At 36.5% G+C, this 57,671-nt stretch carries 52 protein-coding genes and 1 tRNA gene (1 of these 53 running past the window's edge); 32 read left to right on the top strand and 21 right to left on the bottom strand.

Going from position 1 to position 57,671, the window contains the following annotated elements; all coding sequences use genetic code 11:
- The 3 genes from AC3WV0_RS06840 to gap form a co-directional block, all read left to right on the top strand.
- A protein-coding gene (locus tag AC3WV0_RS06840; protein ID WP_488845130.1) for a TIGR03915 family putative DNA repair protein crosses the window boundary here: on the top strand, positions 1-585 show its 3' portion. The gene continues 174 nt to the left of window position 1, outside the view; only the last 585 of its 759 coding nucleotides appear in the window; the start codon falls outside the window, past its left edge; the stop codon is at positions 583-585.
- 213 nt (positions 586-798) lie between these two features.
- A complete protein-coding gene (gene pfkA / locus AC3WV0_RS06835) occupies positions 799-1,785 on the top strand; it encodes a 6-phosphofructokinase (protein ID WP_488845128.1) in 987 nt (328 codons plus the stop codon).
- A gap of 29 nt (positions 1,786-1,814) precedes the next feature.
- On the top strand, positions 1,815-2,819 hold the full coding sequence (gap, locus tag AC3WV0_RS06830) for a type I glyceraldehyde-3-phosphate dehydrogenase (protein ID WP_312901672.1): 1,005 nt from the start codon (positions 1,815-1,817) through the stop codon (positions 2,817-2,819).
- Positions 2,820-2,995: 176 nt separating this feature from the next.
- Here the strand turns inward: gap and AC3WV0_RS06825 are convergent, their stop codons facing one another.
- A complete protein-coding gene (locus AC3WV0_RS06825; RefSeq protein ID WP_488845126.1) occupies positions 2,996-4,759 on the bottom strand; it encodes a hypothetical protein in 1,764 nt (587 codons plus the stop codon).
- A gap of 129 nt (positions 4,760-4,888) precedes the next feature.
- Here AC3WV0_RS06825 and AC3WV0_RS06820 point away from each other — a divergent pair, with 129 nt between their 5' ends.
- The 4 genes from AC3WV0_RS06820 (at position 4,889) to htpG (ending at position 10,197) form a co-directional block, all read left to right on the top strand.
- Positions 4,889-5,665: a LuxR C-terminal-related transcriptional regulator gene (locus tag AC3WV0_RS06820; protein ID WP_488845124.1), complete on the top strand. Its 777-nt coding sequence runs from the start codon at positions 4,889-4,891 to the stop codon at positions 5,663-5,665.
- Between the two features lie 53 nt (positions 5,666-5,718).
- Positions 5,719-6,915, top strand: a complete 1,197-nt coding sequence (locus AC3WV0_RS06815; protein ID WP_488845122.1) for an oxygenase MpaB family protein — start codon at positions 5,719-5,721, stop codon at positions 6,913-6,915.
- Positions 6,916-7,107: 192 nt separating this feature from the next.
- A complete protein-coding gene (gene recA / locus AC3WV0_RS06810) occupies positions 7,108-8,109 on the top strand; it encodes a recombinase RecA (protein WP_488845120.1) in 1,002 nt (333 codons plus the stop codon).
- 195 nt (positions 8,110-8,304) lie between these two features.
- Positions 8,305-10,197, top strand: coding sequence for a molecular chaperone HtpG (gene htpG / locus AC3WV0_RS06805; protein ID WP_488845118.1), 1,893 nt, complete (start codon positions 8,305-8,307; stop codon positions 10,195-10,197).
- A gap of 235 nt (positions 10,198-10,432) precedes the next feature.
- On the opposite strand, the gene AC3WV0_RS06800 is transcribed toward htpG, so the two are convergent.
- Positions 10,433-10,729 (bottom strand): MGMT family protein, encoded by a 297-nt coding sequence (locus AC3WV0_RS06800; RefSeq protein WP_488845116.1) that lies wholly within the window; start codon positions 10,727-10,729, stop codon positions 10,433-10,435.
- Positions 10,730-10,973: 244 nt separating this feature from the next.
- Between AC3WV0_RS06800 and AC3WV0_RS06795 the strand changes: the two genes are divergently transcribed.
- On the top strand, positions 10,974-11,120 hold the full coding sequence (locus AC3WV0_RS06795) for a hypothetical protein (protein WP_488845114.1): 147 nt from the start codon (positions 10,974-10,976) through the stop codon (positions 11,118-11,120).
- A gap of 230 nt (positions 11,121-11,350) precedes the next feature.
- Here the strand turns inward: AC3WV0_RS06795 and AC3WV0_RS06790 are convergent, their stop codons facing one another.
- From AC3WV0_RS06790 to AC3WV0_RS06775, 4 genes are all read right to left on the bottom strand, one after another.
- Positions 11,351-12,325, bottom strand: coding sequence for a deoxyhypusine synthase family protein (locus AC3WV0_RS06790; RefSeq protein ID WP_312903191.1), 975 nt, complete (start codon positions 12,323-12,325; stop codon positions 11,351-11,353).
- A 26-nt stretch (positions 12,326-12,351) separates the two neighbouring features.
- Positions 12,352-12,996, bottom strand: coding sequence for a hypothetical protein (locus AC3WV0_RS06785; protein ID WP_488845112.1), 645 nt, complete (start codon positions 12,994-12,996; stop codon positions 12,352-12,354).
- Between the two features lie 94 nt (positions 12,997-13,090).
- Positions 13,091-13,483: an alternative ribosome rescue aminoacyl-tRNA hydrolase ArfB gene (gene arfB / locus AC3WV0_RS06780; RefSeq protein WP_488845110.1), complete on the bottom strand. Its 393-nt coding sequence runs from the start codon at positions 13,481-13,483 to the stop codon at positions 13,091-13,093.
- A 4-nt stretch (positions 13,484-13,487) separates the two neighbouring features.
- Positions 13,488-14,525, bottom strand: coding sequence for an AMP-binding protein (locus AC3WV0_RS06775; protein WP_488845108.1), 1,038 nt, complete (start codon positions 14,523-14,525; stop codon positions 13,488-13,490).
- A 100-nt stretch (positions 14,526-14,625) separates the two neighbouring features.
- Between AC3WV0_RS06775 and AC3WV0_RS06770 the strand changes: the two genes are divergently transcribed.
- A tRNA-Gln gene (locus AC3WV0_RS06770) sits at positions 14,626-14,696 on the top strand.
- Positions 14,697-14,755: 59 nt separating this feature from the next.
- Here the strand turns inward: AC3WV0_RS06770 and AC3WV0_RS06765 are convergent.
- Together AC3WV0_RS06765 and AC3WV0_RS06760 are read right to left on the bottom strand one after the other, a co-directional pair.
- Positions 14,756-14,965, bottom strand: coding sequence for a hypothetical protein (locus AC3WV0_RS06765; RefSeq protein ID WP_488845106.1), 210 nt, complete (start codon positions 14,963-14,965; stop codon positions 14,756-14,758).
- Between the two features lie 33 nt (positions 14,966-14,998).
- Positions 14,999-15,292, bottom strand: coding sequence for a helix-turn-helix domain-containing protein (locus AC3WV0_RS06760; RefSeq protein ID WP_488845104.1), 294 nt, complete (start codon positions 15,290-15,292; stop codon positions 14,999-15,001).
- 196 nt (positions 15,293-15,488) lie between these two features.
- Here AC3WV0_RS06760 and ccoN point away from each other — a divergent pair, with 196 nt between their 5' ends.
- From ccoN to AC3WV0_RS06735, 5 genes are all read left to right on the top strand, one after another.
- Entirely contained in the window at positions 15,489-17,768 is a 2,280-nt protein-coding gene (gene ccoN, locus AC3WV0_RS06755) for a cytochrome-c oxidase, cbb3-type subunit I (RefSeq protein WP_488845102.1), read from the top strand.
- A 16-nt stretch (positions 17,769-17,784) separates the two neighbouring features.
- Entirely contained in the window at positions 17,785-18,672 is an 888-nt protein-coding gene (locus AC3WV0_RS06750; protein ID WP_488845100.1) for a cytochrome c, read from the top strand.
- A gap of 299 nt (positions 18,673-18,971) precedes the next feature.
- Complete coding sequence (locus tag AC3WV0_RS06745; RefSeq protein ID WP_488845098.1) at positions 18,972-24,005, top strand: translocation/assembly module TamB domain-containing protein; 5,034 nt, start codon at positions 18,972-18,974, stop codon at positions 24,003-24,005.
- Complete coding sequence (gene tamL / locus AC3WV0_RS06740; RefSeq protein WP_488845095.1) at positions 24,006-26,330, top strand: translocation and assembly module lipoprotein TamL; 2,325 nt, start codon at positions 24,006-24,008, stop codon at positions 26,328-26,330. It begins immediately after the preceding gene.
- Between the two features lie 10 nt (positions 26,331-26,340).
- On the top strand, positions 26,341-27,273 hold the full coding sequence (locus tag AC3WV0_RS06735; RefSeq protein ID WP_488845093.1) for a YihY/virulence factor BrkB family protein: 933 nt from the start codon (positions 26,341-26,343) through the stop codon (positions 27,271-27,273).
- A gap of 242 nt (positions 27,274-27,515) precedes the next feature.
- Here AC3WV0_RS06735 and argS read toward each other — a convergent pair whose 3' ends face one another.
- From argS to AC3WV0_RS06720, 3 genes are all read right to left on the bottom strand, one after another.
- The gene (argS, locus tag AC3WV0_RS06730) at positions 27,516-29,276 is read right to left on the bottom strand and encodes an arginine--tRNA ligase (protein ID WP_488845091.1); all 1,761 of its coding nucleotides are present in this window, start codon (positions 29,274-29,276) and stop codon (positions 27,516-27,518) included.
- Between the two features lie 77 nt (positions 29,277-29,353).
- Complete coding sequence (locus tag AC3WV0_RS06725; RefSeq protein ID WP_488845089.1) at positions 29,354-30,889, bottom strand: SusD/RagB family nutrient-binding outer membrane lipoprotein; 1,536 nt, start codon at positions 30,887-30,889, stop codon at positions 29,354-29,356.
- Between the two features lie 23 nt (positions 30,890-30,912).
- Positions 30,913-33,936 carry a SusC/RagA family TonB-linked outer membrane protein gene (locus AC3WV0_RS06720; protein WP_488845087.1) on the bottom strand — a complete coding sequence of 1,008 codons (3,024 nt, stop codon included), beginning with the start codon at positions 33,934-33,936 and terminating at the stop codon, positions 30,913-30,915.
- Between the two features lie 440 nt (positions 33,937-34,376).
- On the opposite strand from AC3WV0_RS06720, the gene rnhB reads away from it, so the two are divergent.
- On the top strand, positions 34,377-34,976 hold the full coding sequence (gene rnhB / locus AC3WV0_RS06715) for a ribonuclease HII (RefSeq protein ID WP_488845085.1): 600 nt from the start codon (positions 34,377-34,379) through the stop codon (positions 34,974-34,976).
- A gap of 52 nt (positions 34,977-35,028) precedes the next feature.
- Here the strand turns inward: rnhB and yidC are convergent, their stop codons facing one another.
- A complete protein-coding gene (yidC, locus tag AC3WV0_RS06710) occupies positions 35,029-36,825 on the bottom strand; it encodes a membrane protein insertase YidC (protein ID WP_488845083.1) in 1,797 nt (598 codons plus the stop codon).
- 177 nt (positions 36,826-37,002) lie between these two features.
- A complete protein-coding gene (gene pyrG, locus AC3WV0_RS06705; protein ID WP_488845081.1) occupies positions 37,003-38,616 on the bottom strand; it encodes a CTP synthase in 1,614 nt (537 codons plus the stop codon).
- Between the two features lie 96 nt (positions 38,617-38,712).
- Between pyrG and AC3WV0_RS06700 the strand changes: the two genes are divergently transcribed.
- Positions 38,713-39,138 carry a hypothetical protein gene (locus tag AC3WV0_RS06700; RefSeq protein ID WP_488845079.1) on the top strand — a complete coding sequence of 142 codons (426 nt, stop codon included), beginning with the start codon at positions 38,713-38,715 and terminating at the stop codon, positions 39,136-39,138.
- 56 nt (positions 39,139-39,194) lie between these two features.
- On the opposite strand, the gene AC3WV0_RS06695 is transcribed toward AC3WV0_RS06700, so the two are convergent.
- Positions 39,195-39,764 (bottom strand): YceI family protein, encoded by a 570-nt coding sequence (locus AC3WV0_RS06695; protein ID WP_488845077.1) that lies wholly within the window; start codon positions 39,762-39,764, stop codon positions 39,195-39,197.
- A 70-nt stretch (positions 39,765-39,834) separates the two neighbouring features.
- Positions 39,835-40,242, bottom strand: a complete 408-nt coding sequence (locus AC3WV0_RS06690) for a hypothetical protein (RefSeq protein ID WP_488845075.1) — start codon at positions 40,240-40,242, stop codon at positions 39,835-39,837.
- Positions 40,243-40,301: 59 nt separating this feature from the next.
- Here AC3WV0_RS06690 and radA point away from each other — a divergent pair, with 59 nt between their 5' ends.
- The 3 genes from radA (at position 40,302) to AC3WV0_RS06675 (ending at position 42,902) form a co-directional block, all read left to right on the top strand.
- Entirely contained in the window at positions 40,302-41,654 is a 1,353-nt protein-coding gene (gene radA / locus AC3WV0_RS06685) for a DNA repair protein RadA (protein ID WP_488845073.1), read from the top strand.
- A gap of 251 nt (positions 41,655-41,905) precedes the next feature.
- The gene (locus tag AC3WV0_RS06680) at positions 41,906-42,241 is read left to right on the top strand and encodes a transposase (protein ID WP_488845071.1); all 336 of its coding nucleotides are present in this window, start codon (positions 41,906-41,908) and stop codon (positions 42,239-42,241) included.
- A gap of 67 nt (positions 42,242-42,308) precedes the next feature.
- Positions 42,309-42,902: an acyl carrier protein phosphodiesterase gene (locus tag AC3WV0_RS06675; RefSeq protein ID WP_488845069.1), complete on the top strand. Its 594-nt coding sequence runs from the start codon at positions 42,309-42,311 to the stop codon at positions 42,900-42,902.
- Between the two features lies 1 nt (position 42,903).
- Here the strand turns inward: AC3WV0_RS06675 and AC3WV0_RS06670 are convergent, their stop codons facing one another.
- From AC3WV0_RS06670 to AC3WV0_RS06660, 3 genes are read right to left on the bottom strand one after another with little or no spacing between them, the layout of a single operon-like run.
- Positions 42,904-43,404 (bottom strand): DUF6702 family protein, encoded by a 501-nt coding sequence (locus AC3WV0_RS06670; RefSeq protein WP_488845067.1) that lies wholly within the window; start codon positions 43,402-43,404, stop codon positions 42,904-42,906.
- Positions 43,401-43,703 (bottom strand): hypothetical protein, encoded by a 303-nt coding sequence (locus AC3WV0_RS06665; protein ID WP_488845065.1) that lies wholly within the window; start codon positions 43,701-43,703, stop codon positions 43,401-43,403. Before AC3WV0_RS06665 ends, AC3WV0_RS06670 begins: the two co-directional genes overlap by 4 nt.
- Entirely contained in the window at positions 43,679-43,918 is a 240-nt protein-coding gene (locus AC3WV0_RS06660; RefSeq protein WP_488845063.1) for a hypothetical protein, read from the bottom strand. Before AC3WV0_RS06660 ends, AC3WV0_RS06665 begins: the two co-directional genes overlap by 25 nt.
- A 65-nt stretch (positions 43,919-43,983) precedes the next feature.
- Between AC3WV0_RS06660 and AC3WV0_RS06655 the strand changes: the two genes are divergently transcribed.
- From AC3WV0_RS06655 to AC3WV0_RS06615, 9 genes are all read left to right on the top strand, one after another.
- Positions 43,984-44,562: a HupE/UreJ family protein gene (locus AC3WV0_RS06655; protein ID WP_488845061.1), complete on the top strand. Its 579-nt coding sequence runs from the start codon at positions 43,984-43,986 to the stop codon at positions 44,560-44,562.
- 68 nt (positions 44,563-44,630) lie between these two features.
- Entirely contained in the window at positions 44,631-47,015 is a 2,385-nt protein-coding gene (locus tag AC3WV0_RS06650; RefSeq protein WP_488845059.1) for a M1 family metallopeptidase, read from the top strand.
- Positions 47,016-47,069: 54 nt separating this feature from the next.
- On the top strand, positions 47,070-47,792 hold the full coding sequence (locus AC3WV0_RS06645; RefSeq protein ID WP_488845057.1) for a DUF3108 domain-containing protein: 723 nt from the start codon (positions 47,070-47,072) through the stop codon (positions 47,790-47,792).
- An 84-nt stretch (positions 47,793-47,876) separates the two neighbouring features.
- A complete protein-coding gene (locus tag AC3WV0_RS06640; RefSeq protein WP_488845055.1) occupies positions 47,877-48,764 on the top strand; it encodes a hypothetical protein in 888 nt (295 codons plus the stop codon).
- A gap of 153 nt (positions 48,765-48,917) precedes the next feature.
- Positions 48,918-49,196, top strand: a complete 279-nt coding sequence (locus AC3WV0_RS06635) for a co-chaperone GroES (RefSeq protein WP_488845053.1) — start codon at positions 48,918-48,920, stop codon at positions 49,194-49,196.
- 40 nt (positions 49,197-49,236) lie between these two features.
- A complete protein-coding gene (locus AC3WV0_RS06630) occupies positions 49,237-49,593 on the top strand; it encodes a four helix bundle protein (RefSeq protein ID WP_488845051.1) in 357 nt (118 codons plus the stop codon).
- 68 nt (positions 49,594-49,661) lie between these two features.
- Positions 49,662-51,287 (top strand): chaperonin GroEL, encoded by a 1,626-nt coding sequence (groL, locus tag AC3WV0_RS06625; RefSeq protein WP_248394928.1) that lies wholly within the window; start codon positions 49,662-49,664, stop codon positions 51,285-51,287.
- A gap of 235 nt (positions 51,288-51,522) precedes the next feature.
- Complete coding sequence (locus AC3WV0_RS06620; protein WP_488845049.1) at positions 51,523-52,920, top strand: DNA cytosine methyltransferase; 1,398 nt, start codon at positions 51,523-51,525, stop codon at positions 52,918-52,920.
- Entirely contained in the window at positions 52,904-53,968 is a 1,065-nt protein-coding gene (locus tag AC3WV0_RS06615) for a hypothetical protein (protein ID WP_488845047.1), read from the top strand. The genes AC3WV0_RS06620 and AC3WV0_RS06615 overlap by 17 nt, the downstream gene beginning before the upstream one ends.
- A 135-nt stretch (positions 53,969-54,103) precedes the next feature.
- On the opposite strand, the gene AC3WV0_RS06610 is transcribed toward AC3WV0_RS06615, so the two are convergent.
- Complete coding sequence (locus tag AC3WV0_RS06610) at positions 54,104-54,322, bottom strand: helix-turn-helix domain-containing protein (RefSeq protein WP_488845045.1); 219 nt, start codon at positions 54,320-54,322, stop codon at positions 54,104-54,106.
- Positions 54,323-54,522: 200 nt separating this feature from the next.
- Here AC3WV0_RS06610 and AC3WV0_RS06605 point away from each other — a divergent pair, with 200 nt between their 5' ends.
- Complete coding sequence (locus AC3WV0_RS06605) at positions 54,523-54,702, top strand: SymE family type I addiction module toxin (protein WP_042719990.1); 180 nt, start codon at positions 54,523-54,525, stop codon at positions 54,700-54,702.
- Here the strand turns inward: AC3WV0_RS06605 and AC3WV0_RS06600 are convergent.
- Positions 54,686-54,919 carry a hypothetical protein gene (locus tag AC3WV0_RS06600; RefSeq protein ID WP_488845043.1) on the bottom strand — a complete coding sequence of 78 codons (234 nt, stop codon included), beginning with the start codon at positions 54,917-54,919 and terminating at the stop codon, positions 54,686-54,688. The two genes, AC3WV0_RS06605 and AC3WV0_RS06600, sit on opposite strands and share 17 nt — an antisense overlap.
- 167 nt (positions 54,920-55,086) lie before the next feature.
- On the opposite strand from AC3WV0_RS06600, the gene AC3WV0_RS06595 reads away from it, so the two are divergent.
- Positions 55,087-55,590, top strand: a complete 504-nt coding sequence (locus AC3WV0_RS06595; RefSeq protein WP_488845041.1) for a hypothetical protein — start codon at positions 55,087-55,089, stop codon at positions 55,588-55,590.
- 440 nt (positions 55,591-56,030) lie between these two features.
- Here the strand turns inward: AC3WV0_RS06595 and AC3WV0_RS06590 are convergent, their stop codons facing one another.
- Positions 56,031-56,396, bottom strand: coding sequence for a winged helix-turn-helix transcriptional regulator (locus tag AC3WV0_RS06590; protein ID WP_488845039.1), 366 nt, complete (start codon positions 56,394-56,396; stop codon positions 56,031-56,033).
- A gap of 127 nt (positions 56,397-56,523) precedes the next feature.
- Here AC3WV0_RS06590 and AC3WV0_RS06585 point away from each other — a divergent pair, with 127 nt between their 5' ends.
- Positions 56,524-57,318: an SDR family oxidoreductase gene (locus AC3WV0_RS06585; protein WP_488845037.1), complete on the top strand. Its 795-nt coding sequence runs from the start codon at positions 56,524-56,526 to the stop codon at positions 57,316-57,318.
- 20 nt (positions 57,319-57,338) lie between these two features.
- The gene (locus tag AC3WV0_RS06580; RefSeq protein WP_488845035.1) at positions 57,339-57,653 is read left to right on the top strand and encodes a nuclear transport factor 2 family protein; all 315 of its coding nucleotides are present in this window, start codon (positions 57,339-57,341) and stop codon (positions 57,651-57,653) included.
- Positions 57,654-57,671: the final 18 nt, after the last annotated feature.

The following is a 57,671-nucleotide window of genomic DNA, read 5'->3' as shown; positions in this document are numbered from 1 at the left end:
TTAAATAAGCTCGAAAAAAATATAGGAAAACCGGGAATTCACGAACTGCTGAAGGTATATTTATCCGAAGATCCGGAAGCGGAGCAACTTATTTTGTCTGCTGTAAAGCAATCCGTAAAATATGGTGATGAAAATATTCTCCATAATTATGCCGATCCGGATATTTTAAAAATTTCAAAAATCAATAAATCCGTAAGCCGTGAAAGACACAGAATGACCGCTTTTGTGCGTTTTGAAAAAATGCAGGATGATGTTTTCTTTGCTAAAATTGATCCTGATTTCAATGTGCTTCCGTTGATCCGTAAACATTTTAAAGACCGATACCAGGATCAGAAATGGATGATCTACGACTTACGAAGAAATTATGGGCTGCTATATGACCTGGAAAGCTGTGATTTCTTTTATCCTGACGAAAAAATTGACCTGAAAAAATATGAGGAGAAATTCCATGATCAGGAAAAAAATTACCAGACCCTCTGGCAACGGTATTTTACTAAAACCAATATTGTTGAAAGAAAAAATTTAAAACTGCACATTCAGCATGTCCCGAAAAGATACTGGAAATATTTAACGGAAAAATGGTAATCAGCCAATTGAGAGATTAAATTGTTAATTTAAATTTTTCAACAGTTTAATAACAAATTTACATATTGACATTTTTAACATGTGAGGAGCAGATTAATTTTTCAACCTTATAAATTTTAGACATTTTTAATCACTTATATTCAAAACTCTTATTAAGTTACTGTTATTATCTGAACTTGTTTTTGTAAATTTGTGTTCGAAATTTTTTACTAGATGAAAGAGAGTGCTGTAAAAAAAATTGCAGTTCTTACTTCAGGAGGAGATTCTCCGGGTATGAATGCAGCATTAAGGGCGGTGGTAAGAACCGCAAATTATTATAATATCGAATGCTACGGAGTAAGAGAAGGATACAACGGCCTTATAAACGGAGATTTCCTTAAAATGGGTCCCCGTTCCGTAAAAAATATAATCAACCAGGGCGGAACTATTCTTAAATCTGCCAGATCCATGGAATTCAGAACCAAAGAAGGACGTCAGAAAGCGTATGACAATTGTGTAAGGCTTGGTATTGACGGATTGGTTTGTATCGGCGGAGACGGAACTTTTACAGGTGCCAAGATCTTTAATGAAGAATTCGGAATCAGAGTTATCGGAATACCGGGAACTATCGACAATGATATTTTCGGAACTGATAATACGATCGGCTATGATACCGCATTAAACACTGCTATGGAAGCTATTGATAAAATCCGTGATACAGCTACTTCCCATAACAGAGTTTTCTTTGTGGAAGTAATGGGCCGTGATGCAGGTTTTATCGCTTTAAACAGCGGACTGGCGACTGGCGCCTTGGATATTTTAATCCCTGAAAGAAAGGACAGTATTGATGAACTTTTCAACAATTTCAGAAATGCCGAAAAGACAGGAAAAGCTTCAAGCATTGTGGTAGTAGCAGAAGGTGAAAAATTAGCCAACGTTTATGAATTAGCTGAAAAAACCAAGCAGGAATTTCCGGATTATGACATTCGTGTTGCAATTTTAGGACATATGCAGAGAGGAGGCTCACCAAGCTGCGCAGACAGAGTGTTGGCCAGCAGACTGGGTTATGGAGCCGTAACCGGACTGATGGAGGGACAGAACAATGTAATGGCCGGAATGCGTTCTAATGATCTGGTATATACACCGATCGAAGAAGCCATTAAAAAACATAATGAAATCAATAAAGATCTTCTTTTGATTTCAGAAATTTTAGCAATCTAATATTTTAATATAATTTAAAACAAACTATTATGTCAACAATTAAAGTAGGTATCAACGGGTTTGGTAGAATTGGACGTCTTGTTTTCAGAGCAATGACTGAAAGAGATAACATCGAAGTAGTAGGAATCAATGACCTGATCAACGCAGAATACATGGCTTACATGTTAAAATACGATTCTGTACACGGTATTTTCCCGGGTGAAGTTTCTGTAGAAGGAAATGACCTTGTGGTAAACGGAAAAAGAATCAGAGTAACTGCAGAGAGAGACCCGAACAACTTGAAGTGGAACGAAATCGGTGCTGATTACATCGTTGAATCTACAGGTTTATTTTTAGATAAAGAAAATGCTGCAAAGCACATCAATGCAGGGGCTAAAAAGGTAATCCTTTCCGCACCCTCTAAAGATGATACGCCAATGTTCGTAATGGGTGTAAACCACACTGAACTTACTGACGATATCAAAATTTTATCAAACGCTTCTTGTACAACAAACTGTTTAGCTCCTTTGGCTAAAGTAATTCACGATAACTTTGGAATCGTAGAAGGTTTGATGACTACAGTACACGCTACAACGGCAACTCAAAAAACAGTTGACGGTCCTTCAATGAAAGACTGGAGAGGTGGTAGAGCTGCTTTGAATAACATTATCCCTTCTTCTACAGGTGCTGCAAAAGCGGTAGGAAAAGTAATTCCTTCATTAAATGGAAAATTAACAGGGATGTCTTTCAGAGTACCGACTGTTGATGTTTCTGTAGTGGATTTAACAGTAAGATTAGAAAAAGCGACTTCTTACGATGAGATCTGTGCTGCTATCAAAGCTGCTTCTGAAGGTGAATTAAAAGGTATTTTAGGATACACTGAAGATGCGGTAGTTTCTCAGGATTTCGTAGGAGATAAGAGAACTTCAATCTTCGATAAAGATGCAGGTATCATGCTTTCTCCAAACTTTGTAAAACTTGTTTCCTGGTATGACAATGAAATGGGTTATTCTAACAAATTGGTAGATATGTTGATCCACGCGGCTTCTTTATAATAAGTAATGAGCAATCAGCAATAAGTTATATAAAACCTTCCCGATTGGGAAGGTTTTATATTTTTGGTAAAATTTATCAATAAATCTTTTTACAATTCTTCTTCAAAGCTTATAACTTTAATGGCTGGCTTCATGAATATATAAGATGCGAGTATAATTTTCCTAATTAATTTGTCTTATTCTGAAATCTGCTTTACAGTTCTGCTCCCTATAGAAAACTTATAACCAAATTGGAACTGATAAAAAGCTTGATTATTACTTTTGCCTGCATCGTTGTATGTTATAAGTCTCGTGAAAATAGCTTGATTCGGGTTTCCGTTAGGATGATAAAATATTTCTGCTTCATGTTTTGCTACAGGAATCCAACTGGGCAGTTTAGATTTCCTATTCTCATCTTCTAATTTAGCTTCACCATTAAAATCTAGATAATTGAAACCCGAATATTCATATTTGTAACTAAATCCAAAATTATTGAACCTCCTCACATTTAAATGAATACCTCCTCCGTATTTCAATGCTTTAATTGTAATTTCATCTGGTCGTTCTTCAGTTCCAAGATTAGCTTGTGTAAGATTATAATCTACAATCCCATATAAAGAAATACTAATCGGTGAATTTTTGTGCTGCCATTTTAAAGCTTCTAAATGAAGTCCCATTGTAAGAAACCGTTTTTCAACTAATTCAAAACGATAATCAGTTATCGTGTTAATATTCACATATTTCGATTTGTCATCAAACTTAGAGTAATTAACAAAAGGAGAAATACTGGGAATAACTTCTAACTGTCCCAAAACTCTTTTACTTCCAAAAAATCTGAAAGGATATGGAAATAAATAAAATTTTGCCTTACCTTCAATTTGAGCTAAACCATTTTGAGATTTTCCAAATAATGCAAGAAAATCTGTATATGCCCTGAGTTCAACTATCTTTTCTAAATAAGTATCTTGCTTTATTTGATAAGTTGCCCCGCTTTTAACATTCGTTTTTTTACCTTCGACATCGTCCTGCGGAAGTTCTATAGCCAAGTCTTGTGGAATATAATGATTACCTATTTTATAACTATATCCCATAACATCAGAAACTTTTATATACAACTTTTCCATTACCACGTCAGTATATCTATTGGCTAAATTTTCATTCGTAAAATCTTCTTTTCTTACAGAATATAAATAATACATAAATCTTCTGCTTCCATATTGAGAATAAAATAAAATGCTCAATCCTACTTGATTTGTAAAAACGTGTACATCTCCTGAATCATCAGTCACATAAACTACAACATCACTAAAATAACCATCTTTAATTTCCACTTGCAATTTTTGAAAGCTATAACTTTTTGAGCAAATATTGATTCTACCGCTATTTTTATTATAGAAAAGAAACTTTTGTCCAGCTTTAGGAATAGTAATGTCTCCTAAGTAACTTTCTTTACCCACATTCATAAGTAAACTCTTTAGCAACTCGGTTTCCGTACTTTTTTTATTAGCAAATAAGTCTTGGTCTATTATTTTATTTTCACCAAAATAGAGATAAGTTTTAGTTTCCATTTTTGCAGAATTTACGGCTTCAGGAAAACAACTTTTGTCTTCTTCTTTTAAGAAAGCAAATAGAAATCCCACATTATCTTTGGATTCTTTTTTGATATTTTCCAAAACATTTTTATAACTTTCCACAAGTTGATAAGTATTTTTAAATGATTTTTTTTCTTTTTGAATTTTCTCTTGTTTATTTTTTATTTTGATATTTAAATCATCTGAAACAGTCGCAGTAAGCTCTTCTTTTAATATTTCAAACTCTTTTTCTAGTATATATATTGTTGTTTTGGACTTATTATATTGTTCTTTTAAGGAATCAATTTCTTTTTGCGTATCATTGACCTCTTGTCCAAAAACAACTCCGGCAAATCCGACCAGAAATAGCAATACAATTTTTGTTTTCATGGTTATTATTTTTTATTTAAAGCTACATTACTCTGCCTTTAAACGAAATACCACAAAAGGGTGATTTTTTTAACATTTTTTTTATTATTTTTAACAAAACATTAACCATGGAGAAAAAACATCTTACCAATGCTAAGGAGGTTACATCCTCTTATAAAAATATGGAATGACTATCCTGAAATTCTACAGAATGATAACAGAGTACTGCCTACACCATCAATTGAAAAAGTGATAGGCGAAATTTTTGCTCCGGGTAAATTTTATTACTACATCATCAACTTCGCAGACAGTACTATTTTCAATCACCATGAAAATATTTTGAAACTTCATGGTCTTAAAAAATATCCCACTCATCTGAAAGAAATTATAGATCTAATACACCCCGATGATTTGGAATTCGTAATGGATGCTGAAAGAATGTCGATTGAAAAAATGAAAGAAATTAACGGATTTGATTACCAGCAGGAACTAAAAACAAGTTATTGCTTCAGGATGAGAACTTCAGATGGAAATTATGAACTATTTCATCATCAGGCTTTGCACACCTATAAGGATGAAAAAGGCAGGCTTTTGCAAGCTGTTAATATTCACACCAATATTGAGCATATAACTTGCCAAAATTCTTTTACAGTATTAGTTTCTGGAATCAATGAGCGGGAAGATTTTCATCAAATGCATTGGCTGAAAAGTGAGAAAAAAGCACGAACCGTACGGGTAATTTTCACCAATAGAGAAGTAGAAATTATCAGTTATATTGCGAAAGGCTATTCAGCGGGAAGAATTGCTGATGCCCTAAATATTTCAGAAGAAACTGTACGTACTCACCGAAAAAATATTTTAAGAAAATCGGATTGTAAGAATAGTTCTGAACTTATAAAAAAGACATTTGAGTGGGGATATTTATAAATCTGACACATCTCATTCTCTTCCTTCGGCTCAAAAATTGTAAATTTATTTCAATGGAAAGGACAATTGTACAGCCACGCTTTAAAGACGCTCCGCATTTCAAAGACTTTTGGACAAAAGGAAACGGTAAGAAACTGATTGAATTTTCCGGGGCAGAAGTAAGTTTTAAAAATTTCGACAAATTCTCTCCCTATTTTTATCATGTCGATGAAATCGGAGATATGGTGGTAAAAGATATTTACTTTACCCAAAATTTTCGGGATGCATCCAGAGAGATTGAGAAATATATTCGAAATGGCATTCCGGAAAATGAAAAATATCCGGAAAGTATCAACCAAATGTTTTCCCAGACAGAAACCATACCCGAGTGGCTCAATAATGATCTGCTAAAAAGTGGTGCCGAACTCTGTATGAGAGCCAATCTGGATTCCTTGATATCACTACGGGATTATTGCCTGATCGGAGGCTATGATTTTGCTTACCTCAACAAGCCTCTTATTGTAACTGAAGCCTTAAAAAAGGGCGCCGTAAAGAGACTTTCGGAAACGCTTGACTTTTGGGTCAATGTAACAAGGTATAATGCATTAGAAATTCATCATAAAGGTTATGAGTTTGCGATTAAAACAAGAATGATCCATTCTTATGCAAGACTTTCGATAAAAAAACATTATAGAGACTGGGATACGGAAAATTGGGGCGAACCTATTAATTCATGGGACATGATGGCTACGTATATAGGATTTAGCCTGGTTTTTCTGCATAGCCTTCATAAGCTAGGCAATACTTATTCTGTACAAGAAGAGCAAGGCCTTTTTCATCTTTGGAAATATGTAGGATACCTTTTGGGCATTCCGGAAAACCTTTTACCTGAAAACAAAAAACAGGCTACCGAATTTTTCTACCTGTGGACTTCCGTTCAACCACCAGCGGATAAAGATTCTGTACTTTTAGCCCATTCTTTACTGAACGAATCACTTGAAAATCCTATTTTAAAATATAAATTCCAAAGAAGAAATCTCCGCTATTTACACATCTGCTGTACATGGTTTTTACTGGATGAAGATGTTTGTAAAAGACTCCAGATCCCTGAGGTCAGCAATAAAAAAGTATTTCCTGTTACCAAAAGAATGATCAATAAAATCTATGATAAAATGGTGAGCCGCAATCAAAGAATAAGGAAAGGAAACAAAGACCAGATGAAAGTGCTCACAGACTATTTAAGCATTACTAAAAACTCAAATTTTCACTAGGTAAATATCTGATAATCTTTACAATCCATTTTTAAAAGATAAATAAGAACAGTGATTAATATAATTTCTAACGGCAAAATATCATTATTGAAATTTTATAATTTTTTAACTATAAAAACAGTTTTTAATGGTAGGCAATATTAGTTTTTCACTGTAATTTTTCGTATTTTTGATAAATTATTTAAACAACAGATGAGTAATATAGAAGACAAGAAAAAAGCACTTGCGTTGGTGCTTGACAAACTAGATAAAACATACGGAAAAGGAACTGTAATGACATTGGGCGACAGTTCTGTGGATAATACGATTGAAGTAATTCCTTCCGGTTCATTAGGATTAGACATCGCTCTAGGAGTGGGTGGCTATCCGAGAGGAAGAATCATTGAAATCTATGGTCCTGAATCCTCCGGTAAAACAACATTAACCCTTCATGCCATTGCAGAAGCTCAGAAAGCAGGCGGAATTGCTGCATTTATTGATGCAGAACACGCCTTCGACAGAACCTATGCCGCAAAGCTTGGAATTGATCTGGAAAACCTAATCATTTCGCAACCGGACAACGGGGAACAGGCTTTGGAAATTGCTGATAACCTGATCCGCTCGGGAGCAATTGATATTGTAGTCATTGACTCCGTAGCTGCTCTTACGCCAAAGGCTGAAATTGAAGGAGAGATGGGAGATTCTAAAATGGGCCTTCATGCAAGATTGATGTCTCAAGCATTGAGAAAATTAACAGCCACGATCTCAAGAACAAAATGTACGGTAATTTTCATCAACCAGCTGAGAGAAAAAATCGGGGTAATGTTCGGAAATCCGGAAACAACAACCGGTGGTAATGCCCTGAAATTCTATGCCTCCGTGAGAGTAGATATCAGAAAAGCTAGCGCACCGATTAAACAAGGTGACGAAGCGATCGGAAGCCGCGTTAAAGTGAAGATCGTTAAAAATAAAGTAGCCCCTCCTTTCAAACAGGCAGAATTTGATATTATGTATGGTGAGGGTGTTTCTAAAACGGGAGAGATTCTTGATCAGGCTGTAGAACAAGGGATTGTAAAGAAAAGCGGATCTTGGTTCAGCTATGAAGATACAAAACTTGGACAAGGCCGTGATGCTGTGAAGGATGTATTGAAAGACAATCCTGAACTTGCGGAAGAACTTGAAAATAAGATCAAAGAAGAACTGAAAAATAAATAAGTTTTTTAGTTTTAAAATATTGAAGACAGTCTGAAAAGGCTGTCTTTTTTATTATCAACATCGTAAACCTGAAATTAAATTATACTTTTCAAACTTTAACTTTTCATTTTATACTTTTACTTTAATGCCAAAATGTCACTATCTGTCAAACGGTATTTTTTTTGAGAAAGAAAAGAAAAATCAAAACTAAATATTATGACTAAAGGAAATATTAATGTATCTGTGGAAAATATTTTTCCGCTTATTAAAAAGTTTCTTTACAGTGACCACGAAATATTCTTAAGAGAATTAATTTCCAACGCAACAGATGCCACTTTAAAACTTAAGCACCTGACTAGCATCGGTGAAGCAAAAGTTGAATACGGAAACCCAAAAATTGAGGTTAAGATTGATAAAGAAAATAAAACACTTCACATTATCGATCAGGGAATCGGGATGACGGGTGAAGAGGTTGAGAAATACATCAATCAGGTTGCTTTTTCAGGAGCTGAGGAATTTTTGGAAAAATACAAGGACACTGCAAAAGATGCCGGAATTATCGGGCATTTTGGACTTGGATTTTATTCAGCGTTCATGGTTGCGGAGAAAGTTGAAATTATTACCAAATCCTACAAAGATGAACCAGCAGTACGATGGATTTGTGATGGCAGTCCGGAATTTACTTTAGAAGAGACAGCTGACAAAACCGAGAGAGGTACAGAAATTATTCTTCATATTGCTGAAGATTCTACAGAGTTCTTAGAAGAAAGCAAGATCCGTGAATTGTTACTGAAATATAATAAATTCATGCCTGTTCCTATTAAATTCGGGACAAAAACCCATACGTTACCTTTACCGGAAGACGCTCCAGAAGATGCTGTTGCGGAAACGGAAGAAGTTGATAATATCATCAACAATCCTACTCCGGCCTGGACAATCGCTCCAAGTGAACTGACCAATGAGGATTACATGAAATTCTATCATGAATTGTATCCTATGCAGTTTGAAGAGCCCTTATTCAATATTCACTTAAATGTTGATTACCCGTTCAACCTAACCGGAATTTTATTCTTCCCTAAATTAAGCAACAATTTAAATATTGAAAAAGATAAAATTCAGCTTTACCAGAATCAGGTTTTCGTGACCGATGAGGTAAAAGGTATTGTTCCGGATTTCTTAATGCTTCTTCGTGGGGTTATCGATTCTCCGGATATCCCGTTGAATGTTTCGCGTTCTTATCTACAGGCTGATGGTGCTGTGAAGAAAATCTCTTCGTACATTACGAAAAAAGTAGCTGACAAGATGGCTTCACTCATCAATGAAAACCGTGAAGATTATGAGAAAAAATGGAACGATATCAAAGTGGTGATTGAATATGGAATCATTACCGAAGAAAAGTTTGCTGAAAAGTCTGATAAATTTACCCTTTACCCTACAACTGACGGAAAATATTTCCTTTGGAGTGAACTGGAAGAAAAAATCAAACCGAATCAAACTGATAAAGACGGTAATCTTATCGTTCTTTACGCTTCTAATGCAGATGAACAGCACAGCTATATTCAGGCAGCAAAGGATAAGGGATATGAAGTTCTTCTTTTAGACTCACCGATTATTCCTCATGTAATTCAGAAACTGGAAACTTCAAAAGACAAGATTTCATTCGCGAGAGTTGACGCTGATCACATCAATAATTTAATTAAAAAAGATGAGCCTGTTATTTCTAAATTAAATGAAACTGAAAAAGAATCATTAAAGAAATATGTTGAAGAATCGATCAAAGATAAAAAATTCACTGTTCAGCTTGAAGATCTCGACAGTACGGATGCGCCATTCACGATCACGCAACCTGAATTTATGAGAAGAATGAAAGACATGCAGGCAACCGGCGGAGGCGGAATGTTTGGCATGGGAGGCTTTCCTGAAATGTATAACCTGGTGGTAAATTCCAACAGTGAATTTGCAGGCCAGATTCTTAAGACAGAAAATGAGGAACAAAAGGCAGGATTAATTCAATATGCTCTTGATCTGGCCAAACTTTCCCAGAATTTACTGAAAGGAAAAGAACTGACGGATTTTATTCAGCGAAGTTATAAGCAATTGGAAAAATAATCTGTTTATGATAATTTGTTTTTCCGGGCGACTTCGTCGCCCGGAAAAACAAAAGTTTCGGCGAAGCCTTTGGCTTCGCCGAAACTTTTATAGAATGGTTGAATTTACCCAATCAATGTTTTTAACGGATTGGATTGGCAATAATCCTTTGTATGGTCGGATTAGCATCCAACCCTGATATAGGTCGCCACTTCGTGGCTCCATGAGCTGAAAAAGTAATTTCTGATTTTCGTAATCATAATTCCAGCAACGGATCCCAAAACAATTTTTTAAAATCTTTAATTCTGAAGTTTTCAACTACAATTCCTTCTGCTTCCAGCCTTTTCTGAAATTCGGGAACCGACAAAGTTCCGGAGCTTGAAATAACACGATGGGCGGGAACATCCAGAGGACAGCCCCCCATAGCTTTACCGACATGGCGAGAGTGGTTAGGAAATCCCACTGCTTTAGCAATTGCTCCGTAGCTCGTCACTCTTCCTTTGGGAACTAATTTCGTAATTTCCCAGACTTGCTGTTTAAAAATTTCATTCATGCTATGAATTGTTGAAAACCAAATTTATGAAATTAAATTATTACGATTTACTTATCATAGATCAAGATAAAATCTCTTTTTATTATGTAATTTTAATCAATCAATAGAGAATCCAAATACATACGGAATTCGTAAATAGTGTGATGAAGTGTAATGTTGCCTGCAGAAATGCGGGCAATTTTTATTTACTGCATATTAATTTATCGTTGCATAATTTTTGAATATTACTATCAAAATCTACGTTATGAAAAAATCATTTTTCCGTTGGCTGAACAAAGTGAATAAAGCTGTTCTTCCCAAATTGAGTGATAAAGATCCCAATAAGCTGACAAAGCTTCAAAAAGGAATTCTGGCATACCGATATTTCGTACTGGTTAATTCTCTGGACTGAAATGCGTGAGGGATATGGAGGGTGCGAGCGCAGCGAGCAGTCTTTTGAGACCGGAACGAAGTGGAGCCCGGAGAAGCCCGACCCGAGCGGTTGCCCAGCTTTGGACGAGGGGCACGCCATTATCATTCTATCTCAAATAATATATTACTCAGATTTTTTGAGTCAATAAAAAAACGTCCCAAAAATTGGAACGTTCTATATTTTAAGCTTCTGACTTTCGTCTTCCGGCATTAAGAATTTTCTAAAATATATGAGAACATCAATGGTGCACAGATGGTTGCATCACTTTCAACGATAAATTTCGGTGTCGTAATATCCAGTTTACCCCATGTAATTTTCTCGTTTGGCACCGCTCCCGAATAGGAACCATAAGAAGTTGTAGAGTCTGAAATCTGGCAGAAATACGACCAAAACGGAATGTCATGCATTTCCATATCCTGATACAACATCGGCACCACACAGATCGGGAAATCACCGGCAATCCCTCCCCCAATCTGGAAAAAGCCTACTCCTTTTCCTGATGAGTTTTTGGTGTACCAATCGGCAAGATAGGCCATATACTCTATCCCTGATTTCATGGTAGAGAATTTAAGATCTCCTTTGATACAGTACGATGCAAAAATATTTCCCATCGTAGAATCTTCCCATCCCGGAACAACAATCGGCAGGTTTTTCTCGGCTGCAGCGATCATCCATGAATTTTCTCTTGGAATTTCGTAATACTGCTCAAGAACTCCTGAAAGGATCATTTTGTACATATATTCATGAGGGAAATATCTTTCTCCTTTGTTATCTGCATCTTTCCAGATTTCATAGATGTGTTTCTGCAGTCTTCTGAAAGCTTCTTCTTCAGGAATGCATGTATCGGTCACCCTGTTAAGTCCTCTTTCCAGGAGATCCCACTCTTCCTGTGGCGTAAGATCTCTGTAGTGAGGCACTCTTTCATAGTGAGAATGCGCTACAAGGTTCATCAGGTCTTCTTCAAGATTGGCTCCCGTACAAGAGATGAAATCCACCTTGTCCTGACGGATCATTTCTGCAAGGATTTTCCCTAACTCTGCCGTAGACATTGCTCCAGCCAAAGTGATCATCATTTTTCCGCCATCCTTAAGATGCGCAACATATCCTTTTGAAGCGTCTACCAATGCCGCTGCATTAAAGTGCAGATAATACTTTTCTATGAATTCAGTAATCGGTTTGCTCATTTAATTATTTTTTGCAAAGATAAAACTTAAAAACGGAATGTAGCCGCTGCGCTTAAAGAAACTCTGTGTAAACCTTCTTTTTGATCATCATCAAAATCATAGGTAACGCCGTTAATTTTCATTTTGTTAAGTGTCCCAGCAGTAAGCCCAAGTTTCGGACCGATTAAAATATTTTCCGTGATTTGATATTGATAAGCAAAATTAAGCTCGGCACCAAGATTTGATCCCGTTCCTTTTACATTTGCAGTTTTAGTAGTATAAGAAATAACACCCAATCCCATATCAATGAACATTTTGTGTCTGGTTTCTTCATTAAAGTTGGAAATCATCAAGGCAGGTCCGTAAAAGTTGATCTGATCTTTCGTTGTTACCGGAACTGAAACGGGCATATTATTCACATATCCTAGAATATATCCATCGCTGGATGCGCTGTAATTGGAATATTTTAATCCGACAGATAAAATGTTATTCACTTGATAGTACGCAGAAATATCGAAATTCATTCCGCTTTTCAGTCCTTTTACATAATTTTCTTCTTCTCTGGAAAGTCCAGAAATTGTTTTAGCTGTTCTCCAAGCATACCCTACGGATGGAATAATTGAAAATTTTTGTTGTGCAAAGGACATTGTGGCGATCGAGAATAATCCCAATGTTATTAGTTTTTTAATCATTAAGTTTTAAATTTCCGCAAAAATAACACGAATCTGCGAAACATAGGTAAAACAATTAAAATTTAACATTTAACCTAGTAAACTAAAAATCCGGTTAATATTTAAATTTCCGGTTCTCTTTTTTCTCCGATAATTTCTTTTTGGTATCCAGCCTTTTCTGCTTCTGCGATTTGGAAGGTTTTGTTGCCAGACGTTTTTTAGGAATAACTAAAGCTTTATCAACAATTTCGAGGATTTTTTCGATGGCTTTTGTTTTATTCATCAGCTGCGTCCTGCTTTCGGAAACTGTTAGAAATAAAAAACCTTCTGCATTGATTCTGTTTTTTAATTTAGTTTGAATTAAATTTTTCTGGCCATCATTAAAATATTCAGACTCATCGACTTTCCACAGAACCGTTACAGAAGTTTCAACCTTATTGACGTTCTGACCTCCCGCTCCACTGCTGCGGGAAGTTTTAAAAATAAGTTCTTTAGAAAAATCTTTCATTTATTTAATTGTTAATATTGTTCTGCAATATATTTTTCAGTTCGATTCTGTTGACTTTTCCATTTGGGGTTCGCGGAATTTTTTCAATAAAAACAATCTCTTTTGGTTTATGGAAACTTTTTTCAAAAGGAATTTCTGCAATTTTATCGATGATTCCCTGAGATTTCTCTCCTTCGATAATCAATATCAATTTCTGGCCCAACGTTTCATCTACTAATCCCAAAAACATCACCTCCCGCGGAATTACCTTTTTTACCAGAGTTTCCAACTGTTCGGGAAAGATCTTTGCCCCTCCGGAATTGATCACATTATCAATTCTTCCTAAGAATCTAAACTGATTATCATTTTTAATTTCAACTAAATCATTCGTTTGTAAAACTTCGGTATTCAGGTGCGGGGCAAAAATCTTTAGGCAGCCTCGTTCATCCGTCGAAATTTCTACATTTTCAAATGTCGTAAAAAAGTCCTCCGGATCAGGAAAGATTTGTTTTAAAGCAATATGAGATAATGTTTCAGACATTCCATACGTCTCAAAAATACGTTGGGAATTTTCTGAGCTTAATGTATCAAAAATTTTCTTCTTTAAACTTTCTGAAACAGCTGCTCCCCCGATGATCAGGTTATTCACAAGGTGCAGCTTATCTAAAGAATTTTCCACCTGAAGTGGGGTCATCGCACAAAAATCAACCTTACAATCAATATCACGTAAAGGTTTTGTATTGGGTTCGGTAATTATTAATTTCAGTTTTCTAACAATAGACCGTACGACCATCATTTTTCCCGAAATGTATTCAATAGGAAGACATATCAAAGCCGTATTGCCTTCGAATAATTCTAAGAAATTACAGGTCATTTCAGCAGAAGCGATCATTTTCTTTTTTTCAATATTAAAAACCTTTGGAGCGCCTGTAGAACCGGAAGTCTGCACTTGTACCGTTTCCTTTTCGGAAAACCATTCAATTAAAAAACTTTTGATTTTGTTTTCAAACTCTGTTTTAGAAGATAATTGATTAATATTGAGATTTTTGAAATCTACCAGCATAATGATCGTAAATAAAAGACAATGTAAATTTAAAAAAAACTTCAAAAAGTTCTTGCAAATAATGAAAAAAGCTGTAAATTTGCACCACTCAAACAGAGAAAGACTCATGGTGTAGCGGTAACACTACTGATTTTGGTTCAGTCATCTGGGGTTCGAATCCCTGTGAGTCTACAAAACGGGAAAATGGCAATCATTTTTCCCGTTTTTGTTTTGTGAAAATTCTAATATTTTTAAGCAATATTCTGAATCACCCGATACCGATTTCCAATATTAACGGCAACAGAAATGACAAGACCTCTCACGAATGACCAAAACAGAATTTCATTGACATTGTCTTTGGTAAAATCCTGTTCATAATAAAAATTGATATCAATAAAAAACAGAACAATCGTCATTGCGAATGCACCTAATAATATCACTCCCGTTATTTTTAAATTCACTGTAAGATAATTTTATTTGTATATATTGATTTCTTAAGCAAGCTCATCAGGAATAGTGATCCCATTTTTCTTCATGTATTCCAGCAGTTCGTGATATTTCTCCTCAAAATCGCTTGTTCCGCATTTATCAGAAATACTGCAGATTTCAGAAGGCTTTATCTCTAAAATATCAGAAATTTTGGTGAGAATTTCAAGATTGATTTTCACTTTAGAATTTTCAATATCTGAGTAAGCTTTTTGTGATATTCCCATTTCAAAAGCCATGTATTCCTGTGTTAAATCCTTGCTCCTGCGGATTTTCCTTATGTTTTGACCACATATTTTCATGCCATGCCGTTTTAGTAGTTTTAGGTATATTTTAGAAGTATATCTATTAGACTTACACAAAGTTAGTGAATACCTTTGGCAAAACATTATTACGGTACATGATATTTTTATTTATTGAGACTTAAGTTAAAATTTTACGCCAAAAACTTCAGTTTAAAAAAAAGAAATATCACTTCAGGACAACACTTTAGGAATTATGGAGACGCAAAAATTTAATTATGACAATAATATTGTCAGAGCATTTCTCTATGCTACAATTGCATTCGGTCTGGTTGGTTTTTTACTCGGTCTTACCGCTGCGCTGATGCTTTTTTATCCCGAACTTCCCGAATTTTTATTCGGAACGGATGATACCACAATCAAAAGCCTGGCTTCAGGAAATATCCAGGGATTAATTAACACGCAAGGAGCTTTAGGCTTCGGAAGAATCAGAATGCTGCATACAAGTGCCGTTATTTTTGCTTTTGTATGTAATTCCTTTTTCTGTGGAGCTTACTACAGCATGCAACGATTGCTTAAAACCAGGATGTACAGCGATACCTTATCATGGATGCATTTCTGGACATGGCAGATCATGATTGTCTCTGTGGTTATTACTTTCCTAATGGGAATTAATACTTCCAAAGAATATGCAGAGCACGAATGGCCAATTGATATTCTGATTACTATTTCATGGGTAATTTTCGGAATCAATATGTTCGGAACTATTGCTAAAAGAAGAGTAAGACACTTATACGTAGCCATCTGGTTCTACATCGGAACCTGGCTCGCGGTGGCAATGCTTCATATTTTCAACAATCTCGAGGTGCCTTTATCATTCACAACATGGAAATCATATTCCATTTACTCAGGAGCTAAAGATGCCTTGGTACAATGGTGGTATGGTCACAATGCCGTTGCATTTGTACTGACAACTCCGGTTTTGGGTCTGATGTATTACTTCTTACCAAAGGCTGCGGACAGACCCGTATTCTCTTATAAATTATCAATTATTCACTTCTGGTCATTGATCTTCGTTTATCTCTGGGCAGGTCCTCACCACCTTCAGTACACCTCTTTACCGGCCTGGGCTCAGGCAGTGGGAACCGGTTTCTCTATCATGCTTATCGCTCCATCATGGGGAGGCATGCTGAACGGACTTCTTACATTAAGAGGAGCATGGGATAAGGTAAGAGAAAACCCGATATTAAAATTCTTTGTAGTGGCAGTTACCTGTTATGGTATGGCAACTTTCGAAGGACCATTATTGGCTACAAAATCTTTAAATAAAATAGGACACTATACAGACTGGGTAATCGGGCACGTACACATCGGAGCTTTAGGCTGGAACGGTTTCATGGCATTCGGTATCGTGTATTACCTGATCCCGGTAATGTGGAGAACATCATTATGGTCCAAAAAATTAGCGAACTGGCATTTCTGGCTGGGAACATTAGGGATCATTTTCTATGCGGTGCCAATGTACATCTCAGGTTTCACACAAGGATTAATGTGGAAACAGTTTAATCCGGACGGAACGTTGGTTTGGAAAAACTGGCTGGATACGGTAACAGCAATTATCCCATACTACAAAATGAGATTCTTAGGCGGGCTGTTTTATATTTCAGGTGCTATTTTAATGGTGGTGAATGTAATTAAAACCATTAAGGCCGGTTCATTCCAGAAGAATGTTCCTGCAGAAGCTCCGGCTTTGGCAAATATAGGTGGCGCAAGAAAAGAAGGAGAAGGATTACATCTTTGGATCGAAAGAACCCCGAGAGTAATGGCAATCCTGGCATTCATTGCTGTTGCAATCGGTGGTCTGGTGGAAATCATTCCTACATTAACATTAAAACAAAGTGTACCAACCATTACAGCTGTAAAACCATATTCTCCGCTGGAACTGGAAGGAAGAGATTTATATATCAGGGAAGGATGTAATGCCTGCCATTCACAGATGATAAGACCTTTCCGTGATGAAATCGTGAGATTTGAAGGTAAAAACGGACAATACTCTAAAGCAGGAGAATTCGTATACGACAGACCATTCCTTTGGGGATCAAAAAGAACCGGACCGGATCTGCACAGAGAAGGCGGAAGAAACCCCGATTCATGGCACTTTAAACATATGTATAATCCAAGAATCACTTCAGCAGGTTCTATCATGCCTCGTTTCCCATGGCTGATTACCAATAAACTGGACAAAGACCAAATGGTAGACAAAATGAAACTGATGAAAAATTATTTCGATGTTCCTTATACAAAAGCTGAGATTGATTCTGCGAATCAGTGGGCCGACAATCAGGCAAAAGGTATTGTTAAAAGAATTTATTCCGAGGCAGCAGACGTGAAGCAGCAGATAGAAAAAGACAGAATGACAAAAGGAGCATCTTTCGTTCCGCTTGAGAACAGGGAGATCGTAGCAATGATTGCTTACCTGCAGAGACTCGGAACAGATATTAAAACGACTCAGATCCAAACCGCAAGTGTAGAATAATTTAAATTAATTAGCAATGAAAACAAGAACCCCAATTTCAGTACACATCATTGTCACAATAGGTTTGACGATCATGGCGTTCGAAATGTTCGCACACGATTCAGGATATTTTTCTTCTCCTTTTTTCTGGGGACTCATGCTGATCGCGGTTATACTTCTTTTGATCATGAATTCCATCGGAGACCTGATCGAAAACCAGAATTTCACCAACCTTTCAGATGAAGAGAAAGCATTATACCTGAAAGAAAAAAGTACGCCTTATTTTCAGAAGCTCTGGAATTCAGCATTCAAAAAACAGTCTGCCACGGAAGAAAAAGATATTCTTATCGATCATGGATTCGACGGAATTACAGAACTCGACAACTCACTTCCAAAATGGTGGATCGGTCTTTTCTGGTTCGGATGTATTTTCTGTGCCGTTTATCTTACCGCATTTTCTTTCACCGATTATGCACACCCTGAGGCAGAATTGACACACGAAACCAAAACCATGCTCGCTTCCATCGCAGAATATGAAAAAACTGCGCCTCAGGTAAATCTTGAAACAGCAAAATATAGTGCCGACAATATTACAGAAGGTCAGGAACTCTTTAAAACCAATTGTGCAACCTGCCACGGGGAAGGAGCAAAAGGAGGAATCGGGCCAAACCTTACCGATAGCCACTGGATCAATGTAAAACAGAAAAGTCTTTTCAAAAACGTTTTCTGGATGCTTGAAAACGGATCTCCAAATAACCCGACAATGCGACCTTTGATTAAAGAAGGAACCATTACCGGAAGAGATGCCGAAAAAATCGCAGCCTATATTTATCATATCAACCAGGAAACAGCTCCTATTACGCCGGCCCAGGGAGGTGCAGCTCCGCAGGGAGAAGAAGTACACTGGGAAAACGGAAATAATTAAACTTATAATCTTAAAAATATAGTCTTTAAACCATGCCAAGCCCCCTTTTGAATAACTAAACTAACATTTATAAATTCATTTTTGCTAACCTTTTCAATTAAAAGAAAATGAAAAAAGGGGGCTTTTTACAACACAAAATCCAGGCTTTGACTGTCAGCATCAACTATTCACTTGACACTCAACTAAACTAAATTCCATTAGATTGGCAGTCAAGGCAGGATTTTTGCATACGCAAAGGGTACCACAATAAATAAGCAGTACAATTAGTATTGCTATATTTGTTTTAAACCCAATCACTCTTGAAACTGAAAATCAACAAAAGAAAACTCTTACGGCGTTTTATAATTACCATTATATCCATTTTGGTATTTATTACGTTACTTATTCTTAGCTTAAGACTTCCGGCAGTTCAGAACTTTGTTAAAGACAAGCTGGTTGTTTATCTCGAAAAGAAAATTAAAACAAAAGTAAGCCTGGAAAAGGTTTACATAGGTTTCCCTAACAGTCTTGTTATGGAAAACCTTTATCTAAAAGGTCAGAATATTGATACCCTTCTCGCCGTAAAAAAGCTTGATGTAGGTTTAAATATGCTTAAACTCATCAATTCTACGGCAGACATCACATCCGTGGATCTGGAAGGTGCCCGCGCCAATGTTGTAAGAAAACCTGACGGCACATTCAATTTTGATTACATTATTGATGCTTTTGCCACAACCGACAAAGAAGAAAGTCCTTCAAAACCATTCATTATTTCTTTAGATAAAATAAATCTGAAAGATATTGGTGTAACTTTCAATGATCAGCAGTCCAGAAATGATATTAAACTTTACTTTAAATCCTTCGATACGAGGGTAAAAACCTTCGATCTACAAAATAACTCCTATGCTGTTAATGACATTAACCTTGACGGCCTGAAGCTTAAACTGAAACAGGATCTTGTAGAAGAAGTTTCCAAAAAAGTTGAAAAGAAAGTTGATTCCCTCAATAATAAAAAGCCGATGCAGATCGGACTGCGGGGAATAAAGCTTACCAATTTCGATATCGATTACGGCGACGATAATACAAAAACATTTGCAAAAGTTTTATTTAAAGAGCTCAGCACAAAGATCAACAAACTTGATCTGGAAAATAATGCATACAACATTGACAATCTTTTTCTTTCAGGCGCCAATATTAATGCTAATCTTTATCTTCCAACAAAGAATGCTGATCCTAAAGCAGATAATAATGAAGTTTCTAAAACCACTGATCAGGAGAAAGCTTTAAGCCTTCTGCTCGGAAAGCTGGTTCTTAATGATGTAAAAGTCGCTTACAACAATACCGCTATCGCTCCTACAAGACAGGGAATGGATTTCAATCACCTGAACTTTTCCAAGTTAAACCTTGAGGTAAGAAGCTTTAAAATGCAGGACAATACTTTTGCCGGATCGGTAAATTCTGCAGAGATTCAGGAGGCAAGAGGGCTTGACATCCGTGAATTCAATACCGATTTTGTGTACAATGAAAAAGAAGCTTATCTCAAAGATCTTTATCTGGAAACTTCGAGGACGATTCTTCGTGATGAAGTGGTGTTGAATTATAATTCTACCGAACAGCTGAGTTCAAATTTAGGAGCCGTAAAGATTTCTGCAAACATCAAAGATTCAAAAGTAGGTTTCGCAGACATTTTAAATCTTGCTCCGGATCTTCGTAATACCGCACCATTCAACAAATATCCGAATGCTATTCTGAATGTTAATGCCAATGTTAAAGGCAATGTGAATGATCTCTTGATCAACAACCTTAAAGTATCAGGTCTTGACCAGCTGAGAGTGGCTGCATCGGGAAGAATAAAAAATGCAACCAATCCCAACAATCTGTACTATGACCTGAAAATTGCAGAATTGTCGTCTTCAGCCAGAACAATTTATAATTTGATTCCGAAAAACACCATTCCAAATAACATTTCCCTTCCCTCAAACATGAGTATTAAAGGAACAGCAAAAGGAACGACCAAAGTTGTAGATGCCAACCTCAACCTCTACTCTACTTCAGGAAATGCGGCCGTGGTAGCGAAGGTCGACATGCGCAGAAAAAACCGTGAACTCTATGATGTAAAAGCCAATCTGCAGGGATTACAGATCGGCAGAATCATTAAAAATAAAGACATCGGGCCTATTTCGGCTCAAATCTATGCTAAAGGAGAAAGCTTTGATTTCAAAAATGCCAATGCAGATCTCAAAGGACACGTTGCTTCAGCCGTTTACAAAGGCTATCGTTATCAGAATATGAACCTTACGGGAAAAATAAGACGTGGAGCATATAACATTATATTGAATTCCAAAGATCCTAATGCCAATATGCAACTGACCGCATCAGGAGTTTACAACGAAAAAAATCCTACGGTAAAGGTTAATGGAAACATCCTGAAGCTTGATCTTAATAAACTTGGATTCTATAAAGATCAGATGATCCTCGTAGGAAAAATTGACGGCGACTTTACCAATCTGGATCCCGATCATCTGAATGGATATTTAAATCTAAAAGATTTTGCTTTTTCAGACACGAAAGAAATTTATCCTATTCAGGAAATTAATTTAAAAGCGTCATCGACCTCTGATTCAACGAATATTATTTTCAATTCGCAAATCGCTGATGTGGAATTGAGGGGAAAATACAGGCTTACCCAAATATTCGGAGCATTAAGCCAGACGATAAATCAATATTACCAGTTCCAGAAGCCGGCGAAAAATGAAAAAATCGAGGCGGGGCAGTTTTTTACCTTTAATGCAAAAATTAAAAATGATGACCTGATCAGGAAATTTGTTCCGGACCTGAAGAGTTTTGAAACCATTAATCTGACCGGAAATTATAATGCTGATTCGCAGAAAATAGAAATCGACGGACAAATCCCGCAGCTTCTGTATGGAGAGAATTCTGTCGAAAATGCAACCTTAAAAGTTACCAATGAAAATCAGGCGTTACAGTATAACCTGAACGTTGCTGCATTGAAGAGTTCAAGCTTTGCTTTGAATAAAGTGAATATCGGAGGAGACGTTGCCAACAACATCATCAATTACAACATCACGACAAAAGATGCGAAAGATGAGACCCAATTCCTGATCGCCGGAAATGCAAAATCACTGGATGACATTACTGAAATTTCATTGAATCCGGATGGTTTGAAACTAAATTACACCAACTGGACCGTTGCAGAAGGCAACAAAATACAGATCAGCAGCAAAGGTATTGTGGCAGATAATTTCAGATTGTCCAATTCAGGAAGTGAAATCCTCTTACAATCGGAAACCCAGTCGCCCAATGCTCCGTTGAATGTTTCTCTGAAAGATTTTAAAATCGAAACCATTACCGAGATCATTAAAAAAGACACCTTGCTGGCAAGAGGAACCATCAATGGAACTGCTCAGTTACGTGATCTGACCAAAAATATGACCTTTACTTCAGACTTAAATATCACCGATCTGATCGTTTATGAAAACCCTATCGGTAATCTTGCCGTAAAAGTGAATAATACTTCACCGAAGATTTTAAATGCTGATATTGCCCTTTCCGGAAATAATAATGATGTAAAGATTTTGGGAGATTACAATACCTCATCAAGCACATTTGATCTGAATATGGCGATCAATCAGCTGCAGATGAAATCTGTACAAGGCTTTTCGATGAATGCCGTCACGAATACCGAAGGCTATCTTTCCGGGAATTTAAAGATCACCGGAACCACCTCACAACCGAATATTTTAGGTAAGATAAAATTCAATAATGTAGGACTGGAAATTGCCAAAACAGGAAGTGACTTCCGAAAGCTTAATGACGAAATTGATTTTACCAGCCGCGGAATTGAATTTAACAACTTTAAGATCAACGATAAAGATGGTAATTCTTTAAATATTGACGGGCAGGTTCTTACACAGACATACAGGGATTTCGCCTTTAATCTCGATCTGAACGCCAAAGACTTTAAAGTCGTTAATTCCGAAAAATCCAATGATGCGATCATGTACGGAATTCTTTCTATTGATGCCGCATTACATGTCAAAGGAAACCTGGATCTGCCGAAAGTTGATGGCCGTCTTTCTGTTGCCGATGATACCGATTTTACATTTGTTCTTCCCCAGTCTTCTCCTACATTACAGGAAAGAGAAGGTATCGTTGAATTCATTGATCAGGATCAGGTAGCTTTAAATAAAACCATTAAGGCAGATTCTTTAAATTCTCAGACAAGGATTAAAGGAATGGATGTGAGTGTAAATATTGAGTTGAGCAAAGAAGCCAAATTATCTTTATTAATTGATAAAGCCAACGGAGATTTTGTAAAACTTCAGGGTGAGGCCGAGCTTACCGGCGGAATCGATCCTTCAGGAAAAACCACGCTTGTCGGAGTTTATGAAGTAGAATCAGGAAGCTATGAAATGTCGGTAAGTGTACTGAAAAGGAAGTTTGATATCCAGAAAGGAAGCACCATCACCTGGACCGGCGAGCCTACGACTGCTATGCTCGACATTACGGCAATCTACAAAACAGAAGCCGCACCGATCGATCTCGTGGAACAGCAGATCAGTGGAGAAAGTGCCGCAACGCTTAACCAATTTAAGCAGAGAATTCCTTTCAACACCTTATTAAAAATGAAAGGCGAACTGCTGAAGCCTGTCATCACTTTCGATATTACTACAGATGAGAAAAACAATGCTGTCTCTTCTAATGTTACCGATATTGTAGACCAGAAGCTGACTCAGTTGAGAACGCAGGAATCTGAAATGAACAAACAGGTTTTTGCTTTGTTACTACTCAACAGATTCGTCGGTGAAAATCCTTTCGAGTCCGGAGCCGGGCTTTCAGGAGAAATGATGGCGAGACAGAGTGTGAGTAAAATTCTTTCACAACAATTAAACAATCTTGCCTCTGATCTTATTAAAGGGGTTGATCTGAATTTTGATCTTGAATCTTCCGAAGATTATTCTTCCGGTGCCAAAAATACAAGAACAGACCTGAATGTAGACATCAGTAAAAAATTGTTAAATGATCGTCTGAAAGTTTCTGTAGGCAGCAATTTCGGACTGGAAGGTGAAGCACGCCAGAATGAAAACATGACCAACATTGCGGGAGACGTAACGGTAGATTACAGCCTGTCCAAAGATGGCCGATACATGCTCCGTGCTTACCGTAAGAATGAGTATCAGGTGGCGCTTCAGGGACAGATCGTGGAAACGGGACTAGGATTTATCATTACACTGGACTATGATAAGTTCCGCGATATCTTCCAGAGATCAAGAAATAAAAAGCAAAGAGAAGAAAGAAAAAACAAACAGAACCAAGCCGTAGAATTTAAATAAATGAAAAGAAATTATTACATATACTTCAAATATGCGCTTACATTCGGGATTGCTTCTGCTGCGGTCTCGTGCAACACAAGATATCTGAAAGAAGGTCAGATGCTGTACACCGGTGCAGAAATCAATATCGAAAATGATACGATTTCCAAAGGGGAAAAGAAAGACTTAAAGGCCGGGCTGGAAGCGAATCTTACTCCGAAACCCAATTCAAGCTTTCTTGGTTTAAGGCCGAAACTTTTTTTCTATAATATTGCTAAAGAGCCTAAAAAAGAAAAGGGATTCAATTACTGGCTGAAATACAAATTGGGTGAAAAGCCTGTACTTCTCGGCGATGTAGATCGTGAATTCAATAAAGATATTATTGAAAATTATTCTGAGAACAAAGGTTATTTTAATGCGCAGGCAACCTACGATACGGTTTCCAAAAATAAAAAAGCAAAGGTCATCTACACCGTAAAACCCGGGGCAAGATATCTGATCAGCGACGTGAAGTTCCAGCAGGATTCTACTTTGGTTAACCGGGAAATCCAAAATCTTACTGGCAAAACCCTCCTGAAAAAAGGACAACCCTTCGATCTTGACGTGATAAAGTCTGAAAGAGAGCGTATTGATAACGGATTAAAGGAAAGAGGCTTTTATTATTTCCATCCTGACAATATTATCGTTCAGGCAGACAGTACGGTAAGCAAGAACCATAAAGTTGAGATGAATGTAAAGCTGAAGGACAATACACCGGAACTTTCTACCCAGCAGTTCAGCATTGATAAGGTGATCGTTTTCCCGAATTACAATATTCAGGATGTGAAAAACGGGAAATACGGTGTCCCGATGGATACTGATTCTCTCGGGAAGTACGCTTATAATGACATTTACGTCATCGATCCTCAGCATAAATTCAAACCCAGAATTTTTGACAGGGCGCTGTACTTCAAAAAAGGAGACCTTTATAACAGAACCAATCATAACCTTACCTTAAACAGGCTTATCAGTCTTGGTGTTTTCAAATTTGTAAAGAATGAATTCATTGTTTCAGATTCGTTACAGCATAAATTTGACGCTTATTATTTATTAACACCAAGAGAACTTCAGTCGCTACGCCTTGAAGCACTGGGAAGAACGAATTCTGCCAACTATGCAGGAAGCGAGCTCAACCTCAACTGGACGCACAGAAACTTTTTCAGAGGTGCAGAACAATTCAAAGCATCCGTGTACGGAGCTTTTGATGTACAGATCGGAGGACCGGAAAATGCTAAAAACATATTCAGGGCCGGAACCAATGTACAGCTTTCCATCCCGAGGATTGTAGCACCATTCAGGTTTAACTCATCCAGTGCTTTTGTTCCGAGAACGAATATCACCTTAGGCTATGAATTCCAGAACCGCACGGAATATTATACTTTAAACACCTTCAGCGGATCATTCGGGTATGTCTGGAAAGAAAATGCAAGAAAGGAGCACGACCTGAAAATCCTTGATGTCACTTACGTTTCGCCAGCCAACATTACCCCTTTATATGATTCAATCTCGCGAAAAAGTGATGCGATGAGAAGAGTGGTAGAGCGCCAGCTGATCTTTGGACCGACTTATTCTTATACGTACACCAACACGATGTTGTCTAAACCCAGCACCATCTATTATAAAGGAACCCTGGATCTTGCAGGAAATATTACAGGGCTGCTTACGGGAGCGAATGTAAAAAAAGACAAGGAAAAAACGATCTTCGGAGTACCGTTCAGCCAATATGCAAAAATTGAAAATGATTTCCGTTTTTATCATAAATTCAACGAGAAAACATCATTAGCCACACGAGCGATTGCCGGGCTCGCCTATCCTTACGGAAATTCCGAACATATTCCTTTTTCAAGGCAGTTCTTTTCCGGTGGTAGTAACAGTGTAAGAGCTTTCAGGGCAAGAACTTTAGGTCCGGGAAGCTTTGATCCGAGAACGATAGAATCCGGATATTATTTTGATCAGTCGGGAGACATAAAGCTTGAGCTGAATGCCGAGTACAGAGCCAACTTATATAAATTTTTAAACGTCGCCGTCTTTGCCGATGCAGGAAACGTGTGGCTGGTAAATGAAGATCCTGACAGACCCGGAGCAAAATTCTCAAAAGAATTTTTAAGCGAAATTGCCGTAGGAGCCGGAGTTGGTCTGAGACTTGATTTCTCTATTTTAATTCTGAGACTTGACCTCGCCATGCCACTGAGAGTACCTTACTATGAAAGAGGCGACCGATGGACTTTCGACAAAATTAATTTCGGAGATTCGAGCTGGAGAAGAGACAATCTCATCCTGAACATTGCGATCGGATATCCTTTCTAAATTATTATACATGATAAAAAGAATAAAATTCTTCTGGGAAGCTTTAAAAGAAACTTATACAAAATGGAACGATTCGACCGCTTCCAATGATTCTGCGAGCCTGGCATATTATGCTATTTTCTCAATTCCTGGTTTGCTGATTATTATCATCTGGATTGCCGGATATTTCTTCGGTGAGGAAGCAATTCGGGGACAGATTACCAGCCAGATCAGCGGCCTTATGGGACAGGATGCAGCCAAAAGCGTGCAGGATATGATTGCAGGAGCTTTGATCGATAAGGAAAATATATTCATGAAAGCAATTGGTGTCGGTTCTCTTGTTTTCGGTTCGACGACATTATTCTTTCAGCTTCAGCGTTCCCTGAACAGCTTATGGGACGTACAGCCTGCACCCAAAAAAGCTTTTGTTAAATTTCTTCTCGACAGAGCCAACTCCTTAGGAATGATCCTGATCATCGGCTTTTTACTCATGATTACCATGGTGCTTTCGTCTTTAATCAGCTTACTTAATAACTGGATCACGAATTATTTCGGACTGGAGACCTATATGGTGGTAGAGCTTGTAAATTACCTGATCGGGTTTACTGTGACCATGCTTTTATTTGCTTTAATGTTTAAAGTATTACCGGATGTAGAGATCAGCTGGAGGCCCGTATGGAGAGGTGCCTTTCTTACGACGATCTTATTTACCTTGGGAAAATTCCTTTTAAGTCTTTATTTCGGAACGGCCAAACCGACCTCAGCGTTTGGGGCAGCGGGAACTGTTATTCTGATTATGATGTGGATTAATTATTCGTGCATGCTCATTTTCTTCGGAGCAGAATTTACCAAAATATACGCTAACAAAAGAGGCTTTAAAATCGTCCCTTCCAAACATGCGAAGTGGAGCGATGCCAAATTGTATGAAGACAGCCAGAGAGCGAAAAACCCATCTGAAAGCTAAATAAAGCTATATGCACGTATCTTTTTCTACTGTAAATAGCGAATATTTTGGTTCTTATTAAAAGAAATTCACAAGCGTTACAAAAAATACATGCTGTAGAGTTACTCAACTCTTGCTGTAGAGTTGCTCAACTTCTGCGCAGGAGTTGAATGAAAGATGCGCAGGTTTCGGGCGAAACCTGCGCATCTTTTTTTTATATTCCGAATACATGATTAAATATCATATACTAATTCTGAGAATCCTTACATTCTGTTTACCGTTGTGATCCCGAGAAGATTCAGGGATTTCTTTATGGTTTTGGCTGTAAGATCTGAAAGATTTAATCTGATCTGCTTTACATTTTCATCCTCATGATTCATGATCGGATTGCTCTGATAAAACGAGTTGTACGTTTTTACCAGATCATATACATAATTGGCCACCAGAGCCGGACTTAATACTTCTGCTGCTTTCTGAACAACAACTTTATAATTGGCCAGCTGCATCACCAATGCCTTCTCATATTCATTTAAAACAACACCATCCACTGCTTTATATTCAAAATTTGCCTTAGCCAGTAAAGACTGGATACGCGCATAAGTATACTGAATGAACGGCCCTGTATTTCCATTGAAATCAATACTCTCTTCAGGATTGAAGAGCATTTTTTTCTTCGGATCCACTTTAAGCATGAAATATTTCAGCGCTCCCATTCCTACACTTTCGTAGTTTTGGGCTTTTTCTTCCTCCGTTAAATTTTCCAGCTTTCCAAGTTCTTCTGCAGCCGCTTTTGCGATGTTGTGCATCTCCTGCATCAGGTCGTCTGCATCGACTACCGTTCCTTCACGGGATTTCATCTTACCGTTCGGAAGCTCAACCATTCCGTAAGACAGGTGATACAATTGATCTGCCCACGAATAACCAAGTTTCCCTAATATTTTAAATAAAACCTGGAAATGGTAATCCTGTTCGTTTCCTACCGTATAGATCAGCTTTTGAATATCGTTTTGTTTAAAACGCTCAACAGCCGTACCCAGGTCCTGGGTCATATATACTGAAGTTCCGTCAGAACGCAATAGTAATTTCTGATCCAGGCCTTCATCCGTAAGATCGCACCATACGGAACCATCTTCTTTCTGATACAGCACTCCTTTATCCAACCCTTCCTGAATCAAATCCTTCCCTAAGATATAGGTATTGCTTTCGTACTGAACCTGATCGAAATCTACTCCCAGTCTTTTATATGTTTCATCAAAGCCTTTGTACACCCATGAGTTCATTTCATTCCATAGAGCACGTACTTTTTCGTCCCCATTTTCCCAGTCGAGCAGCATCTTTTGGGCTTCTTTCATTAAAGGAGCATCTTTTTTCGTCTGTTCTTCAGCAACGCCCTGTGCGACAAGTTCAGCAATTTCCTTTTTATATTCCTGATCAAACTTTACATAGTAGTTTCCGACAAATTTATCGCCTTTAATGCCGGTGGTCTCAGGAGTTTCTCCATTCCCGAACTTTTCCCAAGCCAACATTGATTTGCAGATATGGATCCCTCTGTCATTAATGATCTGGGTTTTAATCACATTATATCCTGCCTCTTCAAGGATCTGAGAAACGGAAAAGCCTAATAAATTATTTCTGATATGGCCAAGATGAAGAGGTTTGTTGGTATTCGGTGATGAATATTCCACCATTACTGTTGAATTCTTCTTTTCTACAGCGTCAAAGTTTTCTGCCAATCCTTTAAGGTTATCGATAAAGAATTGATTTTTAACTTTAACATTAAGAAAGCCTTTTACAACGTTAAAACTTTCAAGAAGTTCCGTCTGCTGCGTCAGGGCATCTCCCAGCTCAACCCCGATGGCTTCGGGATTTTTTTTCAGCTGTTTCACCAAAGGAAAAGTTACGATGGTAAAATCTCCTTCAAACTCCGTTTTATTTTCCTGGACTTCCAGTGTGATGCCTTTCAATTGATAGACATTCAGGATCACCTCCAGAAGTTTTTCTTCTATTATATTTTTAATATTCATTTGATTCTAAATTGAACCGCAAATATACGGAAATAAAAAAACCGCCCGAAGGCGGTTCGTATATAATATATATTATATTAGTTTCTATTCCAGAATGGAGTAAATTGGTTTTTAACAAAAACATCTGCCTGATTTACTACTGGAGTATTAGCACCATTGGTACTATACTCTCTACCAGGATAAACTAATCTCCATGGTTTATTAGGCTGTGTAGCAGTAATAGCTAATGGTGTAACCGGGAACCCTGTTTTAAGATAGTTAATATAGGTTTCCTGCGGCTTGAAGTAATGTAATGCAACCATTCTCTGGTACTGAATTGCAGCAATATGTCCATCAGTACCATTCCAACCATATGGTTTAGAGTTTAAAGATGCAAGATATGTTGTTGCTTGAGCAACAGTACCACCCAATATTGTGAAAGATGCATTCACTGCGTTGATATAATTAGTTTGTGCCCCGGTGAAAATAGCAGGATATAATTCTGCAGCCTCAGCTTGTAATAAATAAGATTCTGCAGCAGTCATTATATAGCCATCAATTTCTGAATTTGTAGTAGCTGAAGAGTTATTTAAAAACTTCCAAGCCATTCGAGAAAAAGAAGATTCACCAGCACCTGGAGTCTGTCCTTCACCTTGTGTAATACCTTTAATCGTACCACCTGCACCAAGATACATTAAGCCACGACGTGAGTCTGTAGTACCTTGTGTTTTAGTATTTGTACCATTAAGTAATCCTGCAAAGTGACTTGAAATCATAATGTATCTCCATCCATTTGTATTAACAGCCGACCCATCAAAATTCAAATAACCATAATTATTAATTAAAGGATTTTGCTGATCAGCATTCGCATTACCATATCCTGGGTTAATTGCAATATTAGAAGTTACAAACTCTTGCCCTTGTAAAGTCTGCAATTGAGCCGTAACAAAAGATCTGATATTAGCATCATTTACTTTAGATTGTCTTAATAAAAGTCTTAACTTAATAGTATTAGCAACTTTTTTCCATGTGTCCATATCACCATTTAAAATCACATCTTCATTTCCTACAGGAAATTGAGGAGTTGTCGGGTCATCAATGGTAGCAATAGCCTCATTTAGTAAAATAACAAGATTTCTGTAGATATCTTCACCTTTATCATATTTAGGAGTAAGATTAGCTTCTCTTTTAAAAGCTTCTGAAAACGGAGCATCACCATAGAAATCCACAATATACTGCATACTGTTTGCCATTAAGATTTTTGCAATAGCAGCATGGTGAGGATATTGTGCAGCTTTTGGACTATTATAGATATTAGCATATCTACTCATTGCCAAATAACTATTATTCCAGAAATTATTTGCAGGAGCAAACGCAGATGTTACTTGCAATTGATATTCTGCACTCATTGGTGATGCAAAATAATATATATTTCCAGCCCAGTTATTCATCCAAATATTGGAAAGCTGGAAAATATCTGAGACTTCCACATCATAATTGGATGTCTGAGCAGCACTTAAATATCTATCCGGCGAAACGACTTCAACCGAAGGGCTGTTTACTGCTGTATTATCATCTAGCTGACAAGAAGCCAGTGAAAAAGCTGCAAACGCTATATAAACATATTTTTTCATTATTATAAATTTTAAATTAAGGATTAAAATGTAATAGAAATATTTCCTCCAAAAGTTCTGAGATTTGGATATTGTACAGCTCCACTGCTGATATATCCTGCATAAGCTCCGTTACCTTCATATGATGTTTCAGGATCATCATAATTTCTGTTTTCTTTCGCAAATTTAGTGAATGGATTTCTTGCATGTACACCAATAGTAAGTTCATTAATTCTAGATTGACCTAACAATTCTTTGCTAAATGTATAAGATAATCCAATTTCACGGACTTTAAATGCTGTTGCATCCAAAACAAAGTTTTCTCCTACAGTATTATAAGAGGCACCACCATAATATTCAGAAAGTGCCAGTGTAGGATTATAATTTGCTGCATCATTAGGATTGTTATATGTTGTTGCATAAATTGGTACATTTGTATTAGCAACATAAGCACCATTCTGCATATAAACAGAATTAGGAATAATATAGGCTTTCGTTCTATCCATTGCAGCAGATTCCTCAAGCTGACCAGAGAATGCCATAGAGTTTTTAGTACCTGAGAAGAATTTGTGTCCTGTACGATAATCTGCGGTAGCAGATAGTGTAAACCCTTTTACTCTTAGTGATGTTGTAAACCCTAAAATATATTTTGGAGTAGTTTGACCTAAGATTTGCAGCTGAGAATTTACCTGTGGTAAACCAGTTGTAGGATTAACAACAATTCTACCTTGATCATCTCTCACGTATGTAGTACCTTTAATTGTGTTTAGTCTTTCACCTTCAATGGCAAATAAGCCTGAATATGAATTTGACAATAAGGCAATTTCTTTAGCACCATCGGCTAGTTTTGTCACCATAGTGTACGCACTTGTAAAGTTGGCACCAATATCCCAGCGTACATCTTTAGTTTTAATAGGAACTAAATTCAAATTCATCTCTATTCCTTTACCTTCCAAATCTCCGATATTTGTCCACTGACCGTTTACACCAGATGAAGTTGAAGTTTGCTGGAATGTAATCAAATCTGATGTCTTTGTCTGGAATATAGCTCCATCAAATGTAATTCTATCCTTAAATAAACCAAACGACAGCCCTATTTCCGCTTTAGTAACTTTTTGAGGTTTTAAATTAACATTATATATCGTTGTTTGGGGTACATAACTAATGTAACCACTTGATGCATAAGGATATCCTGCACCGATATTAGCAACAGGGTCGAGATTGTAAGCATTAATAGGTCCTGTTCCTGCAGTACCTTCGTAAGCGCCGGTTATTTTAAGGAAATTCAAAACATTTCCTCCGAAATCAAATGCTTTTGTAGGTATGAAAGATACTGAAGCCGACGGGTAAAAATATTCAAACTTATTATTATATTGTTCCTGCCTCAATAAAGAATTTAACTCATATCTCCCGGTAAGGTTTAAAAATAAATATTTCTTATATCCCAAGTCAATATTTGCTAATAAAGCATGAACGTTATTATGACTTCTGTTATTGGCTAAGGTACTTGGCTGTGCAGGACTTGAGAGATTAGAAATAACATACAAACCTGGAATAACGATACCAGTACCACCGGCCTGGTTATTTTTAGCTCTGGTATCCTGGTAGTTATGCCCTACAGTTACATCCAAATTTAAATCTGCAGCGATATCATAGTTTGCATTTAATAGTAAATCACCATAATATCTTTGCGCAATCTGAGTAGATTCATAATAGTTTGATTGAATATCATTAACAATACCTCCGTAAATAGGCGCAGCAACATAGCCGTTGTTAAAGCTGCTGGTCTCTAATGCCGTATAATTCAAGTTTCCACGGTAGGTAAGTTTGATATGATCGTTAAAATCATAACCCACTCCTGCAATAACGTTGAAATAATTTCTTAATGAGTTACTACGTACATTTTTCTGTCTATAGTACGGGCTGGTATAATAAACATTCCAAGCGTAACCATTATCTGCATAATCTTTAAATCTTTCAATAGGAATATCAGAAGAACTTTGAAGCAGATCATGATAAATAGTTGCGTCAGCCTCAGAACTCTTAGTTCTAATAAGGTTAACCTGACCGTCAAAAGACCATTTATTTATTTTAGCACCACCTTTTAATAAAACAGAATACCTGCTTAATTTGTCGTCAGCTACAACAAACTCTTTCTCTAAGCTACCGATGTTCATCCCGAAATATCCATCCCTGTTACCAGTAGATATAGATAATGTATTCTGGAATATTGTTCCCGTTTGGAAGAAGTCTCTAACATTATCTTTACCATACGGAGCAAATCTTGACATAATTGAAGCACCTTCATCTCCTGTAGGCACACTTGAATTTGGATTTACTGAAATTGTACCGTCACCATCAAAATCATACAACGGAATACCATACGGCTGTGTCGTTCCAGCCCAATTAGGATCATTGAAGGCTGGCCCCCATGCTCCATTTTCAACATTTATCTTATCACCATACCATCCCTGACCATAAATCCTTTGTCTTTTTGGTAAGAACGCTACAGATTCAAAATCAACGGCAGAAGTAAGATTGATTCTTACACCGCCCGAGGCAGTACCCCTCTTAGTTGTAACCACTACAACACCATTTACACCCTGAGGACCGTAAAGTGCAGCTCCACCAGCTCCTTTAATGATGTTAACAGATTCTATTGCATCCGGCGGCAACTGAGATAAAACAGTAGCTGTTGAAATTACGTTATCAATAACAACCAGTGCCTCTGTATTACCAGTAATCGTATTTGGAGTTCTGATTACAATACTTTGCGATGAGTTAACACTATTGTTAGTCTGGTTGATTCTTACACCTGACGCTTTACCGGCAATTGCACTAATTGCATTAGGGTTACTCGCTACTTTTAGCTGTTCATTACTGATAATTTGCTGAGCAGTGGTAACCTCATCTCTAACTTTCAACCTACCTGTAACTGGCTGAACAAACACAACTTCCTCAATATTTTGTGTTTTAATAGTGTCTCTATTTCCTCTATCTTGGGCATTAATCACCGCAACAGAAGATGACAAAACTACCAGTAGAACACTTGCTGTTAATTTCTTCATATTTAAATTGATTATTTTTATTTCTGCAAATATGTAAAACTTTCTTAACGTAAACAAATATTTTTGTTAAAAATATTTAAATTTATATGTTTTCATGGTATAATAAATAACATAATTATGAATATGTTAAAAAAAATCTTATTTTTTTACATTAAAATAGGGTGTAAGGAGATTAATGGGGATGGTTTAGATTGATATAGAACACAAAAGGATTAGATGTTGATCATAATTTCACCAAAATTTAGTTAATGATTCTAAATATTACATCCAGAACAAGAATAGATTTAATATATCGTAGAATTTCTTGAGAAAACCTATTGCCAAAACAACAAGATAAATTTATATTGATCACGTAGTGATTGAACAATGCAATTTTCAATACAATATTTCTAACAAAATACTTAATTTTACATGTTTTTATATCTCATCATATAATACTTATGGATTTATTAAGAAAGGGATCGGTCTTTTATATTGAAGCGGGATGCGATGAAGTTGGCAGAGGGTGCCTATGTGGTCCTGTGGTAGCGGCAGCGGTTATCTTGGATCATAATTTCAACCAGAATTTAGTTAATGATTCCAAAAAGCTGAATTTTAAGACGAGAATGGATCTTGATCAGTACATAAAAGATAATGTGAAAGACTATGCCATTGCCGAACTTCCTGCCGGGTTTATTGATGAACATAATATTCTTAACGCAAGTATTCATGCCATGCACCTGGCTTTGGATAAACTCACGATTCGTCCTGAACTTATTTTAGTTGACGGAAACAGATTTCATCCTTATAATTATATTCCTCATGAATGCATTATCAAAGGAGATTCTAAAGTGCTTTCTATAGCCGCAGCCTCTATTTTAGCAAAAAATTACAGGGATAAATTAATGATTGAACTCCATGATGAACATCCTGAATACGGCTGGAATACCAATTTCGGCTATGCAACCAAAAAACATCAACAGGCTTTAATTGAATTCGGGCCGACGAAATATCACAGAAGATCATTTCGTTTAGATTACAGCATGCAAGATGAATGCTAATTAACTTATCTTAATATAAAAAGAGAAGCAAATTTGCTTCTCTTTTTCGTATTTATTTCTTTTTTCTTTGTTGCTCCTGATATTTCTGTTGTTCCTGGGCTTTCTCCATCATTTCTCTCATTCGCTTCTGGAATTTCCCTTCGGTTTTAGGCTTTTCTTTATTCGCCTGAATCTGCGCATGAATTTTCTTCTCGTCAAGAATTACGTATTTAATAACAAGAATAATCAAGATATTGATCGCATTCGATACAAAATAATACCATGATAAACCGGATGCAGAAGTATTAAGGAAAAATAAGAACGTAATCGGGAAAATATACATTAACACTTTCATGTTTGGCATTCCTTCCTGCTGTGGCTGTTGCATATTGCCTGATGTCATGATGGTATAAATTAAAATCACAATCGTACAAGCAAGAGCGAAAATACTTAAATGATCTCCTAAGAACGGAATTTTAAATGGTAATTTAATCAAATCATCATAAGCTGTTAAATCTTTTGCAAACCAGAATCCCTGTCCTCTCAAATCAATAAAATTCGGGAAGAAACGGAATAATGCATAAAATATAGGAATCTGAACCAAAGCCGGCAGACATCCCGCCATCTGGTTTACACCAGCCTTCCGATAAACTTCCATCGTTGCCTGCTGCTTTTTCATCGGATCTGCATCTTTCAATTTAGCATTTACCTCATCAATTTCAGGACGAATCACCCTCATCATAGCACTCAGTTTATGCTGTTTGTACATGATCGGTGATAAGATCAATTTAACAATGATCGTCATCAGGAAAATTACCCAACCTGCTGTAAGTCCCCAATCGGCAATAATATTGTACATCGGAATAAAGAAACCTCTGTTCATCCAACCTATAAAAGACCAGCCTAATGGAAGAATTTCATCAAAGTTCTTATCATAAGATTTTAATAAAGGTAAATCCAACGGCATAAAATACCATGTAAAATCTTGATTCAGCTCGCTTCCGGTCATCTGAACAAAACCTTCATAATTCAGTTTTTTAAGATATTCGCCTTCTTCAACGGTTTCCTGATTTCCTTTACTTTGTGTAAATCCTGTTTTAGATTCAATCACGGAAGCAAAGAACTGCTGTTTTACACCAATCCAGTTAAGCGTTTCCTTTTCTTCTTCCATGGTAGTTCTTCCGTCATAATCATAATCTTTATAATTATTGAAAGCATAAGAAAATTCTGAATGAGATTGCTCCTGAGCTCTCCCTTTTTCAAGATTTCTTACATTATAATCCCAGATAAAATCAGCTTTGCTATCTGAAGTAATTTTAGCAAGCCCCTGCGTTCTCACTTTAAAATCAAGGGTATATTTCGGAAGCAAAGTATAAATAAACTGAATGACAGCACCATTATAATTAGCCGTCATCGTTACCGCATTTCCGTTAACTGTAGGAGAGAAAACAAGATCCTTTGTATTAATAACTTTTCCAGTTTTGTCTTTAAACTGAAAACCATAGTTGGAATTATTTTTAGTGATCAGGTAAAGCGGAAGATCTGCTTTATCCGTTTTATGATCGTATGCTTTGTACTCCGCAAGCTCTACTTTTGAGACTTGTCCTCCAAGACTATTAAATTCAACTTTCAGCTCTTTGTTGGAAAGATTCGCAGTCTGAATAGCATTGGGAGTTACATTAGGATTGATATTATTTGCCTGAGATGGCTTTACGGCATTTTTTACCTGCTCGGTTTTCTGTTGCTCAGCTTTTACCTGTTCTTCTTTGGATTGTTTGTTCTGGAAATAAAACATAAATCCGAAAAGTACCAAACATAAAACCGCAAAACTAATAATCTGACTTTTATCGAGTCCGTTGTTCTGTTGCATTTTATTTTTATTAAAATTTTTACCTATTTAAATATATTATGTCTGTAATATATTTTGAGTCGACAAAAATACTGTTTTTTTATCAAAACTCTATACTATAATACATTACTATATAATAAACTCAGGCTGAGAATAATCAGTCTGAGTTTATTATATATAACGATTGTAAACGATGAATTACTTTACTTCTTTGCCACAAGCTTTAATGAAAGCTCTGAATAAAGGATGTGGTGTCGCTACCGTACTTTTGTATTCCGGATGATACTGCACTCCTACATAGAAAGGATGATCCGGCATTTCAAGTGCCTCAACAAGACCTGTTTCAGGATTTGTACCTGTTGCAAGAAAACCGTTTTTCTCGAATTCACCAAGATAATCACTGTTGAATTCGTATCTGTGGCGGTGTCTTTCCGTGATATTTTTAGTTCCGTAAATATCATTTAATTTAGAACCGTTTTTCAAAGTACATTTCCAAGCTCCCAAACGCATGGTTCCTCCTTTATCAACAATATTTTTCTGCTCTTCCATTATTGAAATAACAGGATGTTCTGTAGAAGTATCGAACTCCATGGAGTTGGCTTTCGTGTATCCTAAAACATTTCTGGCAAACTCAACCGTCATGATCTGCATTCCAAGACAAATTCCCAGCATAGGAACTTTATTTTCCCTTGCATACTGAGCGGTAAGTACTTTTCCTTCGATCCCTCTGTCACCAAAACCTGGCGCCACAAGAATTCCGTCTACTCCTTTTAAAGTATCTTGAATATTCTCTTCGGTAATATCACCGCTGTACACCCATCTTATTTTCACTTCGGTTTCAAGATCTGCACCTGCATGTTTGAAGGCTTCAGCAATAGAAATATATGAATCCTGAAGAGAAACATATTTTCCAACCAATGCAATTTCCACCGATTTTTTAGGATTCTGGAATTTCTTTAAGAAGGATTTCCATTCTTTAAGATCTGCATCTTTATCACTTTTAAGATCTAATTCTTTAAGAACCACATCATCAAAGTTTTGTTTTTGAAGATACATTGGAACTTCATAGATCGTATCCAGGTCTTTACATTCAATAACGTTGTCTAAAGGAACGTTGCAGAACTGAGCCAGTTTTGCACGCTGATCTTTAGGAATTTTATGTTCTGTACGGCAAACCAAAACATCCGCCATGATTCCGCTTTCCATCAGCTGACGAACGGAATGTTGGGAAGGTTTTGTTTTTAATTCTCCGCTGGAAGCAAGATATGGCAATAACGTAAGGTGAATGACCATCGAATTTTTCTCACCCAATTCCCATTTCAACTGACGAACAGTTTCGATGTAAGGCAGAGATTCAATATCGCCCACAGTTCCTCCGATCTCTGTAATGATGATATCGTAGTTCTGTTTTGATAAAATTTTGATTCTTCTTTTGATTTCGTTCGTAATATGAGGAATTACCTGAACTGTTTTTCCAAGGAAATCTCCTTTTCTTTCTTTTTCGATGACCGTCTGGTAGATTTTCCCGGTTGTAACGTTGTTGTTTTGGGAAGTAGGAGCATCAAGATAACGCTCGTAATGACCTAAATCCAGATCCGTTTCCGCACCATCTTCGGTTACATAGCATTCTCCATGTTCATAAGGATTCAGTGTTCCCGGGTCGATGTTGATATAAGGATCAAGCTTTTGAATGGTTACGTTGAAGCCGCGTGATTTTAGAAGAAGGCCCAGAGAAGCAGAAACGATTCCCTTTCCCAAAGATGAAGTTACACCTCCTGTCACAAAGATGTACTTTGTATTCTTTTTACTCATTAGATTAGGTTTGTGCAAAGTTATGGGAAAAAGAAATACAAAGCAATTTTGTATTAAAATTTGATTGTGTATTTTAGGAAAGATAAAATTTTAAAAATGAAAATTCTCAATAAACTAGTTTATTTGAAAAATGTAGAACTATTATCTGAAAATGGTTTATTACTAAAATTCGACAATTTACCAATCTGGAGAAGTAATCAGTTTAATATTTATTTTACAGATCGTCATCATGATTATTACGAATGTATTTTTATTTACTTTAAAAAGAATATTCTAAACTACCATATGATATTTAAAAGTCTTATTGGCGAACAATTATATATCGAAATTTCAAATCATTTATTAAATGTTTGGTATGCCGAATATTTCGACCATGTTGAAGATAGAAATACGGTAGACAATCTTGAAGAAATTGAAGTTTTTAATTTTAAGTTTGAGAAAATAGAGAAAACCGCTCAGGACTGGAAAAACGAATACACCAGTTTAGAAAAAACCTATCTTGATTTGCTTGCAGGAAAATAAGCAAAAAGGCTCCCAGAAACTGAAAACCTTTTTTAAACCAAATTTATATATGAAAATTATTGCTTAACCATCTCAAAGTATAGGTTCACATCAACATCTTTTGCTACACCAGCTCCTGTAGGATCATATTTGATATTGTAATCCAAACGGTTTACTTTGAATGCAGCCTGGAAGCCCATTACCTCTTTACCCTGCTGGTTTTTGGTAACTCCTCCGAAAGTCACAGGAACGCTGATCTCCTTCGTTACATCTTTTATTGTCAGTTTTCCCTTAAATACATAAGTGTTGTTTTTTTCTTTTACAACAGAACCTGTCATAAAAGTCATCGAAGGAAACTTTTCAACGTCGAAGAAATCTGCACTTTTCAGATGTTTGTCTCTCATCTCAACACCCGTGTTGATGGAGTTTACATCTACATTAAAGCTCAGTTCCGCATTATCCAGATTATTGCCTTTAGTAGCAGCCTTCCCTTCAAATTTATCAAATCTTCCCTGCACAAAGCTAATCCCCATGTGCTTGATATTGAAATTAACGGAAGAATGCATAGGATCAACCTGCCAAACGGTCTGTGCAAAGCCTACAACGCTTAAAAGCGCAAATACAAAAGTTAAAAATACCTTTTTCATTGTATATATTTTTTAAATTAAATTCTGATACAAAAGTAAGCCTGTTCTGATAAAATGGCGTTGATCTATGTTAGTTTTTAGATTTTTTTAAATTAATTTTTGAATAAAGCAGATGAAGGAGGTACATAATAGATAAAATGATCAATCCAATTCCATACATTAAAATCTTTAGGAGATTTTCATTATTTGAATTTGAAAAATACGCAAACGGATTATCTCCAGAGATTATTAAAAATAATAAATAAATAATTTCAAACAAGATTGCAATCCGCAGAATTGAATCATAATGTTTCCTAAAAATAATCACCGTTACCAAACCAATTGCTGTAATAATAGAACAAAAAATAAGAATAAAAAGCGAATACATCCCATACTCTCCTCCTGGAAGACGAAGGTGCGTTACAGCCCAATCGGTAAATTGTGCATGCAAAAGTGACATCACCACAAAAACCATCAAACTCAAAAAAATATTTTTCATGCCGGAAAATTAACTAAAAATCGAAAGAAAAATTCAAAAAAAATTTTGAACTTCGCAGTATGGCAAAATTAAAAACAGCATATTTCTGTCAAAACTGTGGCGCACAGTATTCTCAATGGATGGGACAATGCAAAAACTGCGGACAATGGAATACCCTGGTTGAGGAAATTATAGAAAAAACCTCATCTCATAAAACACCTCCGTTCTCAAAATCGAAACAGCATGTTATCAATATTGTAGAAGTTGAAACCAATGAAGAACCGAGAATAAAAACACCTTCCGAAGAACTCAATCGTGTTCTGGGTGGAGGAATCGTTTTAGGATCTGTAACTTTGATCGGTGGCGAACCCGGAATCGGAAAATCTACTTTACTGCTTCAGTTGGCTTTAAAGATGAAAAAAAAGATCTTTTACGTTTCAGGTGAGGAAAGTGCCTCTCAGATTAAAATGAGAGCCGACCGATTAACGGATATTCAGAATCCGAACTGTTTTCTTTTCACAGAAACCAATCTCGAAAAAATTCTTCACGAGGCTAAAAAGCTGGAACCCGATTTTGTTATTATTGATTCTATCCAGACACTTCAATCTCAGTTAATTGAAAGTTCACCCGGAACGGTTTCCCAAATCAGGGAATGTTCAAACGAGATTATTAAATACGCTAAAGAAAATAATGTTCCTGTTTTCTTAGTTGGCCATATTACTAAAGACGGACAAATTGCCGGCCCAAAAGTACTGGAACATATGGTTGATGTCGTTTTAAATTTTGATGGTGACAGAAATCACCTGTTCCGACTGTTGAGAGCTAATAAAAACCGTTTCGGTTCTACTTCCGAGATTGGAATTTATGAAATGGTTTCACAGGGTTTGAAAGAAATTAAAAATCCTTCCGAAATTTTAATTACTAAAAAATTTGAAGAACTTTCCGGAAATTCGGTAGCTGTTACATTAGAAGGAAACCGACCGATGCTGCTGGAAATCCAGGCGCTGGTAAGTACCGCAGTTTACGGAACACCGCAAAGAAGCTCCACCGGTTTTGACGCCAAAAGGTTAAATATGCTTCTTGCCGTTTTAGAGAAAAGAGCAGGGTTCCAGTTGGGAGCCAAAGATGTTTTCCTAAACATCACAGGAGGAATTAAAACCGACGATCCGGCCCTGGATTTAGCCGTTGTAGCATCTATTCTATCATCAAATGAAGACATTGCCATTTCAGAGCATTATTGTTTTGCCGGAGAAATCGGATTAAGCGGAGAAATACGACCAATTGCACAAGCAGAACAACGTATTACTGAAGCAGAAAAACTTGGTTATGAGAAGATTTTTATCTCTAATTTAAATAAACTCCCAAAGAAAAAATTCGGAATCAAGATCGAAGAAGTAAGTAAAATTGAAGATTTTCACGAAAGATTATTCTAAAGGCAGTTAGAGCTTAAAGCTCTAACTGCCTTAACAACACAACTATGAAAAAAAATATTTACCCCTTAGAGGCAGAATGCTTCTATCACATTTACAATAGAGGAATTAATAGTCAAAAGCTGTTTTTTAATGATAAGAATTATCATTATTTTCTTAACCTAATGGAGTCTAAAATATCTTCCGTTGTTACTATTTATGCGTACTGCCTTCTGCAAAATCATTTTCATATCCTCGTCCGCACAAAATCGGAAATGGAAATAAGAAAATTCTTTCCGGAAAAAGATAAAACTGAAGTTTCTAAAATAATAAGTCAGCAATTCTCCAATATGTTTAACAGCTATACCCAAGCCATTAACAAACATTATGGAAGAACAGGAAAACTTTTTGAATTACCTTTTAGAAGAAAGTTCATAAGTTCTCACGAGCAATTGATCAACACGATTCGTTATATTCATAACAATCCCGTAAAACATGGAATTATTCTGAATGCCGAAAACTATAGACATTCTTCGTTGTGTAAAATTAAAAATGGAATTGATGATTCACTGCTACCGGTTGAAGCTATTAGAAAACTGTTAGGTTGGTAGCGAAGCGTTGTTAGAGCTTAGAGCTCTAACAACGCTTCGCTAGCCAGAAATTTCTTATCTTCACCTTATGAATTACCTTGCGCATTCTTTCCTTACCTTCAACGACGGCCAGATCGTTGGCCAGTTTCTGCAAGACTTTATCCCGAACAGAGATCGGTTTTCTTTTCCGAAAGACATTCAGGATGGGATTACCTTACACCGTGCCATTGATACTTTTACAGATTCTCATCCTGCCATTCATGAGGCGAAAAAAGTGTTTGCACCATTGGTAAGATTGTATGCCGGAGCATTTGTTGATGTAGCGATGGATTTTTTCGTGGCTAATGATATGAATTTATTTTCAAAGCAGGGATGGAAAGATCATTCTTCAAAAGTCTATCGTATCCTGAATCAGAATTATGAATTTCTTCCTGAGAATTTCAGAAGAATGCTTGTAAAAATGGAAGAAGGAGATTGGCTTTATAATTACCGTCATGAAGAGAACATTGGTTACAGCATGAGAAATGTTCTCAATAAAGCAAAATATTTACATCCTGATATTCCCGTTCACGACGCTTTTTTAAAAAATAAAGACTTTCTTCAGCAATGCTATGATGAATTCTTTCCAGATGTATTGGAACATGCAAAAGGAATCAATGCTCTTCTGCAATTGGAAAACTGATTTAGAACTGTTGAAATAAATAACGGTTGGGATAAGTCAGTTTCTCACTCTTCCTTTCTCCGTTTACGATGATATGAACGATATTCAGCTGGTCGTCAAATAAGTTGTAAAGAAAGCTTACCGCGGCCTCCACTTTTTTAGGATTGTCGATTTTTTCAGACTCGAGATAAATATTTACCGACTCGTGATCTTCTTCGTAGCCAACGAAATTTACGTTTAAAAATTTGTTGTTTGTTTTAAGTTTAAAATATTCTGCGGAATAATTTTTAAGTGATTCATTAAGCTGACTTTTAAATTTAGCATCATTGAAATGCAGCGATTTTCCGTATTTAGCATTTAATCCGTTTTCAAGATCATCTAAAAAAAAGCGACCTGTAATTTCAAAAGTCTTAGATTTCTGATTATAATTAATTTCTACAGAACCAACATGATAAGGGTGTTTCGTCTTGGTAAAAGATAAAATAACAAGTAAAACAGAAAAAAAGAAAAACAGTTTTTTCATTTCAATAAGTCGAGTATTTTTTGCGGATCCTGCCGCATATCAAAGAAAAGAAGGATTTTGATTTTATCATCATTTTCTTTTCTGAAAAACATTCTGATATGCTTTTTGCCAATCAATACGCTTTTTGTTTTCAGGAATGAGCTTCGGAATTGAAGATATTTTCCATTTTCCAAATCATTTGTAATTTTTTTAACATCGTTAAGAAAAATTGTAATCTCTCGGTTAGTCCATGTTTTTCTAAGAAATTCTATATTTTCAGCTAAAGTTTTTCTTGCTATTTCTGAGAATTCAACCTGCATATTTCTTCATCAATAAATTTAAAGAAATCCTTTTTTGAGATCAAATCTTCATCTTTCAAAGATCTACTGTATTCTTCAATTTTTTCAAAAACATGTGTTGGTAAGCCTTCAGTTGTTTCATAATCAGTCTTAACAATCCTAACTCCTTCTAATTTTTCTAAGAGTTCTTTAACGAAGGAATATTGCTCTCTGTCTATTTCTATGGTAACATTCATCACTTTAATTTTACACAAAGTTAAAATAAATTTTGTATCATCGCATTTCAATAATATTTTAAAAAATGCAGGATTTTTTATTCTACCTCAAGCTCGGCTGGGAGCATATCATTTCATTAGATGCACTGGATCATCAGCTTTTCGTATTAGCCCTGATTGCTGTTTACTCGTTTACTGATTTAAAGAAAATCTTAATTCTTGTCACCGCTTTTACCATTGGGCATTCAATTACGCTGGCGTTAAGCACATTTGATATCGTCAGAGTTAATTCTGCCTGGGTAGAGTTTCTCATTCCTTTAACGATTGTTCTGACTTCATTAGACAATATTCTCATGAAGAATAAAAAGCAGACACTGATGAAGGCCAATTATTATTTAGCTCTCATTTTCGGACTTATCCACGGAATGGGTTTTGCCAATACTGCAAGGATAATGATTGCCAAAAGCCAAAGCATTGCTTTACCTCTTTTAGGTTTTAATATCGGACTGGAACTGGGACAAATTGCCATTGTTTTCGTAATTTTAATCATTCTGTTTATTTTACTTAAAGTTTTTAAGGTGAATCAGAAAGACTGGGTTCTTTTTGTTTCTTCAGGTGTTTTTGCCTTATCATTAAAAATGACTTTAGAAAGAATTCCATTTTAGGAAAGAAACATTTCTAAATTTTCAACTACTTATTATTATATTTGAAAATCATTAAACAAATTTCGGTTATGAAACTAAAAGTTGCCATACTTTCTCTTTCTGTATTTACATATGCAGGTTTCTCCGCACAAAATATTCAGAATAATCCCGGAAGTAACCACGGAAATAAATTCGAACAGCTGGGGACGATCCTTCCCACTCCCAATATTTACAGAACAGCTTCAGGAGCTCCTGGCCACGGCTACTGGCAGAACAGGGCCGATTATAATATCACCGCATATCTTGACGAAGATAAAAGAAACCTGAAAGGTTCTGAAACAATAACCTACTACAACAATTCTCCGGATGATCTTGATTACATCTGGCTGCAACTGGATGAAAACCAACAGTCAAACGTAAAAAAAGCTGACTTTCCTTATTCTTCTACCCTTCCGAAGGCTTCAAACGATCAGCAGCTGCGTCCTACTGATTTGCCCGCAACTGATAACGGATATGGCGTAAATCTTGAAAAAGTGACGGATGCTTCCGGAAATCCCCTAAAATACACGGTAAATAAAACGATGATGCGTATTGATTTACCCAAAATATTGAAGAAAGGCGAAAAGCTGGTTTTTAAAGTAGACTGGAATTATAACATTCCTAACAGAATCAAAATGGGCGGCCGCGGGGGTTACGAAAACTTTGCAGAAGACGGAAACGATCTTTACACCATGACCCAGTGGTATCCGAGAATGTGCGTATACAGTGATTTCCACGGATGGCAGAACCATCAGTTTACCGGAAGAGGAGAATTTGCACTGGTTTTCGGAAATTTTAAAGTTTCAATGAATGTTCCTGCAGATCATATTGTAGGAGGAACAGGAGAATGTAAAAACTATGATCAGGTTTTAACGTCCGAACAATTAGCAAGATATAACAAATCCAAAACAGCAACAGAACCTGTAGAAATTGTTACATTGGATGAAGCGAAAAAAGCAGAAAAAAATCACTCTAAACAAAGAAAGACCTGGAATTTTGAAGCAAATGATGTAAGGGATTTTGCATGGACATCTTCCAGAAAATTCGTTTGGGACGGAATGGGTGTTCTTATTCCTGAAAACAACAATAAAGTAATGGCGATGAGCTTTTATCCAAAAGAAGCTTATGGTTTATACCGAAAATATTCGACTAAAGCTGTTGCACATACGATAAAAACCTATTCAGAATTTACGATTCCTTATCCGTACCCGGTGGCACAGTCTGTAGAGGCGGCCAACGGAATGGAATATCCGATGATCTGCTTCAACTACGGAAGAACAGAAAAAGATGGAACATATTCAGAAGGCATCAAAAACGGAATGCTGGGCGTAGTAATTCATGAAGTAGGACACAACTTTTTCCCGATGATCATCAACTCCGATGAAAGACAATGGACATGGATGGATGAGGGCCTAAATACTTTTGTGGAATACCTTACAGAAGAAAGATGGGACAATAAATTCCCGTCAAAAAGAGGTCCGGCATGGACGATTGTTGATTATATGAAACTTCCGAAAGATCAGCTGGAACCGATCATGACCAACTCTGAAAATATCGTTCAGTTTGGCCCGAATGCCTATTCAAAACCGGCAACAGGCCTGAATATTCTTCGTGAAACCATCATGGGAAGAGAACTTTTCGATAAAGCTTTTAAAACATATGCTAAAAGATGGGCTTTCAAACATCCCGAACCTGCAGATTTCTTCAGAACAATGGAAGATGCGAGCGGTGAAGATCTTGACTGGTTCTGGAGAGGATGGTTTTACGGAACAGATCCTGTCGATATCGCCATTGATAAAGTAACGATTGCAACGCCTGATCTCAATACGCCACCAAGAGAAGCAAAAGAAATCAAATATAAAGTTGATAAACCGGCTCTGAATGAATTTGAAGACATTTCAAAAATCAGAAACAGAGAAGATAAAAATATCACGTTCTACGTAGATAAGGATAAAGACGCCCAGGATTTTTACTACAGGTACGACAGAGGACAGGAGAAAGTTGATAATAATAAAGAATACACCTCTAAATTTGAAGGAACTGAGCCTTTAACGCAAAAAGAAAAAGATAAATTTAAAAATCTTACGGCATATCAGATTGATTTCGTGAATAAAGGTGGCCTGGTGATGCCGATTATTCTTGAATTCACTTTTGAGGACGGCACAAAACTGACAGACAAGTCTTCTGCACAGATCTGGAGAATGAACGAGCAGAAAGTTTCCAAAACCTATTATTTTGACAAGAAGCTTAAATCAATCCAGCTGGATCCGATGAGAGAAACGGCAGATATCGACACTTCAAACAATTTCTGGAGTAATGATGGCGGAACTTCCCAGGTATCAAAATTTGAATTATTCAAACAGAAAGAAGGCGGAAATACACGAGGCGCTTCCAACGGTAAAGTAAATCCTATGCAGGCTGCCGGAAAAAAGTAACAAAAAAGTAATGTAACTTTAAGATAAAAGGCACTACTTATTATTAAAAAAATCATGAGAACATTTCTGATCCTTTTAATAATGAGCAGTGCCAATTTTTTTGCTCAAAAAACACTAAATCCAGGCAACGTAAAGCTCGAATCTAAATTCATAAAAGATGAAACTTCCAATGCGGTATGGTACGCCGAGAAAGGAGATCAAAAAATAGAAATCGGAAAAATCACCACTGAAGTTAAAAAGATAGACAAAGCAAAACTTCTGATTAAAACAACGGTACAAATGAATCAGGCGCCGGGAAAACCCTGGGTAGATTCTACATTGGTTAAGATTTCTGATTTTCAGCCTGTTTATCATTCCTCTTACAACCTGATGAGGGATATGGTCTTAAATTTTGAAAAAAATAAAGCCACCGGCTATTATCTTGATAAGAAAACCCAGAAAAAGGATCAGATTGATGAAAAAATTTCTGCGGCATATTTCGACAGCAATTCGTATCCCGGATTAATAAGATTTTTACCTTTAAAAGAGCACTACTCTATCGAAATCCCGATCTTCGATTATAATCCCTCAGCAAAAAAAGGAGTCATAAAAGCTTATATTGAAGAGGTAAATAGCGGCGAGTTTAATGACAAAAAAGTCTGGATCGTAAAAACTACGGATGACATTCAGGATAGAAAAACAGTCAGCACCTATTTTATTGATAAGTCAACCAGAGAAGTTTTAAAACAGGAAATTGATGCAGATGGAAGAAAAATGGTCATGGAATCCGTAAAATAAAACCATATAATTTTAAAAATTATTCAGTTTCCGGAAACTTTTTTTTTTAGATTTGCCACAGATTAAAAAAACTTTTAAAATTCCATGAAAAAACTCATTACATTTTTAGTGTTCATATTTACAATACAGAATATGATTGCGCAGTCTTTACAATTTTATACAGGAAAAAGAGATTTTATACCTATTGAAATTTTAATGGAAGACGGCAACACCAAAAAAGGATTTGCGCAGGATTTTATGCTTCCCGATGTTGCCACTTTCAGTATTATGGGAAGAGGACCGAAATATGCCAACCTGGACAGAAAAGATGTAAAATTCAAAACCTTAAAAAGTGATACAGAAATACAATCGATTCCCGTTTCTGATATCAAAAGCCTTATTTATACCAACGAAGAAACCCAGGAGCAGTTTCAGCTCGATAAACGTCTCGTAAAAGACATCAACAACGATCTGGAAATGGAATCAGAAGGAAAAGTTTTAATGCTTCCCTTAATGGAAAAAGGCCCCATTAATCTGTATGGCTACAGAAGTATGATGTGTAAGGCAGACTTCGGTGATAATTTCGCTGTGGGATCTAATGGTGGTGAAGACAACTGCCAGCTTACCTATGTTATGATTTACCTCAGCAAACCTGATGAAACGTATGCCGTGGCACCGGTAGATTACAGCTCATTAAGCCCGCTGGCATTATTAAACATGAAAACGCTTTACAAAAAGTTTTACAAAGCCTATGAAATTGTAGGCGCCGATTGCCCCGAATTTCTGAAAAAAGTAGATGAAGCCAGGCAGAATGATTACTTTTCCAATAAAACGTTCAGGGAAAATAAAAAAGCAACAGATGCCGAACGAAAAGCTTTATTGAAAGGAAAAAAAGGAGCCGAAGCATCAAGAATCAATATGAAATACAGAACTGAATTATTCACGAATATATATAAAAAACTGATCGACGATTACAAAGAATCATGTAAGTAATCATCATACACAAGTCACCTCAAAAACGGGGTGACTTTTTTTCTGCCAAATTTTCCGCTCCCTAAAAATAAGTCTGCCAAAATTTTCTTTTGCTTCCGTTGGCATACAATTAGAGAATTAGAAGACAGAAATAATTAAAAAATTAAATATATTATGTCAGTAAACTTTAAACCATTAGCAGACAGAGTTTTGATCGAACCGATCGCTGCAGAAACTAAAACAGCTTCAGGTATTATTATTCCGGACACCGCTAAAGAAAAGCCGCAGGAAGGTACTGTAATGGCAGTTGGTCCTGGTAAAAAAGATGAGCCTACAACTGTTCAGGTAGGTGACAAAGTTCTTTACGGAAAATATTCAGGTTCTGAATTGAAATTGGAAGGAAAAGATTATTTAATTGTAAAAGAAGGAGATCTTTTAGGAATCATAGGCTGATGGCTTTTGGCTAATGGCTTTCCAGCATTGAAAATAGTATATGAGAGATTTTAAAAAGTTTGAAGTTTGGCAATTAAGCCATCAATTAACTTTAAAAATTTATACTTCAACCAAAAACTTTCCTAAAGAAGAAATTTTTGGATTGACCTCTCAGATCAGAAGATCATTTGCTTCAATTGGATATAACATTTCAGAAGGAAGTGGAAGAAATTCCGATAAAGAATTTGCTAATTTCATCAATATTGCATTAGGATCGTCCAACGAAGCCGAAAACCAATTAATTCTTGCTAAAGATTTGGATTACATTGAAGAAAATGATTATCAAAATCTTTTATCCGAATTAATAACCTTAAAAAAGAAGCTTGTAACCCTTTGGAACAGGCTAAACGGAAATTAAAAATCAAGTTATAAAATTAAACCCGCGAATTGCTAAAGCAAAAAGCTATTCGCTAAAAGCAAAAAAATATGGCAAAAGAAATAAAATTCGATATTGAATCAAGAGACGCTTTAAAAAGAGGTGTTGATGCATTGGCTAATGCAGTAAAAGTAACGTTAGGTCCAAAAGGAAGAAACGTAGTAATCGAAAAATCTTTCGGCGCACCTCACGTAACGAAGGATGGGGTTTCTGTAGCAAAAGAAATCGAACTTGAAGATAAAGTAGAAAACATGGGTGCTCAGATGGTGAAGGAAGTAGCTTCCAAAACCAATGACATCGCAGGTGACGGTACAACTACCGCTACTGTTTTGGCACAGGCTATCGTAAGAGAAGGTCTTAAAAACGTAGCTGCAGGAGCTAACCCGATGGATCTTAAAAGAGGGATTGACAAAGCGGTAACGGCTGTTGTTGAAAACTTAAAATCTCAGTCTAAAACTGTTGGTGATTCTACAGAAATGGTGAAGCAGGTTGCTTCCGTATCTGCTAACAACGACGAAACGATCGGTGCTTTGATCGCTGAAGCTTTCGGAAAAGTTGGTAAAGAAGGAGTAATCACGGTAGAAGAAGCGAAAGGTATTGATACAACCGTAGACGTTGTTGAAGGGATGCAGTTCGACAGAGGATACCAGTCACCGTATTTCGTGACAAATCCTGAGAAAATGCTTGCTGAATTGGAGAATCCATATATCCTTTTGGTTGAGAAAAAAATCTCTTCGATGAAAGAATTGCTTCCTGTTCTTGAGCCGATCGCTCAGGGAGGTAAATCTCTATTAATCATCTCTGAAGAAGTAGAAGGTGAAGCTTTAGCTACTTTGGTAGTAAACAAATTAAGAGGTTCTCTTAAAATTGCTGCCGTTAAAGCGCCTGGATTTGGGGACAGAAGAAAAGCAATGTTGGAAGATATCGCGATCCTTACAGGTGGTCAGGTTATTTCTGAAGAGCAAGGTTTCACCATGGAAAACATCTCTTTAGATATGTTGGGAACTGCTGAAAAAGTTTCTATCGATAAAGACAACACAACAATCGTAAACGGTGGTGGTGAAGACAGCAAGATCAAAGGTAGAGTAAACCAGATCAAAGCACAAATGGAAACCACAACTTCTGATTACGACAGAGAAAAACTTCAGGAAAGATTAGCTAAGTTAGCAGGTGGTGTTGCCGTTCTTTACGTTGGTGCTGCTTCTGAAGTGGAAATGAAAGAGAAAAAAGACAGAGTAGATGATGCCCTTCACGCAACAAGAGCTGCTGTTGAAGAAGGTATCGTAGCTGGTGGTGGTGTTGCTTTGGTAAGAGCGATTGCTGCTTTGGAAAACCTTACAGGTATCAATTCTGACGAATCTACAGGTATCAAAATCGTAAAAAGAGCGATCGAAGAACCATTGAGACAAATCGTTGCCAACGCAGGTGGTGAAGGTTCTGTAATCGTTGCGAAAGTAGCAGAAGGACAAGGTGACTTCGGGTACAACGCAAAAACAGACGAGTATGTAAACATGCTTGAAGCAGGAATCATCGACCCTACGAAAGTAACAAGAGTTGCCCTTGAAAACGCAGCTTCCGTATCCGGAATGTTATTAACCACTGAATGTGTGATCACTGAAGTGAAAAAAGACGAGCCAGCCATGCCAATGGGCGGAGGAATGCCAGGAATGATGTAACACGGTCAGCGACCGAGGCAATTATATATAAACCGTTCTGATTTTCAGAGCGGTTTTTATTTGTTTGGTAAAACAAATAAAATTAAATAACAATTAGATAATTTAAAAATTTTGACATCTGTTGTAGAACTAAATTTGAGACAATGCAAAAGTTTAATATAAACACAAAACCTTTCAAAACCGAACATAAAACAAAAACCAATAGAAGTCATAAATTAGTATTAAATTTCTATCTTTGAAAGTAAATATAATTGTAACTTTTAAAATGTTTGATGAAGATAGAAATAGCGAAAATTTGTTAGTAAAAGAACCTCAATTAGAGATTTTATACTATTCTAAACAAATTGAAGAAAAGAAAAAAGACACTTTAAATGTGCTTTCCCTTTTTTCAGGTTGTGGAGGAATGGATTTAGGTTTTGAGGGAGGTTTTTCTGTATTAAAATCCTCAGTAAATGAAACATTAAATCCTGATTTCATTGAAAAGAACCTGGAAAATGGCTTTGTTCAATTAAGAAAAACAAAATTCAAAACTGTTTTTGCTAATGACATTTTATCCGATGCAAGAAATGCGTGGGTAAACTTTTTTATAAATCGCGGACACAATCCGGAAGACTTTTATCAAGACAGTATTGTAGATTTAGTAAAAATGTTTAGAAGTGGAACAAATGTTTTTCCTAACAATGTGGATGTTGTAACGGGTGGTTTTCCTTGTCAAGATTTTAGTCTTTCGGGAAAAAGAAATGGCTTCAACTCTCACAAAAATCATAAAGGGGAAATAATTAACGACAAAACAGCTTCCGTTGAAACTCGCGGGCAACTTTATATGTGGATGAAAGAAGTTATTGAGATAACTCAACCTAAAATTTTTATTGCGGAAAATGTAAAAGGATTAATAAATCTCGGCGATGTAAAATCAATTATTCAAAGTGATTTTTCTTCCGCAAACGGAAACGGATATATTGTGCTTGACCCACAAGTTTTGCATTCTGCAGATTATGGGGTGCCCCAATCTAGAGAAAGAGTAATTTTTATCGGAATAAAAAAATCGGCATTAACACAAGCTGCTTTAAATGAATTGCAAAAAGATGTAATTTCTGACAAGTTTAATCCTTATCCGAAACCAACTCATGCGTATAGTAATGCAGGAGAGAAATTAAAACCTTTTGTACAATTAAACGAGATTTTTAAAAATTTAGAAGAACCCGAAAATTCAAACGACCTCTCACAAAAAGCATACTCAAAAGCAAAGTTTATGGGTAAACATTGCCAAGGTCAAACAGAAATAAAACTTTCAAATATTTCCCCAACAATTCGTGCAGAACACCACGGAAATATTGAATTTAGAAGACTTTCAAAAGAAAATGGTGGTTTACATGATGAAGAACTAAGAAAAGGATTAAAAGAAAGGAGATTAACAGTGAGAGAATGTGCATTAATACAAACTTTTCCGCCTGATTATGAATTTGTTATTGAAAACAAAAACGGCAGAAAAGGCTCATTTTTAGTTAGTCCTTCTCAAGCATATAAAATAATTGGAAATGCAGTTCCTCCACTTTTAGCATATAATTTGGCTACAAGAATAGAGAAAGTCTGGAATTTATATTTTAATAAACAAAATGATAATATCCAATAATTCAGAACCAAACAGAAACGAATTTGATTTGTTATTAGGCTCGACAATAACAGAATTAAATGCTCATGCCAAAAAGTCGTCAAATAAAGTATCCACTCTTTTAGGAAGAAATTTAGAGCCATTTGTAAAGGATGTAATGACAGAAATTGCTGCTGGAACGCCTTTTGAAAATTCTATTGAATTAATTGGTGGACAGAAGTTCCCTGACATTGTAGCAAAAAAATATTATGGGGTTGAGGTGAAAACAACAACTCAAAACCATTGGAAGTCAACAGGAAACAGTGTTTTAGAAAGCACTAGAGTTAACGATGTAGAAAGAATCTTTATGCTTTTTGCAAAATTGGCACCGCCAATAGAATTTCGTTGTCGTCCATATGAAGAAGTTCTGTCGGAAGTTGTTGTAACTCATTCTCCAAGATATTTAATTGACATGAATTTGGAGCAAGGCAAAACAATCTTTGACAAAATTGAAATGCCTTATGACACGTTACGAAAAAAAGAAAATCCAATCAAGGCAATTGTAAATTATTATAAAAGTAAATTAAAAGCAGGTGAAGAACTTTGGTGGATGGACAGTGAAAATGGTAGTCCTGCAAATAACATTGTAATCAGAATTTGGAATAACCTATCGCAAAGAGAAAAACAAGAATTAAAAAACCTTGCAATGATTTATTTTCCTGAACTTTTTGGAAATCGAAGTGATAAATTTAACCGAGTTGCAATTTGGCTTGCCACAAGACAATCAATCGTCTGTCCTAATATTCGTGATTTATTTACGGCAGGTGGAAAAGTAGATATGCTGATTAATTCAAGAACTTACAAAAGAGCTCCAAGAATATTCCTAAATCTTTTGCAAAATTCCCCTCAAATTGTAGAAAATCTTGTGAAAATTTCTGCTGTTGAGTTGTCTGAGTATTGGGAAATGAAAACAACTGAAAAAAGTAAAATTTCGGATTGGATAAATTTGGTTTCAGAAAGCGCAAAATCAATAAAAAATGCACAACATATAAACATAAAAGAAATTTTGACTGAGCAAATATATAGGTAAAATATATCGTATAAAATAATATTGGTAAATCTTGGTTAAAACAAAATATGATTATCAATTACATCTATATGCACCTGTCCTTCCCCACGCTGGTGCGAGCATCTCGCTCGTGCCAACTTAAATTTTGAAGCAAAATCACTTCAAATCCACCAACTCCCCCATAGAAATTTCCAAAGCATTTGCTAGTTCTAATAAAGTATAAAGCGTAGGATTTACTTTTCCATTTTCAAGCTTTTCAATTGCTTGTCGGTCTTTATTGCACGCGCGTGCGAAATCAGACTGGCTCCAGCCCTTCTGTTCACGAAGCATGATAATTCGTTTACCAAATTCTTTTTTTAACTGATCCCTGGTCATGATCCAAATGTCAGCGAATTCGACGACAAATTTGTCATATAGTAAGTTGACAAATCGAAAAATTATTTTATCTTTGCTAAATAAATTAAGCTTAGATAAAAAACACAATCTATCATATTACCTTGGTTTGTACAGGCAGGAAGTTCAGGAGTAATCAGGACTTCCTCCTCTACAGCCGACAAAAACTAAAAAACATAACCATGATGAACGCAAGAAAAATTAAAATCCACACCAGATACCAGAAGAGCAATCACCGGATGATCACCGTCCCGGAAATCCGCCTTCAGGGAAAATGGCTTGATGCGCTGGGTTTCGGAAAAGGAAAAACCGTACACATCCAACAAAAGAAAAACAAGCTAACGATTACTGTCGCAAAATAACATAATCCAAAAACTGCGTTTTGTTTACCGCAGGTTGTGTAAGACTTACGTCGTTTGCAGGAAGTGTAAAACAAGAGTGTTTGTAACCTCCTGCAACTGCATTTGGTTTCCCGCAGGTTGCGTAAGACTTCCGTACTTCTCCGGAGGTTTCCTGCAGATTGCGCGAGACTTCCGTAGTCCTCCAGAAGTTTAAAACAAGTGTGTTTGTAACCTCCATACATTGCATTTGGTCTACAAGAGGTTGCGCAGAAACTTTGGAGTACTAAATTAATTTAATCCCGTTCGAAAAAATATCCGCAATTATATAAAATATTGTATTGAAGCAATGCTTAAATTTGGAAGAGAAAACACTTTCCAGCATAAACATAGAGCATAATAGAAATCATGTTAAAAAAACTTCTCATTTTTGTTACCCTTTCTTTCATATTAATTACTGTAATTACAATGTACAGTACACCTATTATTTTAAAATACATAATGGGTACGGCAAGAATCATTGGAAAAGAAACCAAAACTGAGATTTTTATCAATGGAAAAAAAGAATCTGATGCTAAACTTTTTATTTCGAAGTCAAATTTCAACGATACAAAAAAAAGGGATTATTTAATTTTATACTTAAACGATGTAAAAGATTATAAAGGGATTAATGTATTAATAATTGACAAAGGGCATAAACTTTTAATGTTTTCGAATTCAAGTAAAAAAGATTACGATATAATTTTTAAAAATTTATTTCAAAGTGATTCCGGAGCAAATGTTATGATTCCTGTAAACAATAAACTAAAAGGGTTAGGATTTGAACCTGACTTAAAGATTGAAAAGGATGTCATAAAGTTTAAAATAGTAGAGGAAAATAAAATCTATGATATAATAATAAACATTGTATAACATTGTATTTTGTTTCCCACAAATTACGCAGGACGATCCAATTCCGCAGATCTGTAATCCGTAACTTTTAAAAACCATTACGTTAGTCCGCACAATCAGTCTGATGATTTCTTCAACCGCTCAGAACCGGCATCCAGGTATTCAGTTGAGGCAAACAACCACTCCGTCAGGACGATCAAGAGTTCCGTTAAAGCAATCAACCATTCCGAAGAGCCAATCAATCACTCCGAAGAGGCAATCAACTCCTCCGAAGAGCCAATCAACCGCTTAGAAGAGCCGATCAACCACCCAGAAGAGGCAATCAAGTACAATTTGTTATATAACAGCTCTTTACAGCCCTTTTGAAAATACCGTGAAGATTTACCGTCTCCTCAGGCGTGAACTTCTCACTGGTATCAACAAATAAAAATGTCTACTTAACTGCTACCGCATCAGAACAATTAATTTTCAACATTTAGGCGCTTCAAAATAACCGAGCGCAGATGTTCTTCATGGGTATCACCCCAATTTCCCAACATGGCAATGACGGGAACCAACGTCTTTCCGAAATCAGTTAAGCTGTACTCTACTTTCGGCGGAACTACGGGATAGATCTTCTTGGTAATTAAGTCATGATCTCCCAGTTCCTTCAGCTGAATATTCAGTACCCGTCTCGTGGCATCCGGAATTTTTCGCTGCAGTTCGCTGGGCCGCTGATGTCCCTGATGAATAAACCACAGCAAACGGATTTTCCATTTGCCGTACAGCACTTCGCCAATCAGATCCAAACCGCAATTCAGGTTGGGTAAAATTTTCCTTTCATACATAAAGCAAATGTAAACCTATGTTCCAAATTGTGCAATAGGGGAAAAATTGTTCCCTATCCGAATCGTAACTCCGTACTTGTGAGGCGCGTACATAAGTCTCAACTTTGCCTTAAACAATGTACATACAATGGAACAACAATTTAATTTCAACAATGAACTATTAGGCAAAATCGCCCTGGTAACAGGAGGAACAAAAGGAGCCGGAAAAGCAATTGCAGAAAGACTTTTGCAAGCGGGCGCAACGGTCATCATTACCGCAAGAAACGCACCGGAAAAAGAAAATGGCAGCCTGCATTTTATTGCTGCGGATTTAAGTAAAGCAGAAGGTGCACAAAAAGTAATCAGTGAAGTGCTGTCGACCTATGGAAGACTGGACATCCTTGTCAACAATCTCGGATCTTCAGAAACACCCGCCGGAGGTTTTGCGGCATTAACGGATGAAAACTGGGAATCGACGCTTCAGGCCAATCTGCTTGCTCCCGTTCGCCTGGACAGAGGGTTTTTACCCCAAATGATCGAGCAGAAAAGCGGCGTTATTATTCATATCGCTTCTATCCAGGGTAAACTTCCGCTCTATGATTCTACCCTTCCTTATGCCGCTGCCAAAGCAGGACTGATCAATTACAGTAAAAGTTTATCTAATGAAGTGACACCAAAAGGTGTTCGTGTGCTAGCCGTTTCACCAGGATGGATCAATACAACAGCATCGGTAGCCTGGCTGGGCGAAATCGCAAGAAATGCAAACAGTACTGTAGAAGAAGCTCAGCAGAGTGTCATGGATGCATTGGGCGGAATCCCTTACGGCAGACCGGCCGACCCGGAAGAAGTAGCGGAATTCGTCGGATTTCTTGTTTCGCCGAGAGCCGGTTATTTAACTGGAACAAATTATGTAATCGACGGCGGAACCGTGCCAACCATTTAATCATCTTAAAATTGAATACAATGAATTTACCACACGTAGTAACCGAATTAATAAAAACACAAAACAATTTCGACAGCACAGCATACGCCAATTGTTTTACCGAAACAGCTGTCGTTTTTGACGAAGGAAAAACACACAACGGAAGAACCGAAATAAAAAACTGGATCGATAAAGCCAATCAGGAATATCATGCGGTAATGAAGCCGTTAGAATATTCAGAAACCGAACATACCCTGAAAGCAGAAGTTTCAGGGACGTTTCCCGGAAGTCCGATTGTAATGACATATTATTTTGAATTTGAAGACGGATTAATTCAGTCATTGAAAATAGTATAAAACCATTTAGCAAAAGTT

This window comes from Chryseobacterium sp. 27AL (assembly GCF_057815395.1).
Note: the sequence above shows the minus strand (reverse complement) of the source record. Positions and strands in the feature narration are given on the sequence as shown.

Excerpts from the sequence above, each read along its gene's own strand:
- pfkA (WP_488845128.1), top strand. The coding sequence starts at position 799 with ATGAAAGAGAGTGCTGTAAAAAAAATTGCAGTTCTTACTTCAGGAGGA.
- gap (WP_312901672.1), top strand. The coding sequence starts at position 1,815 with ATGTCAACAATTAAAGTAGGTATCAACGGGTTTGGTAGAATTGGACGT.
- AC3WV0_RS06825 (WP_488845126.1), bottom strand. The coding sequence starts at position 4,759 with ATGAAAACAAAAATTGTATTGCTATTTCTGGTCGGATTTGCCGGAGTT.
- AC3WV0_RS06820 (WP_488845124.1), top strand. The coding sequence starts at position 4,889 with ATGCTAAGGAGGTTACATCCTCTTATAAAAATATGGAATGACTATCCT.
- AC3WV0_RS06815 (WP_488845122.1), top strand. The coding sequence starts at position 5,719 with ATGGAAAGGACAATTGTACAGCCACGCTTTAAAGACGCTCCGCATTTC.
- recA (WP_488845120.1), top strand. The coding sequence starts at position 7,108 with ATGAGTAATATAGAAGACAAGAAAAAAGCACTTGCGTTGGTGCTTGAC.
- htpG (WP_488845118.1), top strand. The coding sequence starts at position 8,305 with ATGACTAAAGGAAATATTAATGTATCTGTGGAAAATATTTTTCCGCTT.
- AC3WV0_RS06800 (WP_488845116.1), bottom strand. The coding sequence starts at position 10,729 with ATGAATGAAATTTTTAAACAGCAAGTCTGGGAAATTACGAAATTAGTT.
- AC3WV0_RS06795 (WP_488845114.1), top strand. The coding sequence starts at position 10,974 with ATGAAAAAATCATTTTTCCGTTGGCTGAACAAAGTGAATAAAGCTGTT.
- AC3WV0_RS06790 (WP_312903191.1), bottom strand. The coding sequence starts at position 12,325 with ATGAGCAAACCGATTACTGAATTCATAGAAAAGTATTATCTGCACTTT.
- AC3WV0_RS06785 (WP_488845112.1), bottom strand. The coding sequence starts at position 12,996 with ATGATTAAAAAACTAATAACATTGGGATTATTCTCGATCGCCACAATG.
- arfB (WP_488845110.1), bottom strand. The coding sequence starts at position 13,483 with ATGAAAGATTTTTCTAAAGAACTTATTTTTAAAACTTCCCGCAGCAGT.
- AC3WV0_RS06775 (WP_488845108.1), bottom strand. The coding sequence starts at position 14,525 with ATGCTGGTAGATTTCAAAAATCTCAATATTAATCAATTATCTTCTAAA.
- AC3WV0_RS06760 (WP_488845104.1), bottom strand. The coding sequence starts at position 15,292 with ATGAAAATATGTGGTCAAAACATAAGGAAAATCCGCAGGAGCAAGGAT.
- ccoN (WP_488845102.1), top strand. The coding sequence starts at position 15,489 with ATGGAGACGCAAAAATTTAATTATGACAATAATATTGTCAGAGCATTT.
- AC3WV0_RS06750 (WP_488845100.1), top strand. The coding sequence starts at position 17,785 with ATGAAAACAAGAACCCCAATTTCAGTACACATCATTGTCACAATAGGT.
- tamL (WP_488845095.1), top strand. The coding sequence starts at position 24,006 with ATGAAAAGAAATTATTACATATACTTCAAATATGCGCTTACATTCGGG.
- AC3WV0_RS06735 (WP_488845093.1), top strand. The coding sequence starts at position 26,341 with ATGATAAAAAGAATAAAATTCTTCTGGGAAGCTTTAAAAGAAACTTAT.
- argS (WP_488845091.1), bottom strand. The coding sequence starts at position 29,276 with ATGAATATTAAAAATATAATAGAAGAAAAACTTCTGGAGGTGATCCTG.
- AC3WV0_RS06725 (WP_488845089.1), bottom strand. The coding sequence starts at position 30,889 with ATGAAAAAATATGTTTATATAGCGTTTGCAGCTTTTTCACTGGCTTCT.
- AC3WV0_RS06720 (WP_488845087.1), bottom strand. The coding sequence starts at position 33,936 with ATGAAGAAATTAACAGCAAGTGTTCTACTGGTAGTTTTGTCATCTTCT.
- rnhB (WP_488845085.1), top strand. The coding sequence starts at position 34,377 with ATGGATTTATTAAGAAAGGGATCGGTCTTTTATATTGAAGCGGGATGC.
- yidC (WP_488845083.1), bottom strand. The coding sequence starts at position 36,825 with ATGCAACAGAACAACGGACTCGATAAAAGTCAGATTATTAGTTTTGCG.
- pyrG (WP_488845081.1), bottom strand. The coding sequence starts at position 38,616 with ATGAGTAAAAAGAATACAAAGTACATCTTTGTGACAGGAGGTGTAACT.
- AC3WV0_RS06700 (WP_488845079.1), top strand. The coding sequence starts at position 38,713 with ATGAAAATTCTCAATAAACTAGTTTATTTGAAAAATGTAGAACTATTA.
- AC3WV0_RS06695 (WP_488845077.1), bottom strand. The coding sequence starts at position 39,764 with ATGAAAAAGGTATTTTTAACTTTTGTATTTGCGCTTTTAAGCGTTGTA.
- AC3WV0_RS06690 (WP_488845075.1), bottom strand. The coding sequence starts at position 40,242 with ATGAAAAATATTTTTTTGAGTTTGATGGTTTTTGTGGTGATGTCACTT.
- radA (WP_488845073.1), top strand. The coding sequence starts at position 40,302 with ATGGCAAAATTAAAAACAGCATATTTCTGTCAAAACTGTGGCGCACAG.
- AC3WV0_RS06680 (WP_488845071.1), top strand. The coding sequence starts at position 41,906 with ATGGAAATAAGAAAATTCTTTCCGGAAAAAGATAAAACTGAAGTTTCT.
- AC3WV0_RS06675 (WP_488845069.1), top strand. The coding sequence starts at position 42,309 with ATGAATTACCTTGCGCATTCTTTCCTTACCTTCAACGACGGCCAGATC.
- AC3WV0_RS06670 (WP_488845067.1), bottom strand. The coding sequence starts at position 43,404 with ATGAAAAAACTGTTTTTCTTTTTTTCTGTTTTACTTGTTATTTTATCT.
- AC3WV0_RS06665 (WP_488845065.1), bottom strand. The coding sequence starts at position 43,703 with ATGCAGGTTGAATTCTCAGAAATAGCAAGAAAAACTTTAGCTGAAAAT.
- AC3WV0_RS06660 (WP_488845063.1), bottom strand. The coding sequence starts at position 43,918 with ATGAATGTTACCATAGAAATAGACAGAGAGCAATATTCCTTCGTTAAA.
- AC3WV0_RS06655 (WP_488845061.1), top strand. The coding sequence starts at position 43,984 with ATGCAGGATTTTTTATTCTACCTCAAGCTCGGCTGGGAGCATATCATT.
- AC3WV0_RS06650 (WP_488845059.1), top strand. The coding sequence starts at position 44,631 with ATGAAACTAAAAGTTGCCATACTTTCTCTTTCTGTATTTACATATGCA.
- AC3WV0_RS06645 (WP_488845057.1), top strand. The coding sequence starts at position 47,070 with ATGAGAACATTTCTGATCCTTTTAATAATGAGCAGTGCCAATTTTTTT.
- AC3WV0_RS06640 (WP_488845055.1), top strand. The coding sequence starts at position 47,877 with ATGAAAAAACTCATTACATTTTTAGTGTTCATATTTACAATACAGAAT.
- AC3WV0_RS06635 (WP_488845053.1), top strand. The coding sequence starts at position 48,918 with ATGTCAGTAAACTTTAAACCATTAGCAGACAGAGTTTTGATCGAACCG.
- AC3WV0_RS06630 (WP_488845051.1), top strand. The coding sequence starts at position 49,237 with ATGAGAGATTTTAAAAAGTTTGAAGTTTGGCAATTAAGCCATCAATTA.
- groL (WP_248394928.1), top strand. The coding sequence starts at position 49,662 with ATGGCAAAAGAAATAAAATTCGATATTGAATCAAGAGACGCTTTAAAA.
- AC3WV0_RS06615 (WP_488845047.1), top strand. The coding sequence starts at position 52,904 with ATGATAATATCCAATAATTCAGAACCAAACAGAAACGAATTTGATTTG.
- AC3WV0_RS06610 (WP_488845045.1), bottom strand. The coding sequence starts at position 54,322 with ATGACCAGGGATCAGTTAAAAAAAGAATTTGGTAAACGAATTATCATG.
- AC3WV0_RS06605 (WP_042719990.1), top strand. The coding sequence starts at position 54,523 with ATGATGAACGCAAGAAAAATTAAAATCCACACCAGATACCAGAAGAGC.
- AC3WV0_RS06600 (WP_488845043.1), bottom strand. The coding sequence starts at position 54,919 with ATGGAGGTTACAAACACACTTGTTTTAAACTTCTGGAGGACTACGGAA.
- AC3WV0_RS06595 (WP_488845041.1), top strand. The coding sequence starts at position 55,087 with ATGTTAAAAAAACTTCTCATTTTTGTTACCCTTTCTTTCATATTAATT.
- AC3WV0_RS06590 (WP_488845039.1), bottom strand. The coding sequence starts at position 56,396 with ATGTATGAAAGGAAAATTTTACCCAACCTGAATTGCGGTTTGGATCTG.
- AC3WV0_RS06585 (WP_488845037.1), top strand. The coding sequence starts at position 56,524 with ATGGAACAACAATTTAATTTCAACAATGAACTATTAGGCAAAATCGCC.
- AC3WV0_RS06580 (WP_488845035.1), top strand. The coding sequence starts at position 57,339 with ATGAATTTACCACACGTAGTAACCGAATTAATAAAAACACAAAACAAT.